We start from the raw sequence: 55,913 nt of genomic DNA, 5'->3' as shown, positions 1-55,913 counted from the left end.
CTCCATGAAGATCTCCACGACGGTGCCGGTGTAGTAGTCGAGGCCGCGCGCGATGCGCAGGTTGGCCTCGACGGTGACGCGGTCGCCGGCAACGGCCCGGCAGCCCTCGATCACCGCGGCCAGCTCCTCGAGCCCCTGGTCGAGCAGCTCGTCGCTGACCCCCAGGCTGCGGACGCGGTCGACGAACGACGTGTCGGCCACCCGGATGGTGGCGAGCTCGAGGCACCGCTGCGCCTGCTCCGGCGTCGTACCGACGCGCTCCACGAGCATCGTCGCGACCTCGTCGGAAGGCAGCTTGTCGAGCTTGTCGATGACCCGGATGGCGTCGGTGACGTCGTCGATGCCGAGCCCGCGGTAGAAGCCCTGGATGAGCTTGCGGTTGTTGAACTGGAACGACACCGGCGGGATCGGCAGCCGGCCGAGGGCGTCGACCATCACCGACATCACCTCGACGTCGTGGTGGAAGGGCAGCTCGTCGCGCCCGACGATGTCGACGTCGGCCTGGGTGAACTGGCGGTAGCGACCCTCCTGCGGCCGCTCGCCGCGCCAGGCGGGCTGCACCTGGAAGCGCCGGAAGGGGAACTCGAGGTGCCCGGCGTGCTCGAGGACGTAGCGGGCGAACGGCACGGTGAGGTCGAAGTGGAGGCCGAGGTCGGCCTTGGCGTCGGGCTCGGCGGCGATCCGCTGCAGGACGTAGATCTCCTTGTCGACCTCGCCTCCCTTGGCCAGGCGCTCGACCGGCTCCACGACGCGCGTCTCGATGTTGGTGAAGCCGTGCAGCTCGAACGTGCGCGACACCGACGCGATGACCTCGCGCTCGACGGCACGCTGCGCAGGCAGCAGCTCGGGGAACCCGCTCAGCGGGGCGATCTTGCTCATCTCTACTTCCTCAGAGTCCTCGGGTGACCCGGCCCGCGTTGCCCTGGTCACCGGAGTGGGACTGCAGGTCGAGCAGGTAGGGGTTGGTGGCACGCTCGCGCCCGATGGAGGTCTGGTTGCCGTGCCCGGGCAGCACGACGACGTCGTCGGGCAGGGTCAGCACCTTGTCGGTGAGGCTGCGCAGCATCGTCGGATGGTCGCCGCCGGGCAGGTCGGTGCGACCGATGGAGCCCTCGAAGAGCAGGTCCCCGGAGAACATCACCTCGGACACGTCCTGCTGGGCGTACGGCGTCCGGAAGGTCACCGAGCCCTGGGTGTGCCCGGGCGTGTGGTCCACGACGAAGCGCAGCCCGGCGAGCTCGAGCTCGGCGAGGTCGGAGAGCTCGCGCACGTCGTCCGGCTCGGCCCAGGTGTAGTCGCCGCCGAGCAGCATCTGGGTGGTCTCCCGGCTCATGCCGGACATCGGGTCGGTGAGCAGGTGCCGGTCGCTGGGGTGGATCCAGGCCGTCGCGTCGTAGGTGCCGGCCACCGGCGCCACGCACCACATGTGGTCGATGTGGCCGTGGGTGACCAGGACGCTGACCGGCTTGAGCCCGTGCTCGCGCACGACGTCGGCGACACCGTCGGCGGAGTCCTTGCCGGGATCGATGACGACGCACTCCGTGCCGGGACCGGTCGCCACGACGTAGCAGTTGGTGCCCCACGGCCCGGCGGGGAAGCCGGCGATGAACACAGGCGTCAGTCCTTGCTTGTCTCGCTGTCAGATCTCCGGTCGGATCTTCTCAGGAGGGAAGCCTACCGAGGCCGGTCGCGGCCATGACTACGATGGGCGACCATGAGCGCCGACAAGCAGTCCGCAGACGACTCGGCCGGGGCGGGAACGCCCTGGGGCCGGGTGGCCGAGGACGGCACCGTCTATGTCCGCACCGCCGATGGTGAGCGATCCGTGGGGTCCTACGAGGCCGGCACCCCGGCCGAGGCCCTGGAGTTCTTCACCAAGCGTTTCGAGGAGCTCGAGGGCAAGGTCCACCTGCTCGAGCAGCGGGTGGCGTCCGGCCGGCTCGCGCCCGAGGAGGCCACCTCCTCGTCCAAGGCACTGCGGGAGCAGGTCGTCGACGCGCACGCGGTGGGCGACCTGGTCTCCCTCGCCGGCCGGCTCGACGCGCTCGCTCCGGTGATCGCCGTGCAGCGCTCGGCCCGCAAGGAGGAGCGCGCGCAGAAGACGGCGGAGTCGAAGGCGGAGAAGGAGAAGCTCGTCGCCGAGGCCGAGCGCCTCGCGGAGAGCACCGACTGGCGCAACGGCGCGAACCGCCTGCGCGAGCTGCTCTCGACGTGGAAGGAGCTCCCCCGGCTCGACCGCGCCACCGACGATGCGCTGTGGCGGCGCTTCTCCACCGCGCGCACGACGTACACCCGCCACCGCAAGGCGCACTTCGCCGAGGAGCACGAGCGTCGTGACGGGGCGCGCGTCATCAAGGAGCGGCTGGCCAAGGAGGCCGAGGCGATCGCCACGTCCACCGACTGGGGCCCCACGGCGGGCAGGTACCGCGACCTGATGCGTGAGTGGAAGGCCGCCGGCCCGGCGCCCCGCGAGGTCGACGACCAGCTCTGGCAGCGCTTCCGCGGTGCCCAGGACACGTTCTTCGGTGCCCGCGACGCGGCCAACGCCGCGCTCGACGAGGAGTTCGCCGCCAACGCCGACGTCAAGGACGCGATCCTGGTCGAGGCCGAGGCGCTCCTCCCGGTGACCGACCTCGAGGCGGCCAAGAAGGCGTTCCGCGACCTCGCCGACCGGTGGGACGACGCGGGCAAGGTGCCGCGCGACCGGATGAAGGACCTCGAGGCCCGGATGCGGAAGGTCGAGCAGGCCATCCGCGCGGTCGAGGACGAGAAGTGGAGCAGGAGCGATCCCGAGAAGTCGGCCCGCGCCGACGACATGATCGGCAAGCTCGAGGCCGGGATCGCCGAGACGCAGGCCAAGCTCGACAAGGCCTCCGCCGCCGGCGACGCCAGGAGGATCAAGGACCTCGAGGGCGAGCTCGCCAACAAGCAGGCCTTCCTCGACATGGCGAAGAAGGCCGCGGCCGACTTCAGCTGAACGGCGCTCGCCGCTACCGAACAGTCAGGCAGTCGGCGGGCCGCCGGGACGCCCGTACCGTTCGGTAGCGCCCGGTGCCGGACAGCAGCGTGCCCACCTCAGCACGCGCGAGCGCCACGAGCACAGCCGGTCAGGCAGTGACCCGGTAGGCGTCGAAGACGCCGGGCACGGCGCGCACGGCACGGAGCACGCCGTCGAGGTGGGCCGCGTCGGCCATCTCGAAGGAGAACCGGCTCTTGGCCACGCGGTCGCGCGTGGTGGAGAGCGTGGCGCTGAGGATGTTCACGTGGGCGTCGGAGAGCGCCATCGTGATGTCGGAGAGCAGCCGGGCGCGGTCGAGCGCCTCGACCTGGATGTTGACCAGGAACGTCGACTGCGAGGTCGGCGCCCACTCGACCTCCAGCACCCGCTCGGGCTGGCCGAGCAGGCTGGCGGCGTTGGTGCAGTCCTTGCGGTGGACCGAGACTCCCCCGCCCTTGGTGACGAAGCCGAGGATCGGGTCGGGCGGCACCGGCGTGCAGCACTTGGCGAGCTTGACCCAGAGGTCGTCGACGCCGCGGACGATGACGCCGGAGTCGGTCGGGCCGCGCTTGGAGGAGCGGGCGCGCCCGGTGATGCTGACGCCCTCCGACATGTCCTCCTGGGCGCCCTCGTCGCCCCCGTGGATGTCGATGACGCGTCGGACCACGGCCTGCGCGCTGAGGTTGCCCTCGCCGACCGCTGCGTAGAGCGCGGACACGTCGGCGTGGTGGAAGTGCTCGGCGACCAGCGCGAGGATGTCGTGGGTCATCAGGCGGTTGAGGGGCAGGCCCTCCTTGCGCATGAGCTTGGCGATCTGGTCCTTGCCGTGCTCGATCGCCTCCTCGCGCCGCTCCTTGGTGAACCACTGGCGGATCTTCGAGCGGGCGCGCGGCGACTGGACGAAGTTGAGCCAGTCGCGCGACGGACCGGAGGTCGGCGACTTGGAGGTGAAGACCTCCACGACGTCGCCGTTGTCGAGCTGCGACTCCAGCGGCACGAGGCGGCCGTTGACCCGCGAGCCGATCGTGTGGTGGCCCACCTCGGTGTGGACGGCGTACGCGAAGTCGACCGGGGTCGCGCCCATCGGCAGCGGCACGACGTCACCACGGGGGGTGAAGACGTAGACCTGCTGCTGGTTCATCTCGAAGCGCAGCGACTCCAGGAACTCACCCGGGTCCTCGACCTCGCTCTGCCAGTCGAGCAGCTGACGCAGCCAGGTGAGGTCGTCCTTGTCGCCGAGGCGGTCGGTGTCGACGCCGGCCTTGGTGTTCTCCTTGTACTTCCAGTGCGCGGCGACGCCGTACTCGGCACGACGGTGCTGGGAGAACGTGCGGATCTGCACCTCGACGGGCTTGCCCGCGGGGCCGATGACGGTCGTGTGGAGCGACTGGTACATGTTGAACTTCGGCATCGCGACGTAGTCCTTGAACCGGCCCAGGACCGGGTTCCAGCGCGAGTGGATGACGCCCAGCGCGCTGTAGCAGTCGCGGTCCTCGTCGACGAGGATCCGGATGCCGACGAGGTCGTAGATGTCGGAGAAGTCGCGGCCGCCGACGATCATCTTCTGGTAGATCGAGTAGTAGTGCTTCGGCCGGCCGGTCACCTTCGCGTTGATCCGCGAGGCCTTGAGGTCCTGCTCGATCTCGGCGACGACCTCCGCGAGGAACTGGTCGCGCGACGGGGCGCGCTCGGCGACCATCCGGACGATCTCGTCGTAGATCTTGGGGTGCAGGGTCGCGAACGCGAGGTCCTCGAGCTCCCACTTGAGGGTGTTCATGCCGAGGCGGTGGGCCAGCGGGGCGTAGATGTCGAGCGTCTCGCGCGAGGAGCGCTCCTGCGAGGCGGCCGGGACGTAGCGGAGCGTGCGCATGTTGTGCAGCCGGTCGGCGAGCTTGATCACCAGCACCCGGATGTCGCGCGACATCGCGACGATCATCTTGCGGATGGTCTCGGCCTGCGCCGAGGCGCCGTACTGCACCTTGTCGAGCTTGGTCACGCCGTCGACGAGGAGCGCGACCTCGTCGCCGAAGTCGGCGCGGAGCTCGTCGAGGGTGTACGGCGTGTCCTCGACCGTGTCGTGCAGCAGCGCGGCGACGAGCGTCGGCTCGGTCATGCCGATGTCGGCGAGGATCGTGGTGACCGCGAGCGGGTGGGTGATGTAGGGGTCACCGCTCTTGCGCATCTGGCCGGTGTGCCACTTGTCGGCGACGGCGTAGGCACGCTCGAGGAGCGCCAGGTCGGCCTTCGGGTGGTTGGCCCGCACGGCCCGGAAGAGGGGCTCGAGGACCGGGTTCTGGGCGGGGGGCTTGGTGCCGACGCGGGCGAGGCGGGCGCGCATGCCGCGCGCGGTCAGGGGCGCCTTCGCCTCCTGCGCGGGTGCCTCCTCCTCTGCCATGTCCCGAGTCTAGTTGTGGGCTGTGTGGTCAGATCGTCAGCAGGGTGCTGATCGGGAGGTCGCCGGTGACCGTGCGCGGGTCGAGGAAGCTCAGCTCCATCAGCACCGCGACGCCGGTCGCGACGCCCCCGCACGCCTCGACGAGCTCGCGGGTCGCGGCGACCGTGCCGCCGGTGGCGAGCACGTCGTCGATCAGCAGCACCCGCTCGCCCGGCGCGATCGCGTCGCGGTGCACCTCGAGGGTCGCCTCGCCGTACTCCAGGGAGTACGACACCGCGTGCGCCTCGCGCGGCAGCTTGCCGGCCTTGCGGACCGGCACGAAGCCGATGCCGAGCGCCAGCGCGACGGGCGCGGCGAGGATGAACCCGCGGGCCTCCATCCCGACGACCTTGTCGACCACGACGTTGCCGTGGTCGTCGCGACCGGCGTCCGCGAGCGCCTCGACGACGGCCGAGAAGGCGTGGTGGTCGGCCAGGACCGGGGTGATGTCCTTGAACGTCACCCCCGGCTCGGGCCAGTCGGGGACGTCGACGGTGAGGCGGGTCAGCGCCTCCTGTGCCGCGCGACGATCAGGCATCGCCCGGCTCCCCGATCCCGGGGACCGAGGACTCGACCTTCGCGATGGCCGCACGGGCGATCTCGATCCGGGTGCCGGGGGCGATCTCGAGGGTCGCCTTGTCGTCGTCGATCGAGGTGACGGTGCCGAAGATGCCCGACGACATCATCACGCGCTGGCCGACCTCGATGCTGCTCTGGAGGGCGGCGACCTCCTTGGCCCGGCGCTGCTGGGGACGGATCCCGACGAAGTAGAACAGGGCCAGGATGGCGGCCAGGGGCAGCAGGGCGGCGAGATCGTTCACGGCAGGGGTCTCCTTGGGGGTCGGGGGGAGATCGTGGGGGTGCCTGAGCCCGTGGAGTCTACGGGGATGGGCACCGCCCGGCCCATCCGCCGATGGTCGGGCGCCACGGCCCTACGGGTCGTGCTCGGTCGTGCTCAGTCGTCGAAGAGCGTGGAGTCGACCGTGGGCACCGGCGGAGGCGTCAGGCCGAGGTGGTGCCAGGCGGCGGGCGTCGCGACGCGGCCCCGCGGCGTACGGGCGAGGAAGCCGTTGCGGACCAGGAACGGCTCGGCGACCTCCTCGACGGTCTCGCGCTCCTCGCCGACGGCGACCGCGAGCGTGGAGACCCCGACCGGTCCCCCGCCGAAGCGGCGGCACAGCACGTCGAGGACCGCCCGGTCGAGGCGGTCGAGTCCGGACTCGTCGACCTCGAACAGGTCGAGTGCCGCCTGGGCCACCGGCAGGGTCAGCACGCCGTCGGCGCGGACCTGGGCGTAGTCGCGGACCCGGCGCAGGAGCCGGTTGGCGATGCGGGGGGTGCCGCGGGACCGACCGGCGATCTCCTTCGACCCCTCGGCCGTGAGGTGTACGCCGAGGAGGCCGGCGCTGCGGTGGACGATGCGGTCGAGCTCGTGGGGCTCGTAGAACTCCAGGTGGGCGGTGAACCCGAACCGGTCGCGCAGCGGGCCCGGCAGCAGCCCGGCGCGGGTGGTGGCGCCGACGAGGGTGAACGGCGGGATCTCGAGCGGGATCGCGGTGGCGCCGGGGCCCTTGCCGATGACGACGTCGACCCGGTAGTCCTCCATGGCCATGTAGAGCATCTCCTCGGCCGGGCGCGACATCCGGTGGATCTCGTCGACGAAGAGGACGTCGTTCTCGTTGAGGCCGGACAGGATCGCGGCGAGGTCGCCGGCGTGGGTGATCGCCGGCCCGCTGGTGAGCCGCAGGGGCGTGGTCATCTCGGCGGCGATGATCATCGCGAGCGTGGTCTTGCCGAGCCCGGGCGGGCCCGACAGCAGGACGTGGTCGGGCGCTCGGCCGCGGCGGCGGGCGGCCTCGAGGACCAGCCCGAGCTGGTCGCGCACGCGCACCTGCCCGACCACCTCGTCGAGCGTCTTCGGGCGGAGCGCCGCCTCGACCGCGCGCTCGTCGCTGTCGGCCTCGGCGTCGGTGAGCCGCTGGAGGTGGGCGTGCTCGGCCGCCGTGAGCTCGACGTCCTCGTCGGTGTCGTCCCAGTTCATCGCGCCCCGCTCACGCCTTGCTCAAGGTGCGCAGAGCGGCGCGCAGGAGGGCGCCGACGTCGGGGGTGGTGCCGGCGTCGGGAGCCACGGCCTCGACCGCCTTCTCCGACTCCTTGGCCGACCAGCCGAGGCCGACCAGCCCCTGCTGGACCTGGTCGCGCCAGGCGTCGCGCTGCGGGATCGTCGCGGCCGGGTGGTGCACCCCGACCGGCGGGCCGATGCGGTCCTTGAGCTCGAGGATGATCCGCTGGGCGCCCTTCTGCCCGATCCCCGGCACGCGGGTGAGCGCCTTGACGTCCTCGGTGCTGATCGCGCGGCGCACGTCGTCGGGGCTCATCACCGCGACGATCGCCTGGGCGACCTTGGGTCCGACACCCGACGCGGTCTGGACGATCTCGAAGATCGACTTCTCGTCGTCGTCGAGGAAGCCGAAGATCGTCAGGCTGTCCTCGCGCACGACCATGCTGGTCGGCAGGGTCGCCGGCTGGCCGATGCGCAGCGTGGCGAGGGTGCCGGGGGTGCACATCAGCTCGAGGCCGACTCCCCCGACCTCGAGCACGGCGCTGGTGAGCGTGACGGCGGCGACCTCGCCGCGGACGAAGGCGATCATCGGGTCCTCATCTTCTGCTTCTGGGCCTTCGCCAAGGCCTGCTGCTGGGCCACGGCGGCCTCGAGACGGTTGCTGGCCGAGCCGCGCCACACGTGGGTGATGGCGAGCGCGAGCGCGTCCGCGGCGTCGGCGGGCTTCGGCAGCTCGGTGAGCCGGAGGATCCGGACCACCATCGCGCCGACCTGGGCCTTGTCGGCGCGGCCGTTGCCGGACACGGCGGCCTTGACCTCGCTGGGGGTGTGCATCGCGATCGGCAGACCGCGGCGGGCCGCGACGACCAGGGCGATACCGCTGGCCTGGGCGGTGCCCATGATCGTGCTCGAGTCCGACCGCGCGAACACCCGCTCCACGGCCACGGCGTCGGGCCGGTGCTCGTCGAGCCAGGCGTCGAGGCCCTTCTCGATGGTGACCAGCCGCTCGGCGACCGGGAGGTCGGAGCTGGTGCGGATCACGCCGACGTCGACCATCGACAACGGGCGCCCGACGCTGCCGTCGACCACGCCCACGCCGCACCGGGTCAGGCCGGGGTCGATGCCGAGCACCCGCACGTCCCACCCCCTCGCCTCACCCTGCCCGGACCGGTCGTCCGAACAGGTGTTCGTGCGGTCACGCTATCCCGCGGCCGATGCGGGACGGCGTACGACACGCGGCGGGCACCGGCGGCGGGTCAGGCGTCGGCGGCCTCGAGCTCGGCCATCACGTCGGCGGGGATGTCGACGTTGGTGAAGACGTCCTGGACGTCGTCGAGGTCCTCGAGGGCGTCGAGGAGGCGGAGCACCTTGCCGGCGCCGTCGGCGTCGACCGGGATCTCGAGGCTGGCGACGAACTCCACGTCGGCGGAGTCGTAGTCGATGCCGGCGTCCTGCAGCGCGGTGCGGACCGCGACGACGTCGGTGGCCTCGCTCTGCACCTGGAAGGCCTCGTCGAGGTCGTTGACCTCGTCGGCGCCGGCGTCGAGGGTCGCCTCGAGGACGTCGTCCTCGGAGACCTCACGCACGGTGCCGTCGTGGTCCTGCGACTTCGGCACCACGACGACGCCCTTGCGGGTGAACAGGCGCGAGACGGAGCCGGGGTCGGCCATGGTGCCGCCGTTGCGGGTGACCGCCGTGCGGACCTCCATCGCGGCGCGGTTGGTGTTGTCGGTGAGGCACTCGACGAGGAAGGCCACGCCCTGCGGGCCGTAGACCTCGTAGGAGATCGTCTTGTAGTCGACGCCACCCGACTCGGCACCGGAGCCACGCTTGAGGGCGGAGTCGATGTTCTTGTTCGGGACCGAGCTCTTCTTCGCCTTCTGGATGGCGTCGTAGAGGGTCGGGTTGCCGGCGGGGTCGCCGCCGCCCTGCTTCGCCGCGACCTCGATGTTCTTGATCAGCTTGGCGAAGAGCTTGCCGCGCTTGGCGTCGATCGCGGCCTTCTTGTGCTTGGTCGTTGCCCACTTGGAGTGGCCTGACATGGGTCCTCTATCTGTCGCGTGTCGTGAGGTGCGGTCACCGGACCGAGCGCACCAGGTCCACGAACATGCCGTGGACCCGGTCGTCGCCGCCGACCTCCGGATGGAACGAGGTCGCCATCAGGGGGCCCTGACGCACCGCGACGATCCTACCCACGGCCGGTCCACCACCGACCCGAGCCAGTACGTCGACGTCGTCGCCGACCGACTCGACCCAGGGCGCGCGGATGAAGACCGCCCGCACGGGGTCGGCCAGGCCGTCGACGTCGAGGTCCTCCTCGAACGAGTCGACCTGACGGCCGAACGCGTTGCGTCGCACCGTGATGTGCAGCCCGCCGACGGTCTCCTGACCGGGCGCGCCGTCCTCGATCCGGTCCGCGAGGAGGATCATCCCGGCGCACGTCCCGAAGGCCGGCAGCCCGCCGGCGACCGCCTCGCGCAGCGGCTCGAGCAGGTCGAAGATCCGGGCCAGCTTGACCATCGTCGTGGACTCCCCGCCCGGGAGGACGAGGCCGTCGCAGGCCGCGAGCTCGGCCGGTCGTCGTACGGCGACCGGGTCCGCCCCCAGCGAGCGCAGGGCGGCGAGGTGCTCGCGGACGTCGCCCTGGAGGGCGAGCACGCCGATGGTCGGGTTCACGATCGCCGATCCTAGGACCGCGTTCCCGGCCTAGGCTCACCACCCATGAGGCTCCCCCGCGCCCAAGCACTCGGCGCCATGCTGCTCACCGCCGCCCTCGTGCTCTGCGGCGTGCCCGCCACGGCCGAGCAGGCCGGTCAGCTCACCGTCGACGGCTGGCCGGTGCGTTCGCCGTCCGACCTGGGGCTGAGGCCCGGCGCCCTGTCGGCGGGGGCCAAGGAGGCGAAGGCTCTCGACTCCACGTGCTTCGCGGTGCTGCGCGACGGCAAGCTGGCGAAGGAGGCCAACTGGCGGTTGAGCCGCGACACCCCGCGCGAGGTGTTCTCGATCACGAAGTCGGTCACCGCGACCCTCGTCGGCATCGCGATCCGCGACGGCGACCTGCGCCTCGACGACACCGTCTCGACCTACGTGCCCGAGTGGCGCGGCACGCCGTCGGCGTCGGTGACCGTGCGCAACCTGCTGTCCAACGACAGCGGCCGCTTCTGGTCGCTGCAGTCCGACTACGGCGACCTGCTCGGCGCACGCAACCGCACGAGGTACGCCGTCGGCCTCACGCAGCAGTACGCCCCCGGCAGCGCGTGGCAGTACAACAACGCCGCGATCCAGGTCCTCGAGCCGGTGCTGGAGGAGGCGACCGGGATGCCGGTCGCGAGGTTCGCCCGCACGCGGCTGTTCGAGCCGCTCGGCATGGCGCACACGACCTTCACCACCGACCGGTCCGGCAACGCCAACGCGTTCTACGGCGTCACCACGACCTGCCTGGACCTCGCCCACCTCGGGATGCTCTACCTCGGCAGGGGGAAGGTCGACGGCAGGCGCTACCTCGACAGGGCCTACGTGGCGCGGGCCGTCGGCCGCTCGTCGACGGTGCACAACGCGGCCTACGGCTACCTCTGGTGGCTCAACCGGCCGGGGCAGGTCCGCGGGGCCACCGACCCGGTGGACGCACAGGGCCAGCCCCTGCGACCCGTGACCGGCCAGCTGGCGTCGTACGCCGACCCGGACCTGTTCGCAGCGCTCGGCCTCGGCGGACAGGTGCTGCTCGTCGACCCCACCACGAGGACCCTCGTGATCCGGCTCGGGCTGCCCGCCCAGCCGGGCGAGGAGGCGTACGGCTTCGGCAACGCGGCCACCGTGCTGGTGGACGCGCTGAGGAAGTAGGCGCCGACTACCAGCCGCGCTCGGCGAACTGGATCGAGCGGGCGGGCTCGTCGACGTTGATGCCGACCATCGCCTCGCCGAGGCCGCGCGAGACCTTGGCGACCACGTCAGGGTCGTCGAAGAACGTGGTGGCCTTGACGATCGCCTCGGCGCGCTGGGCCGGGTTGCCCGACTTGAAGATGCCGGAGCCGACGAAGACGCCCTCGGCGCCGAGCTGCATCATCATCGCGGCGTCGGCCGGGGTGGCGATGCCGCCGGCGGTGAAGAGGACGACCGGCAGCTTGCCCGCGGCCGCGACCTCCTTGACCAGCTCGTAGGGAGCCTGGAGGTCCTTGGCCGCGACGTAGAGCTCGTCCTCGGCCATGCCGTGCAGGCGGTTGAGCTCGCCACGGATGGTGCGCATGTGGGTGACCGCGTTGGACACGTCGCCGGTGCCGGCCTCGCCCTTGGAGCGGATCATCGCCGCGCCCTCGGTGATCCGGCGCAACGCCTCGCCGAGGTTGGTCGCACCGCAGACGAAGGGGACGGTGAAGCCCCACTTGTCGATGTGGTGGGAGTAGTCGGCCGGGGTGAGCACCTCGGACTCGTCGATGTAGTCGACGCCGAGCGACTGGAGCACCTGGGCCTCGGCGAAGTGGCCGATGCGGGCCTTGGCCATCACCGGGATCGAGACGGCCTCGATGATGCCGTCGATCATGTCGGGGTCGCTCATCCGGGACACGCCGCCCTGGGCGCGGATGTCGGCCGGCACGCGCTCGAGGGCCATGACGGCGACGGCGCCGGCGTCCTCGGCGATCTTCGCCTGCTCGGCGGTCACCACGTCCATGATCACGCCGCCCTTGAGCATCTCGGCCATGCCGCGCTTCACGCGGCTGGTGCCGTGCTCGAGGGGGGTCTCTGCAGTCTGCTCAGCCATGAGCCGATCGTAGTGCGGACTCATCCGAAAGGAGGCACCGGGACCGGGCCTCGAACTGCCGACGACCCGGGGGTCGCTCAGCCCTGGGCGGCCGCGCGGGCGAGCGCCTGACGGCGCACGACCCAGATGCGCTGCGCGACCGTCACGGTGGCCGCGGCGGCGAGGGCCCACAGCGAGATGTAGAGCAGCCACCACAGGTCGAGGAGGTCGGCGAAGAAGGCGGGCACGAGCATCCCCACCAGGCGGTCCGGACGCTCGGCGACGCCGACCTTGGCGTCGTAGCCGAGGTGGTCGGCCTTCGCCCGGGCGTAGGACGTCACGGCGCCCATCACGAGGATGACCAGGCTCAGCACGAGGTAGAGGTGGCTCTCGTGGTGCCAGGCGAAGAAGAGGGCGAGGCCGCCGAAGAGCGCGCCGTCGGCCACCCGGTCGAGGGTCGAGTCGAGGAAGGCGCCGAAGTCGTCCTTGCGGCCCGTCTTGCGGGCCATCGCGCCGTCGACCAGGTCGCTGAAGACGAAGGCGGTGATGAACAGCACGCCCTGCCACACCCAGCCCTGGGAGAAGAAGAACAGCGCGCCGAAGCTGACGCCGAGGGTGCCGACCAGCGTCACCACGTCGGGGCTGATGCCGAGGCGGATGAAGAGGTTGATGAAGGGCGCGAGCATGACGCCCTGCCAGAACTGCTTGAACCGATCGAGCACGGCGGCAGGCTACCGGGCGTCCGTGCCGTCGAGCAGCGCGGCTCGGACGTCCGCGACCGCCGCCGGCGCGCCGGTGACCGTCCAGTCCACCCCCGCGGCCGGTACGACGAGCGACTCGCCGCCCGCGCCGCGGACGATCGCCGCGCCCGGGAGCCGGTCCCAGTCGGCGACGGAGTGCTGGAAGAGCACGTCCCACTGGCCCGAGGCGATCGCCATCGCGTCCATCGTCCCGGAGCCGAGCATCCGCAACGTGCCGACCTGCCCGAGCGCACGGGCGAAGGCATCGCCCACCTCGCTGCCGAAGAACGGCGGGTGGAGGTAGGTCGTCGCGCACCGCGAGCCGGGCGGGGTGTCGGGCAGGTCGCCCAGGCGTACGCCGTCGCACGTGCTGGGCAGGTCGGGGCCGCCGACCCAGGTCCGCTGCGTGGCGGCGTGGTGGACAGCGCCGAGCAGCACGTCGTCCTCGCCGGCCAGGGCGATCGCGCTGCACCACCAGTCGCTGCCGCGGGAGAAGTTGAAGGTGCCGTCGACCGGGTCGATCACCCAGGTGCGTCCGGACGTGCCCGGTCGCGAGGCGCCCTCCTCCCCCACGATCGCGTCGTCGGGGCGCTCGGCCGCCAGCCGGTCGACGATGAGCCGCTCGGCCGCGGTGTCGGCCTGGGTGACGACGTCGGACCCGCTGGTCTTGAAGTCGACGTCGAGGCCCCCGGTCCGGATCCGGGCCGCGAGGGCGGCGGCCTCGCGCACCAGCTCGACGGCGAGGGCGGCGTCGTCGGCCAGCGAGGGTGCTGCCGAGGGGTCCAGCGAGGGATCCAGCGAGGAGTCGTCCACGGGAGCCACGTTAGTGGGGCGCGTAGTGTGGCAGCACGGAGCCATCCAGGCTTCCGACGAGGGAGCCCCGATGAGCGACAAGTCGCCGCGGCAAGGCATGTCCAAGAAGTCCGGCAAGTCCATCAAGGAGAAGCGTGCCGACAAGCACGCGAAGGCCGCCGGGAAGGGCGACTCCACCGAGCCCTTCATGCCGAAGAAGAAGTGAGCCGGCTCAGCCTCGGCGTCATCGGCACCTCGGCCAAGGAGAACGAGCACCGTCTCCCCCTCCACCCGGAGCACCTGCACCGGCTGGCCACTGACGTCGCGGCCCGGACGACCCTCGAGCACGACTACGGCTCGCGCTTCGGCATCTCCGACGCCGACCTCGCCCCGCACGTCGCCGGCTTCGCCACGCGTGAGGAGATCATCGCCACCTCCGACGTCGTCGTGCTGCCGAAGCCGCAGCACGAGGACGTGGCCCTGATGCACGCCGGCCAGGTGCTGTGGGGGTGGCCGCACTGCGTCCAGGACACCGAGCTGACGCAGCTGGCCATCGACCGCGAGCTGACGCTGATCGCCTTCGAGGCGATGAACCACTGGACCCGCGACGGCTACGTCGGGCTGCACGTCTTCCACAAGAACAACGAGCTCGCGGGCTACTGCTCGGTGCTCCAGGCCATGGAGCTCGTCGGCATCACCGGCGACTACGGGCGCCGGCTGAGTGCGGTGGTCATCGGTTTCGGGGCGACGGCACGCGGGGCGGTCACCGCCCTCAAGGCCCACGGCGTCAGCGACGTCGCGGTGCTCACCACGCGCGGTGTCGCAGCCGTGGGGTCGCCGATCCACTCGGTGCTGATCCGGCAGTTCGACCACGACCCGGACGAGCCCGACGCCAGCATGGTCATCACCGACCGTGGCCGCGAGCCGCTGGCGGCGTACCTCGCCGAGAACGACATCGTCGTCAACTGCACGCTGCAGGACACCGCAGCCCCGTTGACCTACCTGCGCACCGAGGACCTCTCCGGGTTCCGGACGGGCAGCCTCATCGTCGACGTCTCGTGCGACGAGGGCATGGGCTTCTCGTGGGCGGTCCCGACGACGTTCGACGCCCCGATGTTCACCGTCGGGGACGGGGTCCACTACTACGCGGTCGACCACAGCCCGTCCTACCTGTGGAGCTCGGCGACGTGGGAGAACAGCGAGGCGCTGCTGCCGTTCATCGACACCGTGGTGGGCGGCCCCGAGGCGTGGGCGACCAACGAGACCGTCACGCGGGCGATCGAGATCCAGGACGGTCGGATCCGCAACCCCGCGATCCTCGCGTTCCAGGGGCGCGCGAGCGAGCACCCCTACGCCGTGGGCTGAGCCGGGTCGCGCTCAGGCGTCGGCCCACGCCCCGGCGATGAGGTCGCGGGTGTCCTCGAGCAGCTGAGGAAGCATCTTCACTCCGCCGACGACGGTGATGAAGTTGGCGTCCCCGGTCCACCGGGGCACGACGTGCTGGTGGAGGTGCTCGGAGAGCGAGCCGCCTGCCGAGCGGCCGAGGTTGAGCCCGATGTTGAAGGCGTGCGGCGTGCTGACCGCCCGGATGGCACGCAGCGCGTGCTGGGTCATCGCCATCAGCTCGGTGGACTCGGCCTCGGTGAGGTCGGCCAGGTCGGCGACGTGCCGGTAGGGCAGCACCATCAGGTGACCGGGGTTGTAGGGGTGCAGGTTGAGCACGACGTACGTCGACTCGCCCCGCGCCACGACGAGCGACTCGCCGTCGGGGTGGCTCGGGATCGCGCAGAACGGGCAGCCCTCGTCGACCGCGGAGGTGCGGACGTAGGCCATCCGGTGGGGCGTCCAGATCCGCTCGAGCCCGTCGTTCGCCATGCTGCCGATCCTAGGGTGGACCCATGACGTCGATCCGACCGGCCGGTGGCGCGGACATGGCTGCGGTGGCCGACCTGTGGCACGAGGGCTGGCACGACGGGCACGCCGGGCGCGTCCCGGAGGGCCTCACCGCGGCCCGCACGCTCGAGGCGTTCCACGAGCGCACTCCCCTGCGCGTCGCGGACACGACGGTCGCGGTCGCGGAGGACGGCGAGCTGCTGGGGTTCGTGATGGTCGCCGGCGACGAGGTGGAGCAGGTGTTCGTCGGTCGTGGGGCGCGCGGCAGCGGCCTCGCCGCGGTGCTGCTGGACGAGGCGGAAAGACAGGTCGCCGCAGCCGGGCACGAGGTCGCCTGGCTCGCGGTCGTCGAGGGCAACGCCCGGGCCCGGGCGTTCTACGAGAAGCGTGGGTGGCGCGACGGGGGCGCGCTGCCCTACGAGGTCACCGCTGCCGGTCAGGTCTTCGTCTCCCCGTGCCGTCGCTACGAGAAGGTGGTCGGCCCTCAGGGGCCGAGGCTGTAGGAGACCTCGGGAGTCTCGACGTACGAGCGGGCGATCCGGCCCAGGGTCACGCTGCTCGCACCGACGGCGGCGGTGACGGCGACGGTCACCCCGGCGGGCCGCACCCACGTCACGTCCACCTGCTCGCTCAACCGGCCGTCGGCGTCCACGCGGAACGACGCCCCGGCGACCGACGCGTGGTCGGCACCCTGCCGGTGGCGGACCCACGTGATCGCGCCGTGGCCGTCCGCCGTGACCGACAGGTCCATCGCCCGGCCGGACCGGGCCGCGTTCGTGAGGGTGGTGCGCCACTCGAGGTCGGAGACGACCGGCTCCGCCTGCCGGGGCGTCCAGGTCGCGAACCACGGCTTGGCCGTCCGCCGCCCGACCACCGCCTGCCACGACACGACGCTCAGGCCGTCCTGCGTGGTCGCCGCCGAGGAGGTCAGGACGTCGGGACTCCAGCCCGCCGGGGACCAGGACCGGGGCGCGGACGGACGGCCCGACAGCACCAGCACCTTGGCGTCCCGTCCGTTCAGCCGGCCGGTCGAGCGGGAGCGCACGAGCGTCGCCGTGATGCGGCCGGCGGCGAGGTCGATCGACGACGGGGAGATGCCGCCGTCGGGGTAGCGGCGGGTGAGCTTCGTCGTCCAGCGTCGGGAGCCGTAGTCGTACGACTCGACCCGGAGCCGCCCTCCGAACCAGTAGCCCGGCTCGTCCTCGAAGCCCGCGCCGCGCAGGACGACGACGTCGCCCTCGTCGTCGATCGCCCCGATGATCCGGTCGCCGCTCGGACCGACCTCCCGGCGCTCGACGTCGCGCCAGCCGAGGTCGGGGTTGAAGCTCGTGACGTGGTGCGGCCGGCCGTACTCGCTGTTGCTGGTGAAGAGGGCGAACTGTCCCTGGGGTGAGTAGTCGACCGTCCCGAGCGAGCTCGTGCGGTGGACCTGCCACACCCAGCCGTCGTCACCGGTCCACACCAGCTCGACCAGGGTGGTCGGCGGGTCCTCGAGCCCGGTCCGGGTCTGGCACTCCACCGCGACTGCGTAGTTGCCGATCGCCGTGGCCGCGTCGACCGGCCGGCAGTAGTCGGCGCGGGAGACGGTGAGCACCGCGGTCGCCGGGCCCAGGGTGCCGTCGGCGGCCCGCCGCTGGTCGTAGATCGTGGCCTCGTCCGGTCCGCCGACACTGACGAGTGCGGTGGTGCCGTCGCCGAGCGCGACCGCCAGCGAGTGACCGCCGGCCTCCTCGAGCGGGGTCCAACCCTCGGCGGCGTCAGCGCGCCCCGGTACGGCGACCAGCGCGGCGACGAGCACGACGGACAGGCGGCGGAGCTGGCGCACGGGCGACCTCCCGGGTCAGGTGGGTCTTCGACCGTACTCGCCGCAGTTCCTAGACTCTCCGCGTGAGTCGAACGATCCGGCGCGTCGCCGTCTTCTGTGCCTCCAGCCCGGGCGTCGACCCGGCCCTCGCGCGGGCGTCGTACGACGTCGGGCGGGCGCTGGCCGAGCGCGGCATCGGGCTGGTCTACGGCGGCGGCGGTCACGGACTGATGCGCGAGGTCTCCCAGGGCGCGCTCGACGCGGGCGGCGAGGTGATCGGCGTGATCCCGCACTCGATGGTCGCGCGCGAGTGGGGTCGCGACGACCTGACCGAGTTGCACGTCGTGGACACGATGCACGAGCGGAAGGCGCTGATGGCCGAGCTCGCGGACGCGTTCCTCTGCCTGCCCGGCGGGCTCGGGACGCTCGAGGAGATCATCGAGGTCTGGAGCTGGCGCTACATCGGCTTCAACGACGACCCGGTGGGCTTCCTCAACCTCGGCGGGACCTGGACGGCCTTCCTCGACTCGCTCCGTGGCCTGGCGGACGCGGGCTTCCTGCGGCCCGAGGTGCTCGACGACGTGGTCGTCGCCGACGACCTCGACACCGCGCTCGCCGGGCTCACCGCGCTGCTCCACGGCGCGTCCGGGGACGAGCTGCGCGGGTGAATCGAGGTGCGAGGGAGTGCGTGGTCGTGCACCATGTCCGCCATGACGCCCGTCTTCGAGATGGCGCTGCGGACCGGCAACTGGGGCCCGCGCGCCTCCATGCTGTCCTTCCACGCGAGCGTCTCGATCGAGCTGTCGCCTGCCGATCGACCGGGCGTTCTCATCCGTCTCGTCGACGGTCTGCCGGCCGTGCCTCGGGAACTCACGAGCGACGACGTCGTGCAGCTCAGTGTCTGCGACGCGGGTGGCCGAGCCCGGCTCACGATCCGGCCCGGTGCGGGCGCGGTCGAGCGGGTGGCCGGCCCCATTCCGGCCGGAGCCTGGGAGCTGAGGATCGAGGGGCTGGCTCAGCGTTCGCTGGTCCTCTACGCCCGTCCGGGCCAGCCCTTCCCGACTGACGAGGACCTGGATGTCCTGGCAGCGACGGCGCAGTCGGCCTCCGGTGTCGGCATCGACACCCCTCACGCCTGAGCCGGATCCCGGACCCCTTCATGCCGGGCGCTCCCGGCGTCCTGACATCGGCACGTTCGGATGCGGGGCACCTGCTGATCACCGACGGCCGCCGTTCTCGCGATGCCAGTACTCGGCGTTCTTGCTGGTCGTCCTCACGATCGCGTCCGGATCGGCCGGTGCGGCCCAGATCTCCAGGAGGTAGAAGTCGACGACCTCCTCAGCGAACTCGTCCTCTGCACCGGCGTCTCTTCCGCGTGCGTTGACGCGTACGCGGTAGGTGCCGGCCGGCAGCGCCAGGTCGCCGCTGTCATCCCACGCCCACGCGGCCCACTGCACAGGCCCGTCAGGAACCACGATGGACACCTCGACGATGTCCTCCCAGTCGTCGCCGACCGTCGGCTGGGCGTCAACCAGGACCATGCGTACCTGGGATCCGCCGCTACGGCGGCCGAGGTTGACGTAGAGGCCGTCACCGGAGGCGGAGCCGGCGAGACCGTTGACGTGTCCGTCAAACACGCGGTCCCAGTCCCCGTCGAATCCTTCTCCGTCACCCCAGACCAGATCGAACTGTCCGTAGTCGGTCTCGACGATCGAGTCGAACAGGATGGTCACCGGCTTCTGCCCCTCGGATGTCATGTCCCGATCTTCCTCGCACCCGCCGACAGCGGGTCGAGATGACTCGGCATTGGGTATCCCGCACTGTTCCGGAGTCTCGTCACGGGGTCCCGGTCGATCTGCCCCTTTCCGGTGTTGACCGTGTCCATGCGGCGGACTCGAACCCCTACGACTCCTCGAGGCACACATTAGTGCCGCCGCGAGATCACCGCTGTCGATGACGCCTCCGGTCGCGGGATCCCCTCGCGTGACCTCAGAAGCCGGACCTGGACGTGCCTGTGGCCCCGCCTACGTGTGGTCTGGCGGGGCGTGGGGCGGGGTCATGGTCGTTCGGGCTCGAGCGGGTGGATTGGTGTGGTGCCGGTGTGGTCTCGTCGGAAACGGTGGCCGTGGGGGCTGGTCCACTCGAACACCCCGGGCGCGACCATGGCGTAGCGCCAGCTGGTGTGGGTCTTGAGCCGGTGGTGGTAGCGGCACAGGCAGGCAAGGTTGTCGGACTGGGTGGGTCCGGGCTGTTGCCGGTCTTCTGCTGCGGCGTGGTGGTCGTAGGGGGTGACGTGGTCGATGTCGCAGGCGCGGGCGGGTCGGGTGCAGTGCGGGAAGACGCACGTGTTGTCGCGCAGGATGACCTGTTCGCGGATCCTGGCTGGGATGTCGTAGCCGGGTGCGGTGAGGTTCTGGTTGAGGTCGATGACGGGCTTGATCGTGACCTTGGTCCGCGAGTCCCCGCACCAGGACCGGATCTGGTCGAGGAGCAGGAGCTTGTTCCGGTTCTCCATCCGTCCAGTGGGACCGAACACGGTGCCCTCGGCGGTGAGGGTGGCGTCGAAGTGTGCGTGGAGAACGATCTCCCGCGCGGCGGGCAGCCCGTCGCGGTCCTCGGAGGTGATGGTCGCGGCGCTCGTGGAGCCTTGGGTGTGGAACAGGTCGAGCCCGGTCTGGGTCCTCGCGAGGTTCCCGAGAGCCTTCGCCCTGCGCACGTTCAACGACTCGGTGGAGCCGAGGGACTTCTGGGCGGCGGCGTCGTGGGCCAGGGCGTGGTCCAGGTCGAGGGCGTCGGCGAGGTCGAGCTCGGCCTCGAGGTGGATGGTGCCGGCGTAGTGGACGTCGCGGTCGTGCACGGTCACGTGTCGGGGGTCGACGTGGAGGTAGCCGTCCTCGGGATCCGATGCGGGATCGGCTGAAGCGAGGTCGAACCTCTTGATGGTCTCCGCGACGAGCCTGTCGAGCTGCGCGGTCCCGACACGTTTGGCGACGGCGGCGACCTGGTCATCGACCCACCCAGCGGCCTCGCGCGTCAACGTGGGCACCGCGTGGATGGTGGTCTCGGCGACCAGCCGGGCGCGCCAGGCCGGAACGGCGCCGGACTGCACCTGCGCCCAGAGTCGTGGCAGTCGGTGGCGGAGCTCGAGGGCGTGCCCGATCAGCTTCTTCGCAGCCGTCGACGAGATCCCGAGCACGGCTCCGAGCTCGGCCACACAGAACTCAGCCACCAGCGGACAGCCCTCGCCCGCGATGGGCTCCTCGTGCTCGGACCCGGGGGTGGTGAACGCCGCGGCGAGGTGAATCGACTCCGGCGGGTGGAGGTCGGCCCACCTGGCGGCGAGGTCGAGCTGGTCGGCCGCGGCGCGGTCCTCGACGGCCTTGCGATCGCGCAGGGCAGCGAGCAGGGCCGAGGCAGTGAGGTCGTCAGCCTCTGCCTCGGGTGCTGCCAGCATGTCGATCATGTGTTCGATTATATCGGCGAGCACCGACAGCCGCCATGCCTGAACCGGGTCTGCGGAGGGTTAAATCGGCGGGGTGTGGAGGCGTGCCGTGCTCACCTCGACCGTCGGTGGCGGTCTTGGTTTCGACACGGGCGCGGGGCGCCCTGCTCAACCAGCGACCAGCGGGGGTCTTGGTTTCGTCACGGGCGCGGGGCGCCCTCCTCGACCAACGGTGGGGGGATGGTGGTGAGTCTTGGCTTCGACACGGGCGCGAGGCGCCCTGCTCGACCAGCGGCCACCGGGGGTCTTGGTCTCGTGACGGGCGCGGGGCGCCCTCCTCGACCAACGGTGAGTAGTTGAGGTGGCATCAGGTCCAGGCCTTGGCGAGCCGCTCGACCACCTCGGTGAGCCGCTGGGGAGACGTCGCGATGTTGAGGCGGACCTGGCTGCCGGCGCCGGGGGCGTAGGACGTCCCGGCGCTGACCATCACGCGGCCCCGCTCGAGCGCGACGGCCGCCGCGTCGTCGTGGCCGTAGGCGGAGGCGTCGAGCCAGGCGAGGTAGGTCGCCTCGAGCGGGCGCATCCGGACCTCGGGCAGGTGCGTGGCCAGCAGGTCGGCGAGGAGCGTGCGCTGCTGGTCGAGCCGCTCGACGAGCGAGGCGAGCCAGGGGTCGCCGTCGTCGTAGGCGGCCTTCGCCGCGACGATGCCGGCGCTCGAGTAGGACTCGTTGCGCGACATCGGCTGGTCGAGAAGCCGTTGCCGGGCGCCGGCGTCGGGGACGACGAGCTGGGCGCACCGCAGGCCGGCGGTGTTGAAGGCCTTGGACGCTGCCACCACCGCGACCGCATGGTCGTGGGTGCCCTCGAGCGAGAGGTAGGAGACGTGCTCCGCGCCCGGCAGGACCAGGGGCGCGTGGATCTCGTCGCACACGACCCGGGCACCGTGGCGGACCACCACGTCACGGACGCCCTCGAGCTCGGCGCGGGTGAAGACCCGGCCCCACGGGTTGTGCGGCTGCGTGAGGATCAGCGTCCGGGCACCCTCGGCGAACAGCCGGTCGAGCCGGTCGAGATCGATCTCCGCGCGATCGGCGGAGGCCGGCACCACGAGGTGGACCTCCTCGCGCCCGGTGACCGAGGCGAGCCCGTGGTGGGCGTTGTAGCCGGGGATCGGGAAGACCACGCCGCCCGGCTCGCTGAACACGTCGATCGCGATCCGCACCCCGGCCGTCACGTCCACCACCGGGTGCACCGCATCCGGCTCCGGCGCCCAGCCGAAGTGCCGCGCCGACCAGCCGGCGTACGACTCCGCGAGCTCGGGGTCCCACCCGAACAGCGGGTAGCCCGTGATGCCGTCGGCCACCATCCGCGCCAGCGCGTCGAGCACGACGGGGTCGACGGCGTAGTCCATCTCCGCGACCCACGCGGGCAGCACGCCCTCGGGCACGCCCCACTTCAGCGGGAGCTTGAGGCGTGCCTCGGCCTCGGTGAGGTCGACGACGGGTCGGCGGTCGGCGGCCACCTCGGGCTCAGACCTGCTCGCGGCTCGCCACGGCCGCGGCGACCCGCTCGATCGCCTCCGCGAGGGGTACGCCGTTGTCCTGGCGCCCGTCGCGGTAGCGGAAGCTGACCGCACCCTTCTCGACGTCGTCGTCACCGGCGATCATCATGAACGGCACCTTCTGCAGCTGCGCGTTGCGGATCTTCTTCTGCATCCGGTCGTCGGAGTCGTCGACCTCGACGCGCAGCCCCTGCACCTTCATCTGCTTCGCGATGTCGAACAGGTAGTCGTTGTGGCGCTCCGCGATCGGGATGCCCTGGACCTGGACGGGCGCGAGCCAGGGCGGGAAGGCGCCGGCGTAGTGCTCGACCAGGACACCGAAGAAGCGCTCCAGCGAGCCGAACTTCGCGGAGTGGATCATCACCGGCTGCTGGCGGGTGCCGTCGGCGGCCGAGAACGCGAGCTCGAAGCCCTTGGGCTGGTTGAAGTCGTACTGGATGGTCGACATCTGCCAGGTGCGCCCGATGGCGTCGCGGGCCTGCACCGAGATCTTCGGGCCGTAGAACGCGGCGCCGCCGGGGTCGGGGACCAGCTCGAGGCCCGACTCGACCGCGACGTCCTCCAGCACCTTCGTCGCGATCGCCCACTCCTCGTCGGTGCCCACGAACTTGTCCGGCTTGGAGTCGTCGCGGGTCGAGAGCTCGAGGTAGAAGTCGTCGATCCCGAAGTCGCGCAGCAGCCCGAGCACGAAGTCGAGCAGGTGCTTGACCTCGCCCGGCGCCTGCTCCGGGGTGACGTAGGAGTGCGAGTCGTCCTGGGTCAGGCCGCGCACCCGGGTGAGGCCGTGGACGACGCCCGACTTCTCGTAGCGGTAGACCGACCCGAACTCGAACAACCGGAGCGGCAGCTCGCGGTAGGACCGTCCGCGCGAGCGGAAGATCAGGTTGTGCATCGGGCAGTTCATCGCCTTGAGGTAGTAGTCCGAGCCCTCGAACTCCATCGGCGGGAACATGGTGTCCTTGTAGTACGGCAGGTGCCCGGAGGTGTGGAACAGCCCCTCCTTGCTGATGTGAGGGGTGCCGACGTAGTCGAAGCCCTCCTCGATGTGCCGCTGGCGGACGTAGTCCTCCATGACGCGCTTGATCACGCCGCCCTTGGGGTGGAAGACCGCGAGGCCGGAGCCGATCTCGTCGGGGAACGAGAACAGGTCGAGCTCGCGCCCGAGCTTGCGGTGGTCGCGGCGCTCGGCCTCCTCGATGCGGTGCAGGTGCTCGTCGAGCGCCTCCTTCGACTCCCACGCGGTGCCGTAGATGCGCTGAAGCATCTTGTTCTTCTCGTCGCCGCGCCAGTAGGCCGCCGCGCTGCGCATCAGCTTGAACGCGGGGATGCGCTTGGTGGTCGGCAGGTGCGGGCCGCGGCACAGGTCGGACCACTTGGCCTCGCCGCTGCGGCCGATGTTGTCGTAGATGGTGAGCTCGCCGGCACCGACCTCGACGCTGGCGCCCTCGGTGTCGTCGGCCCCGGCGCCGCCCTTGAGGCCGATGAGCTCGACCTTGTAGGGCTCGTCCTGGAGCTCGACGAGGGCGTCGGCGTCGGTGGTGACCCGTCGCTCGAAGCGCTGGTTCTCCTTGATGATCTTGCGCATCGCGGACTCGATCTTGACCAGGTCCTCGGGCACGAACGGGGTCTCGACGTCGAAGTCGTAGTAGAAGCCGTTCTCGATCGGCGGGCCGATGCCGAGCTTCGCCTCCGGCCAGATCTGCTGCACGGCCTGCGCCATGACGTGCGCGGTCGAGTGCCGCAGGATGTCGCGGCCGTCGGCGCTGTCGATGGCGACACCCTCGACCTCGTCACCGTCGGAGAGCTCGTACGAGAGGTCCTTGAGGCTGCCGGCCACGCGGGCCGCGATCACGTCGGCGTCGTCGCGGAACAGCTCCCAGGCCTTGGTGCCCGTCGTGACAGTGGTCTCCGCACGCTGATCGGCGTGGATGCGGACGACCTGGATGTCGGACACGAGAGCTCCTCGGTAGGGGTGGTGAGCGGTGGGACGGATGTCAGCGCGAGCCTATCGGCCGCCCACCGGTCGGCTCACCCCGGTTTCACCCGGCCTGCGGCTGCTCGGCCAGCTCACCGGTCTGCACGCGCCAGAGGGCGGCGTACGACCCGTCGACGGCGAGCAGCTCGTCGTGCGTGCCGGCCTCGGTGACGCGGCCGGCGTCGAGCACCCAGATGCGGTGGGCGTGCCGGACGGTCGAGAGGCGGTGGGCCACCACGATCGCGGTGCGCTGGGCGGTGGCCTTGCGCAGCGAGCGCTGGATGGCCGCCTCGGTCTCGTTGTCGACGGCGCTCGTGGCCTCGTCGAGGACGAGGACGGCGGGGTCGCGCAGCAGTGCCCGGGCGAGCGCGAGGCGCTGGCGCTGGCCGCCGGAGAGGGTCACGCCACGCTCACCGACCCACGTGTCGAGCCCGTCGGGCATCGCCTCGATGAAGTCGAGCGCGGCGGCACCCTCCGCGGCGGCGCGGATCTCGTCGCGGGTCGCGCCGGGGCGACCGTAGGCGATGTTGTCGGCGACGGAGCCGGCGAACATGAAGACGTCCTGGGCGACGTAGCCCAGCGAGCCGCGCAGCGAGTCCCAGTCGAGGTCGCGCACGTCCTGGCCGTCGAAGTGGACGGTGCCGGCACGCGGGTCGTCGAAGCGCAGCACGAGCCGGAGCAGCGACGACTTGCCGGACCCGGTGGACCCCACGATCGCGTGGGTCTCCCCCGCCGGCACGACCAGGTCGATGCCGTGCAGGACGTCGGGACCGTCGGCGTAGCCGGCGCGGACGCCGTGCAGCTCGACACGGCCCTTCACCGGCCGCTCGAGGGCGGTCGAGCCGGCCGGCACGGTCACGGGGACCTCGAGCAGGCCGAGGATCCGGGCGGCCGAGGCGCGGCCCCGCTGGTAGAGGTCGAGCACCTCGGCCACCTCGGTGAGCGGCCAGAGCAGCCGCTGGGTCATGAAGACGAGCACGGAGTACAGGCCGATGGCGAGGTCGCCGCGCAGGGTCGCCCAGCCGCCGAGCAGGAGCGTGCACGTGAAGCCGGTGAGGATGGCGACCCGCACCAGCGGCACGAAGGCGGCCGACGACCGGATGGCCGCGGTGTTGGCCTCGCGGTAGGCCTGCGACACGGCGGCCACGCGGTCACGCTCGCGGTCCTCGGCCGTGAACGCCTTGATCGTGGCGATGCCGGAGATGTTGGACGACAGGGTGCTCGACAGGTCGGAGACCGCGTCCCGGACGCGGTCGTAGAGCGGCTCGAGGCGCTTCTGGAAGACCAGCGACCCGACCACGATCACCGGGATCGGCAGGAAGGCGAAGAGGAGCAGCTGGCCGGACGCGGCGGCGAAGACGGCGCCGACGAGCAGCACGTTGAGGGTCGTCTGCAGGATCGCGGGAGCGCCGACGTCGAGGAACCGCTCGAGCTGGTTCACGTCGTCGTTGAGCGTGGCGAGGGTCGAGCCGGAGGGCCGGCTCTCGTGCCAGCCCAGGTCGAGGTGCTGGACGTGGTCGTAGGCCTCCACGCGCAGGTCGTGCTCGACGCCCTGGGCCAGGCCGCGCCACAGGACGCTGGCGACGTACTCGCTCAGCGACTCCACCAGCCACACGACCGCGTTGATGACGGCCAGCCAGCCGAGCTGCGCGAAGCGCGACTCGACGCCGAGCACCTCGCCCACCAGCGACTGGTCGCCGCGCACCACGACGTCGACGGCGGCACCGATGAGCAGCTCCGGCACCACGTCGGCGACCTTGTTGATCGTCGAGGCCACGACCGCGCCGACGAAGCGGCCGCGGTAGGCGCCGTAGCGCTGCCACAGGGCGCGCAGCGGCTGGACGGTGGCGGGAGTGACGGGTGGTGCGACAGGCTCGGACACGGGCACTAGGTTAGGTGAGCCTAAGTGGGTTCGTCGCATCGTCCCGTCGTGCCTCTGGTCACCCCCGTTCCGCTTGACTCGTTCGAACGCCTGTTCGATCATGGGCGCATGTCGTCCACCCGTTCCGTCGCCGCGCTCGATCCGCGGCGATCGGTGGTCGAGCAGCTGCGCGAGCGGGTCGCGGCGATGGAGGACAAGCCTGCCGGACAACCGGTGCCGACGTTGCCCGGTCTCGCCGACCTGGTCCCTCTGCACGCGGGGCAGACCTATGCCGTCGACTCCGCGTCGCTGGCCCTCGCGCTGGCCGCAGGCGCCTCGCAGGCGGGCGAGTGGGTCGGCTTCGCGGGCTGTGCCGACTTCGGCGCGGAGGCGGCTGCGGAGCTGGGCATCGAGCTGTCCCGGACGGTGCTGGTGCCCGACCCCGGCGAGCACTGGCTCGAGGTCGCGGCCGCACTCGTCGACGTGCTCCGCGTGGTGGTGCTGCGTCCGCCCGCCTCGGTCGACGAGCGCACCGCCGGCATCCTCGACTCACGACTGCGCACGCGCTCGTCGGTCCTCGTGGTGCACGGCGACTGGCCGCGGGCGACCGCCCGGGTCTCCGTGGAGGGGTCCACCTGGACCGGTCCCTTCGCCGGGACCGGACAGCTGGAGGAGCGCCGGGCACGCGTCGTCGTACGCCGGGGGGTGCGGCCGGCGCAGCACGCCGACCTGACCTGGCCGGGACTGCGCCGGCTCGAGGCGCCGGTCCGCGAGCTGCGCCAGGCATCAGGATGAGGGTGATGGTGGTGTGGTGCCCCGACTGGTCGGTGGTCGCCGCGCTCGACGAGGCGGAGCGCTCGCCCCGCTCCCCCGCGGCCGTCCTGTCGGCCAACATCGTCGAGGTCTGCAACGGACCGGCCCGGGCCGAGGGCGTGCGCCGCGGGCAGCGCCGACGCGACGCCCAGTCCCGGTGTCCCGACCTGGTGCTGCTCCCGGCCAACCCCGACCGCGACGCCCGCGCCTTCGAGCCCGTGCTGTCGGTCGTGGAGGAGCTCCGCCCCGGGGTGGCCGCGCTGCGACCCGGCCTGCTGGCCGTGCGCGCCCCCGGGAGCTGGTACGGCACCGAGTCCGACGCCGCCGCGACGACCTGCCAGGCACTGGTGGAGAGCGGCGTGTGGGACGTGCGGATCGGCATCGCCGACGACCTCTTCACCGCCGAGCAGGCCGCTCGCACCGCCGGCGTGCAGGCGTGGGAGGTCGTCCCGGCCGGTGGCTCGGCCGCCTTCCTCCGCGGCCTGCCGGTCCAGGTGCTGCAGGGCGACGGCGCCCCGGGCCGCGACCTGGTCAGCCTCCTGCAGCGGCTGGGCCTCCGCACGCTGGGTGACCTCGCCGACCTGCCCGGCGACGCCGTCGAGCACCGGCTCGGGACCTACGGCGCAGGCGTCCGGCGACGCGCCCGCGGTGAGGACCCGACGTTGTTCGCCGCCCGGACGCCGCCACCCGAGCTCGAGGCCGACGTGGTCTTCGAGCCACCGCTCGACTCGGTCGAGGCGATCACGTTCAGCGTCCGCACCACCGCCGAGGCCTTCCTCGACCGCCTCGCCCACCACCAGCTGGTCGCGACCGGGGTCAGGGTCCAGGCCGAGTCCGACGGTGTCCTGTGCTCCTCGCGCACCTGGCTGCACCCGCGCCACTTCTCCGCCCGCGACCTCGTCGACCGGGTGCACTGGCAGCTCCAGTCGGCCGGCTCCACGAGCGGGCCGAGCGGCATGCGGGCGCGCAAGTCCGTGGGTCGGGTGCAGGCACCCATCGACCGGGTCAGGTTCCTGCCCGAGGTCGTCGAGCCGGCGGCCGCCCACGGCGAGGCCCTGTGGGGTGCTGCGTCCGACGACCTGGTCGAGCGGGGCGTGGCCCGGGTGCAGGGGATGGTCGGGTTCGACGCCGTACGCCGACCCGTGCTGCAGGGCGGTCGCAGTCCCGCCGCGCGCCAGGAGCTCGTGCCGTGGGGCGAGCGGGCCGTCGACCTGCGGCCCGTCGACCGTCCGTGGCCCGGACGGGTGCCTGGTCCGGCGCCGGTGCGGGTCTTCGCCTCGCCTCCCGTCGCCGAGGTCGTCGACGACGCCGGCCGCGACGTGCGGCTCACCGACCGCGGCATCGTCACCGGCGAGCCGCGGCGCTTCCGGGTGGGCGCAGGCGTCCTGCCCTGGCAGCCGGTCACCGCGTGGGCCGGACCGTGGCCGACCGACGAGGGCTGGTGGGCCGGCGGCACCGGGATCACCGCCCGCTTCCAGGTCGTCGGCGCCGACGGGCGCGCGTGGCTGCTGGTGCGCGCGCCCGAGGGCTGGACGCTGGAGGCGGCGTATGACTGAGCGGGCTCCTGGGCGAGGAACGAGCGGAGGCGCCGAGTAATGGGCTGGAACAACCCCGCGATGCAGTGGAAGGAGCTCGAGCGCCGGCTGAGCGGGCTGCCCGGCGCCGACGACGCACCGGTGTCGCGCCGCAAGCACCCGCCTGGCGAGGCCCGGACCATCGAGCGTCCGGCGGAGGTGACGCCCTACGCCGAGCTCCACTGCCACAGCAACTTCAGCTTCCTCGACGGCGCCAGCTCGCCGACCGAGCTGGTCGAGGAGGCCGTGCGGCTCGGTCTGCACGCGCTGGCCATCACCGACCACGACGGCTTCTACGGCGCGCCGCTGCTGGCCGAGGCCGCGGCCGCGCACGGACTCGCCACCGTCTTCGGCGCCGAGCTCTCGCTCGGCCTGGGCGGACCGCAGAACGGCGTGCCCGACCCGGAGGGCAGCCACCTGCTGGTGCTGGCGCGGGGGGTCGAGGGCTATCACCGCCTGGCGGCCGCCATGACCGACGCGCACCTGCGCGGGGACGAGAAGGGTCGTCCGGTCTACGACCTCGACGAGCTCGGCGAGCAGGGGCGCGGCCACTGGGTGGTGCTGACCGGGTGCCGCAAGGGCACCGTCCGGCAGGCCCTGGCCCAGGGCGGGGAGCCGGCCGCAGCTGCGGCCCTGGACCGGCTGACCTCCCTGTTCGGGCTCGAGCACGTCGTGGTCGAGCTGTCGGCCCGCCCGGGCGCCGACCCGACCAACGCCGCGCTCGCCCGGCTGGCGCGGATCCACGGGCTCGACCTGGTGGCCGCCGGCAACGTCCACCACGCCACGCCCCAGCGGCACCGGCTCGCCTCCGCCATGGCCGCGATCCGCGCGCGCCGCAGCCTCGCCGACCTCGACGGCTGGCTCGACCTGTCGGGCTCGGCGCACCTGCGCAGCGGTGCGGAGACTGCCGCCGCGTTGTCGTCGTACCCCGACGGCATCGGGGACCGGGCGGTCGAGCGCAGCGTCACCCTCGCCGACGAGCTCGCCTTCGACCTCCGCAAGGCCTCGCCCGCCCTGCCCAAGCGGCAGGTCCCCGAGGGCCACACCGCGGACTCGTGGCTACGGGAGCTCGCGGAGCGCGGCTTCGCCGAGAGGTACGCCGGCGTGCCCCACGAGGCCGCGGCACGCGAGCGGATGGAGCACGAGCTGCGGGTCATCGGCGAGAAGGACTTCGCCGGCTACTTCGTGATCGTCCACGACATCGTCGCCTTCGCGCGCAGCCAGCGGATCCTGTGCCAGGGCCGCGGATCGGCCGCGAGCTCGGCGGTCTGCTTCGCGCTCGGCATCACCGCCGTCGACGCGGTCTTCTACAACCTGCCCTTCGAGCGCTTCATCTCCGCGCACCGCGACGAGGAGCCCGACATCGACGTCGACTTCGACTCCGACCGCCGCGAGGAGGTGATCCAGTGGGTCTACGACACCTACGGCCGTCGCAACGCCGCGCAGGTCGCCAACGTGATCGCCTACCGGCCGCGGATGGCGGTGCGCGACGCGGCCAAGGCGCTGGGCCACTCCCCCGGCCAGCAGGACGCCTGGTCGAAGCAGATCGACGGCTGGTCGTCGGTGGTGGCCGGTGACGCCGGCGACACCAGCGCCCACGACGTGCCCGCGCCGGTCGTGGCGCTCGCCGAGGAGCTGATGGGGGCGCCGCGCCACCTGGGCATCCACTCGGGCGGGATGGTGCTGACGGAGCAGCCGATCGGCGAGGTATGCCCGATCGAGCGGGCGCGGATGGACAAGCGGACCGTGCTCCAGTGGGACAAGGACGCCTGCGAGTCGATGGGGCTGGTGAAGTTCGACCTGCTCGGCCTCGGCATGCTCGGCGCGCTCGACCACATGATGCGGCTGGCCGGCGACCACCTCGGCGAGCGCTGGGACCTCGCGACGATGCCGAAGGAGGAGCCGGCGGTCTACGACATGCTCTGCCGCGCCGACTCGATCGGGGTCTTCCAGGTCGAGAGCCGCGCGCAGATCGGCACGCTGCCGCGACTGCGGCCGCGCCAGTTCTACGACCTCGCGATCGAGATCGCGCTGATCCGTCCGGGCCCGATCCAGGGCGGTGCCGTCCACCCCTACGTCCGGCGCGCGACCGGCCAGGAGGAGGTGACCTACGACCACCCGGAGCTGGTCCCGGTGCTCGAGCGGACCAAGGGGGTGCCGCTCTTCCAGGAGCAGCTGATGGCGATGGCCGTCACCCTCGGCGACTGCAGCCGCGACGACGCCGACCTGCTGCGCCGGGCGATGGGCTCCAAGCGCGGGGTCGAGCGGATCGAGTCGGTCAAGGCCACGCTCTACACCGGCATGGCGAAGCGCGGGATCACCGGCGACCTCGCCGACTCGATCTACGTGAAGATCCTGTCCTTCGCCAACTTCGGCTTCGCCGAGTCGCACGCGCTGTCCTTCGCCCTGCTGGTCTACGCCTCGTCGTGGTTCAAGCTCCACTACCCGGCCGCCTTCCTGGCCGGCCTGCTGCGCAACCAGCCGATGGGCTTCTACTCCCCGCAGTCGCTGGTCGGCGACGCGCGCCGGCACGGGGTCGACGTACGCCGTCCCGACATCACGCGGTCGTCGGCGCAGGCCGACCTCGAGCCGGTCGTGCTCGGACCGGTGGCCCCGACCGGTCCGGATTCGTGCTGCTCGCCGCGCTTCGAGCGGGTGGAGTGGGTGCCGGGCACGCCCGACCCGGTGCCCGCCCACCGCCGCGACGGTGCCCTGGCCGTACGCCTCGGGCTGGACTCTGTGCGCGGCATCGGCCTCGACGTGGCGCGCCGGATCGTGGCAGCGCGTGAGGACGCGGAGTTCACCGGCGTCACGGACCTCTCCCGCCGCGCGGGGCTCACCACCGCTCAGCTCGAGGCGCTGGCGACCGCCGGGGCGTTCGAGCCGTGGGGGCTCGACCGGCGCGAGGCCTTGTGGACGGCAGGCTTCGCCGAGTCCGCCGACCACCTTCCCGGCACGACACCCGCTCCCGCGGCGCCGATGCTGCCGGGCATGAGCACACCGGAGACCACCCTCGCCGACCTCTGGGCGACCGGGATCTCGCCCGAGAGGCACCCCGTCGAGCACCTGCGCGACGACCTGCGCCGGTCTGGGGTCCGCTCGATCGCGGAGCTGGAGACGACCGAGTCCGGGCGCCGGGTCCACGTCGGCGGCCTGATCACCCACCGGCAGCGCCCGGGAACGGCCATGGGCGTCACGTTCCTCAACCTCGAGGACGAGACCGGGATGCTCAACGTGGTGGTCTCGGTCGGCGTGATGAAGGCCCACCGCCAGGCTGCCCGCAACCGCGTGGCCGTCGTGGTCCGCGGCCGGCTCGAGCGCAACGAGGGCGTCACCAACCTCATCGCCGACAAGGTCGAGGGCATCGACGTGGTCGTCCCCGGGGCCGGTGCCGTGCTCCAGGCGCGGGCGTCGTCGCGCGACTTCCGGTGACTGCTCAGCGGGCGAACGGGCCCCGCAGGGCGGCCCACTGGAGCAGCATCACGGTCTTGGCGTCGAGGATCGTCGTGCCGATCCCGTCGAGCGCCTCGTCGAAGTCGAGCTCGACGGTCTCGATGTGCTCGCCCTCCTCCTCGACGCCGTGCCGGGTGCCGGAGAGGTCGCCGCGCGTGTAGGGCGCAGCGAAGAAGAGCAGCTTCTCGGTGACCGAGCCGGGGCTCATGTAGATGTCGAAGAGGTGCTCGACCTCGCCGACCTGCACCCCGGTCTCCTCGAGGGTCTCGCGGCGCATCGCGCTCTCGCCGTCCTCCTCCTCGATCAGGCCGGCCGGCGTCTCGAGCAGCATCCCGTCGGGGTGCTCGTTGACGTAGACCGGGAAGCGGAACTGCCGGGTCAGCAGGACCGTGCGGCGGGTCGCGTCGTGGAGCAGGATCGTGGCGCCGTCGCCCCGGTCGTAGGTCTCGCGCCGCTCGGTCTGCCAGGTGCCGTCGGCACGCTGGATGTCGTACGTCGTGGCCCGCAGGACGTACCAGTCCGAGCTCAGCAGCTCGACGTCGCGCACCACGACGGCGGGGTTGCGGTCCAGGTCGCGGCCGGTGAGGTGGAGGCCGGTGCGTCCGCGGGCGTCGGGGACGTCGGCGCCGGGAGTGGGCTGCTGCACGGTGCTTCCTCTCATCGGGGCGGGTCGAGCCGCCTCATGGCGATCTGCAGCCTGATGTCGTGCTGCACCCGGAGGGCGCGGGCCTCACGACGGCTGAGGTGGGTGAACGGGCGGTGGTGCCAGGTGGTCCTCATCAGAGTGTCTCCTCGGTCGGGTCGACCGGGCGGCCGACGTGCCGACGATGCGCCACACCACTTGCGGTCACCTTGCTGGCGCCCTGCAGGGCACCAGCGCTCGGCTCACAGCCGGATGCTGCGGTTGACCCAGGTGGAGGCGACGACCATCCCGACCCGCTCGTAGAGCCCGCGGGCGCCGGCGCGGGTGTCGGTCGAGAGGTGGGAGCGCGTCGCCCCGTGCGCGCGAGCGAGCGAGAAGGCGTCCACGAGCATGGCCGGGGCGAGCCCACGACCGCGGTGGTCGGGCCGGACGGCCAGCTTGGCGACGTACGCCGAGGTGTCCCCGTCCGCGCCACCGGACAGGTGGACGTGGGTGGCACCGAGCAGGCCGCCGTCGGCGTCACGCACCAGGCGGAGGTTCCAGGGCTCGTAGCCGGGACGGGCCCAGATCCGGGCGCCGAAGTCGTCCAGCGGGAGGCGGTCGCGCTCGGACCACTCGAGGAAGGCGTCCTCGAGCAGGTCCCACGCGGCCTCGAAGTCCTCCGGACAGGCGTCTTCGATGGTCAGGCTGTCGGGGAGCGGGCGGGCGACGAGCTCGTGCTCCGGGGGCAGCTCGAGGTCCCAGGCCGTCCAGAGCAGCTCGTAGCCGAGGTGGTGCATCAGCCGGTCGGCGGCGCTGCCCTCGGGCACCTGGGTGCCCACCCGGGCCCACCCGGCCGCGCGGGCGCGGTCCTGCACCCAGGCGGCGAGCGCGGTGCCGATCCCCCGTCCCTGGTGGTCGGGCAGCACCGCGGTGTAGGCGACCGTGGGCGCGCTGAGGTCGGCGTAGGCCACGAGCCCGTCGTCGTCGAAGACGCCGACGGTGCTGGTCGCGATGTCGTAGCTGGGACGGAGCCAGTCGGCCTCGACGTCATCGAGCGTCATCGACGACTCGCCGAGGTCGGCCACCTCCTCGGCCGTGATGGCGGCCAGGACGGCGGGGGCGTCGGCGAGGGTCAGGGGTCGGTGCGTGAGGCCCGGAGGCAGCAGGAGATCCATGGCCGCAAGTCTCGGACCCTTCGCTTGCAGTCGGCCAGCGGACGGCTTGCACTCAGACGTGTCGGAAGGCGCGTCGGTCCAGCCGGTCGTAGCTGCGGCGCCCGAGGGCCAGGAGCCAGTGCACCGGCGCCGGAGCGTCACCGAAGAGCCGGTGGAGGGCTCGCGGCGGGAGCTCGTCGCTCACCCACGGCAGCATGAAGAGCATCTGGCGTGGCGTGGGGCTGCCGCGCAGCACGGTCTCCTCGAGGTGCTCCCACTCACGGGCGGAGACGTGCTCCTGGATGATCCGGATCGCGTCGGTCTCCTCGTGGGACAGGTGCAGGTCGAGCCGGGCGGCCAGCTCTCCCACCGCGTCGGCGAGACCCGAGGCGACCTCGGCCGCGATGCCGGCGGGCGGGCCCTGGACGAGCATCCGGAGGCCGTCCTCGACGCGGAGGAGCAGCGGGTCGATGGTGGCGTGCTCGGACTCCATCGCCTCGAGGACCGCGCCCTGCTCGGCGTCCACGCGCTCGAGGAGGAGCGGCCAGATGCCCTGGTCCTCCTTGGTGTGGTGCTGGTGGAGCTCGTGGGCGAAGCGGTCCCAGCGCAGGGACAGCGCCTTCCAGGTGGCGAGGTCGTCGATGGGCGTGCGCCGGGCGGCCTGCACGAAGCGTCGGAGGTCGCGACGGAAGGCGTGGTGCACGACGTACATGCCGGTCATGTCGCACGGGCCGGCGGGAGCCGCTGCCTGGCCGGGCAGGAGCAGCGGCTCCGGGTGGGTGACGAGAGTGTCCTCGGGGACTGTCATGACGGGACCTCCTGGTCCTGGTGGGTGGGGTGGTGGTCGGTGACCGGGACGAGCGGCACGACGACGGCGGTGACGATCCAGGGACCCGGGTCGTCGGGCGGTGGGACCGGGAGCGCGACGACGTGCACGAACCCGTCGGCACGCACGATGCGCGCGGAGATGACGTCGGCCGTCGCGGCGACCAGCGCGCCGGGCTCGCCGGCCGCGTCCGGCTCCAGGCCCGAGCCGCCGACGTCCTCGGTGAGCGCCCGCCAGGTGACGCCGGGCCCGACGGTCGCGGTCGCGGCACCTGCATCGACGACGACGGAGTCGAGCAGGTGGGTGAGCACGAGCATCGCGGGCTCCGCACCCCTCGCCGCCACATCGGGCGCGCTGACCACAGCCAGGCCGTGTGTGCGCGCGACGTCGACGGCGGCGGCGACCGCGGCCTCGCTGGTGGGGACGACGACGACATCGGGGCCTCGGCGCCCGGGAGGGGCACCCACGAGTGCGGCGTAGGGCGGGTCGGTCGGGTAGACGATCTGGCCCGCGACGGTGCGGCGCAGCGCCTCGACCGCGGCGGGCGGGAAGGTCGACGTTCGGTAGGTCATGCGGTCACGGTGGACCCGGGACCTTGCGACCCACTGTGCCGCCACTTGCAGGCCGAGCGATCCCGGCCGGTCTCAACCGGCGAGGTGGCTCGGCGTCCGGACCCAGGAGCGGTCCCACGTGGTCGCCTGACCGGCTCCGGTCAGACGGAGCGCACGGTCGAAGTGCCGGGCGGCCAGTACGTCGTCACCGAGGGTGGTGGCGAGCAGCCCGAGGTAGTGGTCGACGGGGCCCATCGACAGTGCGCCGTTGAGCGTCCGGGCCAGCTGGCCCGCCCACGGGAGCATCTCGTCGTAGACCCGTTGCGCGTTGTCCCGGTCGTCCAGGGTGGCGACGATGTGGGCACGGACGGCGATGTCGAAGAGCCAGGTGGCATCGTGCTGCATCGGGCTCGGCGACCAGAGCCCGCGGGCCTCCTCGACGTCACCGGCGTCGAGCATGGTCACGACGACGAGGTCCGTGGAGTGCCACGGCATCATCTCGGTCATCCGCACCGCGTGCTCGCGCAGCCCGGAGGTGTCCCCGGCCGCGAACTCGATCGCGAACATCGACCAGAGCCAGATGAAGAACGCGTTGGGGTCTCCCGCGTCGGTGATGGCCTGGCACACCCTGCCGAAGCCCTCTCGGGCGGCGTCGAGGTCTGACTGCAGCAGCGTCGTCGTCGCCTCGAAGATCGACGACAGGAGCAGCAGCTCGGGCAGCTGGCCGCTGGTCCCGGCACGCACCGCCAGCTCGATGTGAGCCGCGGCGGTGCCGAGGTCGGCCTCGGCCACGGCGGCGGAGTGCAGGTACATGTGGCCCACCGCCGTGTAGCCGTGGAGTCCCGCCTCCTCGGCCGCGACGAGCATCCGGGCACCGATCCGGCCGAGGACGCCCGGGTCGTCGAAGGCCAGGGTCCCGAAGTAGGCCGCGTTGAGGACCCGGCACTCCAGCTCAGGGTCGCCGAGCTCCTTCGAGAGCGCCAGGGCCTCGGTCGCTGCCTCCACCACGACGTCGATGTTCCACGGGTCGGCCTCGATGACGAGCGCGTTGAGCAGCTCGATGCGCAGCGCCGGGTCATCGTGGCCGACCTCGTCGAGCAGCCGGCGCAGGTCGGCGATCGAGTGCTCGCTGACGCTCTCGCTGGCGCGACGCGTCCACATCATCGGTGACTGCCACTGCCAGGCGCGGGCGACGTCGACGGGAGTCCCGTGCGCGGTCGCCTCCTCGATGGCGACCTGGCGCTCGGCGACCGCGGAGGTCAGGTCTCCGTCGCGTGCCAGGGCCCGGACCAGGTCGAGCCGGACCGGGAAGGACTCGCGCGGGTCGGCCGAGGCGAGCTCGAGGGCGCGCAGGGCCGTGCGCAGGTGCGGCACCGCGCCCCCGGGGCCGCTCCTGGCCGCTGCCGCGAGGAGCAGCGGGACGGCCTCGGCCGCCGAGCGCCGGTCGAGGCTGGCGGCGGCGTGGTGGGCGATCTCCTCCACCCGGTCCGGGAGGTGCGAGAGGTAGGTCGTCAGGGCCGCGCGGTGCAGCCGCGTGCGTCGCAGCGGCGCGAGGCGGCCGTAGAAGGTGTCGCGGATCAGCGCGTGGGTGAAGCGCAGCTCGGAGGGTCGCGGGCTGTCGAGCAGCCCCGCGACCAGGCCGGCATCGAGCTGGTTGGCGACCGTTTCCTCGTCGGCGTCACCCCACTCCTGCTCGAGGGCGAGGACGAGGTCGAAGTCGATGTCGCGCCCGAGCACCGAGGCCCGCGACAGTGCGTCGACGGTCGGTTCCGGGAGCCGTTCGATCCGGCGCAGCAGGAGGTCGCGGATCGCGACCGGGACCGCGTCGACGGATCCCACTCCCTCCGACTCGACCAGCTGGGCCAGCTGCCGCAGGAACAACGGGTTGCCGGCCGCGCGGTCGAGCAGCTGCTCGAGCGCGGCTGGCGGCAGTGGAGCGGCGACGTGCTGGTTCAGGAGCTGGCGGGCAGCGCGCTCGTCCAGCCCGCCCAGCACGACACGGTCGAGGGTGCGCTCGGCGGTCAGCGCCAGCGTCGCCGTGAGGTCGCGGCCCACGTCGTGGCTGCGGAAGGTGGCGACGACGAGCACCGGGGCACCGACCGACTCCACGAGGTGCCACAGCACCTGGAGCGTCTCGTCGTCTGCGCGGTGGACGTCCTCGAGGAGGAGCATCGTGCGGGTGCCGCGCTCCTCGAGGCAGTGTCGTACGGCGTCGGCGAGGGCGAACGGGTGGGTGTCGGCCGGGGCGGGTGCCCCCAGCCCGGAGAGGATCTCCAGCCACACGTGGCTCGACGGTGTGCCAGCCACCTCGGAGCAGTGCCCGCGCACGACCGACCACCGTGCGACCGACCGGTCCGCGAAGCCCGAGACCAGCGCCGACTTGCCGAAGCCGGCGTCCCCCTCGACCCACACGACGCCGGCACGGCTGCGCAGGGAGTCCGCAGCCGCCTCCAGCCTGGCCAGCTCGTCCTCGCGCCCGACCAGCGGCGGCCCTTCCGGAACGACGTCGGGCTCGGGAGTGGGCGGGACGACGATCGGCACCGGCCGGGGTGGTGCTGCGAGGTGGGCCGCCTGGTTGAGGATGTCGGCCTCGAGCTTGCGCAGCTCCGGGCTCGGGTCGACGCCGAGCTCGTCGACCAGCCGCTCGCGCAGGGCTGCCAGCGTCGAGAGCGCCTCGGCCTGACGCCCGGACTGGTAGTAGCCGCGTGCCAGGAGGGCGACCGCCTGCTCGCGCAGCGGGTGCTCGCGCACGTGCTCCTCGAGGTCCTGCACAGCGCTCGCGCCACGACCCACGCGCAGCGCCACCGAGGCCCGGAGCTCGACGGCCTCGGCGTGCTGCTCGGCGAGCCGGGCAGCGACCGTGGCCGCCCACTCCTGGTCGAGGTACTCCGCGAAGGGTCCGTCGCCCCACAGCGTCAGCGCCTCGTCGAGGACGACCAGTGCCTCCCCGTCACCGAGCCCGCCGGCACGGCGTACGAGTGAGGCGAAGTGCCAGGTGTCGACCGCCTCGTCGGGCAGGGCCAGGGCATAGCCGGGCGGGTTGCTGACGAGCACTGCGGCCGGACGTCGCTTCTCGCGGTGCGGCTCCAGCGCAGACCTGAGCCGTGAGACGTAGGCCTGGAGCGCGCCCGTGGCGCTCGGCGGAGGCTCCCCGCTCCACAACTCCTCGAGGAAGCGGTCGGTGGAGACCGTGCGGTGCCCGGCCGCGACGAGCATGCCGAGCACCGCACGCTGCCGTGGCCCGCCGAGGTCGACAGGCTCGCCATCGAGACGGGCGCGGACGCTGCCGAAGGCGCGGACCTCGAGCATGGGCTGATCCTAGGGACGAAGGTGGGGCGGCTGACGGATCTCATCGTCAACCGCCCCACTTGCGAGCCACTTGCAGCGGCTCAGCCCTTCGCCCGCTTCTTCCTGGCCACCACCTTCACCGTGACCGGAGTCGACGTCGAGGCGAGGGCGCTCGCCGAGCCGGCGTAGGCCGCCACGAGGGTGTGCCGGCCCTTCGCCAGGCGCAGCCTGACGGTTCCCGACCCGGCGAGGGTGGCGACCTTCTTGCCCTTGTCGGTGATCACGACGGCGCCCGAGCGCACACCGGAGAGCACCACCTTCACCGCGGCCCGCTTCCCGGCGACGACCTTGCCCGGCGCCTTCAGCGCGAGGGAGGTGGTCGCCTTGCCCGGCGCCGGTACCGGCTGGGTGACCGGCGGTACGACGACGGGCGGCGGGGGCACGGGAGCCACGTGCATCGCCAGGAGGTGGCGACCACCGGCGGCGATGCCCGTGATCGGTGCGTACTGGCCGACCGCAGCAGGGAGCGGGTGGTTCTTCCCGACGTTGCCCCACGTGATCACGTCACCGGTGCTCGTCAGCGCCATGGCGACCTCGGCGCCGAGGTCGATGTCGACGACCTTCACGCCGTCGAGCGCTGCAGGGAGGTCCGTCAGGCCGGTCCCCGAGTCGCCCCAGGCGATCACCTCACCGTCGGCGGTGAGGACCATGGACGTGGCTCCGTGGGCCTCGACGTCGACGACGTCCTCCTCGGCGACGCGTGCGGGGACCTGCCGCTCGCCGTACCGGTTGGATCCCCACACGTAGACCCGTCCTCCCGTGTCCACCGCCATCGAGTGCAGGTATCCGGCAGCGACGTCGACGGCGTAGCGCGACCCCTCGAGGAGGTACTGGGGCACGTGGGTCTGCCCGGCGTTGATCGCCGCGTGCCGTCCCTCGGCGCCCCACGCCACGACCCGACCGCCCCCGATGATGGCGAGCGCGTGGTAGGTGCCCATCGACACGGTGCTGGCGCGACTCGCCGGGTCAGGCCCGCGCAGCTCCGCCGGGATGTCGACCTGCCCTTCGTCGGTGTCGCCGAGGGCACCCCAGCCGCGGACGCTGCCGTCCCACGCGATGGCCAACGAGGCGTAGACGCCGGCATCGACCGAGGAAGCCATGGTCGCACCCGTGGCGAGGTCGGCCGGGATGTCGGTCTGGCCGTCGCCGTTCCAGCCCCACCCGGTGACGGCACCGTCGGAGGTGATGGCCAGCGAGTGCTCGTCGCCCGCCGACACGCCCCAGACCTCACGGCCTGCGAGGCTGCCCGGCACGACCGACTGGCCGACGTCGAAGCCGCCCCAGCCCGAGACCGTGGTGACGCGCTGCTCCGCGGCGCTCACCGGCGGCGCGACGGCCGAGGTCACGGTGCCGGCCACGACCGCCAGGGCCGAGAGCGCCAGCGTGGTGCCTGCCCGGCCCCTCATCGGACGGTCACCTTCGTGGGAGCCGACGTGGAGGCGAGCACCTGCGAGGTTCCGCTGTAGCGGGCGACGAGCACGTGCCTGCCCTTCTTCAGCCGGGGCAGCTTGAGGGTCGTGACCCTCCCCGTGACCTTGGCGGATGCGATCTTCTTGCCCTTGTCGGTGATGACGACCGTGCCGGCGAGGGTGCCGGTGCTGGTGATCGTGACGACGGCCCTGCGCTTGCCGACCTGGTACGCCGCCCTGGTCGCCGAGGCAGCCTGGGTGGTGCCGGTGGTCGGACCGGTCGGGCCGGCGGTGGCCGGGGACGCGAACAGTCCGACGTACGGCGTGACGTACGACTTGGTGCCGCCGTGCCCGGCCACGGTGAAGGCGATCTGGAGGTGGTCGCCGGCCTGGTTGATCGGGCAGGGGGCGGTGCCGTCGAGGCGGGTCTGGCACTCGGGCTGCTGGGTCGCGGGGCCCTTGAGCTCGCGGGTGGCCACGACGGGGACCTGGATCTCGAGGACGTCACCGACCCGGAGCTCCCACTTCAGGCCCTCGGGGCTGCCGATGAGGTAGCCGCCGTTGCGACCGTTGGCGAAGGTCAGCTTCGTGGTCCTGAGCGCCTGCGACGTGCCGGACTTCGTGAGGTCCCAGTAGATCGGTGCCTTGTCGTCCGCAGGCACGACACCGGCCGGCAGCATCAGCTCGGGGAGCACGGCGACCGAGCCGCTGCACGGCAGCGACACGAGTCCGGCGTAGCCGCGGACGTAGAAGACCTCACCGACCTTCGGGACCTGGCCGGTCTCCGAGCGCCAGCCCACGTCGGCGCTGACGCCGGGTGCCGGCTGCTGGGTGATGCAGTTGATCACGGTGTCCTCGTCGTGCTTGCCCGGGTTCCACTCGCCGGCCGCCTGGGCGCTGGCGGCGACAGGACCGGCGGTGAGCAGCACGCCCAGGAGGGCTGTGCCGAGGCGGGTACGGAGCGTGCGGCGACGTAGGGGTCCACGTCGTGCGATCTGCGTGTTCATGGCGCTTGTTCCTTGGTGTAGGTGGTTGGTGGTCCCACGCTCGCCTGCGCCGCTTGTCGGCGAGTTGCGACCGGCTGGCCGTGGCCGACACCTGGTGCTGCAAGTCGGTGCACGTCAGGCGCACGCAGACAGGACCGCCCCCGGATGGGGACGGTCCTGTGGTGGGTGCCGCATGGGGCGCGGCGGGACGGAGCCTGGCGTCAGACCCGAGCCAGGTCGCGCTCTGACGCCGGGTGGCCCTGGCTGGACCGGCGCAGGATGATCGTCGCGAGGGCAGCCACCATGACTCCTCGGGGGAGCTCGACGACCAGCCCGGCGATGACGGGCCGTTCGGGGAACGGCACGAAGAGCGGCAGCGCGCCCACGATGAGCACGATGCCGATCCAGCTCGGGATCCCCCGCGCCTTGACCAGCGCGATCCCGATGATGATCAGGCTGAACACGAAGATCAGCCCGCCGACGGCCTGCAACGTGATGAAGGCGGTGCCGTCGAAGATCTCGCCCCGGTCGGAGACGAGGTGGCGACCGTCCGGGTCGCCGGCCAGCGTCGGACCGACGAACGCCTCCACGACGAGGTGCGACATCGCGCTGAGCGCGTTGCCGAGCATGTACATCGTGAAGCCGACGAACCCGAGGCGGCCGAGCTCCTCACGGAAGTAGAGGTAGCCGCCGGGCAGGCCCAGCATCAGGAAGAGGGCTCCGACGTAGATGGAGTACTGGGCCCACGGTGAGCGCGGGGCCAGGAACACCTCGATGGAGTGCGACTGCCCGTCGACGACGGGGTGCAGGACGCCGCCGACGAGGCTGAAGACGAAGGACAGGACGAGTGCGACCGCGCTGAGGCGGTAGAGCGATGTGGTGGTCATGGGCCGACCGTGCCGCCGCACGCTTGCGGACGGGTTGTCCGCCGCATGCACCGCAACTGCGGGATACGAACGCAGCCCCCGACTCGCATCTCTGCAGGTCAGGGGCTGTGTCACTCGGGTGGGCGATACTGGGTTCGAACCAGTGACCTCTTCGGTGTGAACGAAGCGCGCTACCACTGCGCCAATCGCCCGAGCTCGCCGGAACGATATCCCATGGCCCGTCCCGGCGATGAATCGGGTCGCTCCGTCCGGCCGGGGTCAGCGCTGGCCGTGTCGCTCGCGGTCCTCGCGGTCGTGGTCGGCCGTCTCGATCTCGCGCGTCAGCGCCTCGAGCGCCTCGGGCTTCCCGTGGAAGCGGCGGTAGCTGTAGACGATCAGCGCGGCCGCGATGACCGCGGAGCCGACCTGGGTGATGCCGGTCCACATCCCGCCGGGCAGCCACCAGGAGTCGGAGAGGGGCCACCAGCCGGGAGCCGGCGGATCGGCGATCCAGAGCACGCCGCACGCCACGAGGGCCAGCGCACCCAGGCACGAGGCGATGATGCGCGGCCACGACTCGACGCCCTCGGCCGCGCCCTTGAGGGCGCGCAGGCGGACGGGCTCGACGCGGCGCTCGGCCCAGTCGTACTGCTGCGACAGCAGTGCGAGTCCGCCGAAGATCCCGAGCAGCCCGGGACCGGGCAGGAAGATCATCGCCACGCCCAGGAGCAGCAGGAGCCACCCCAGACCCTCGAGCACGATCCGTCTGGCTGCGCCTGTCATGGCGACAACCTATCCAGACCCTCCTGACACCCGTCTGGACCAGTGACGACGAGGCAATCCGTATCCCGGTCGTCTCCGAATCGTTAAGCAATTCTCAAGACTCGTACGAGCCATCACGAAGGGCCGGTCTGGACCGGCCCGGGTCATATTTGGCCGTTTCGCATCATCAGGGGGTCCACATGCCGTCTCATGAGCAACACCAACCCGGGAGCCCCCGCCCCGGGAAACACCTAGGAGACCCGATGAACATGTCCGGAGGCGGCCACACCCTGTCCGACGTCGCGTTGGACATCACGGTCGAGTGCATGGACGACCGCGGCATCCGGCACGAGATCGACACGGTCCTCGGCTACCGCAGCAGCGACCCGTTCGCCGTGGCGATGACCTTCGTCACCGCCGACGGCAACCTCGTGTGGACGTTCGGCCGCGACCTGCTCATGCGGGGCACCGAGAAGCCCACCGGCGAGGGCGACGTCCACGTGGCACCCGCCATCGGCCTGTCCGGTCGCGCCATGGTCAGCATCGAGCTCAGCTCGCCCGACGGCCACCTGGTCCTGCTGGCCCGCTCCTCCGACATCAACGACTTCCTCGACCGCACGGCCGCGATCGTCGCGCCGGGCGCCGAGTCCGACTTCTTCGACGCCGACCTGCTCATCAGCCAGGTCCTGTCCGCCTGATCCTCGGGTACCCTGCCCGGGCACCTCGCTCAGGCGCGCGAGTGCTGGGCGATCCAGCTCGCGTGCAGCCCGGCGTAGACGCTGCCGTCCTGACGGACCAGCTCGGCGTGCGGCCCGCGCTGCACGACGCGGCCCTTGTCGACGACGATCACCTCGTCGGCGCTCTCGGCCGTCGAGAGGCGGTGCGCGATCGTGACCGACGTGCGCGACTGCATCAGCCGCTCCAGCGCCCGGCCGATCTGCATCTCCAGGGCCGGGTCGACCGCGCTCGTCGCCTCGTCGAGCACCAGCAGGTCGGGGTCGGCGAGGTGCGCCCGCAGCAGGGCCACGAGCTGTCGCTCCCCCGCTGACATCGACTCACCGCGCTGCCCGACGGCCGTGTGCAGCCCACGCGGCAGGCCCGAGAGCCAGTCGTCGAGGCCGAGCTCCGTCGCAGAGGTGCGGATCTCGTCCTCGGTCGCGTCGAGCTTGCCGTAGCGGACGTTGGCCGCGATGGTGTCGTCGAAGAGGAAGCCCTCCTGCGGCACCAGCACCACGCTGCGCCTCAGCGAGCGCGCGTCGAGGCGGCGGACGTCGACACCGTCGAGCAGGACGGCGCCGTCGACGGGGTCCATCAGGCGGGTGAGCAGCTTGGCGAAGGTCGACTTCCCCGATCCGGTCTCGCCGACGATCGCGATCCGGGTGCCGGCGTCGATCGTCAGGTCGACGTCGCGCAGCACCGGCGGGCCGCCGGGGTAGGCGAAGGTGACGTCGGCGAACCGCACGTCGATCGGCCCGCGGGGCAGCTCCTCGCCCTCGGAGCCGGGGTCGACCAGGTCGGCCGGCGTCTCGAGGATGCCGAGCACGCGGCGCCAGCTCGAGATCGCGTTCTGGGCGTCGGTGAGGATCTGGGTTCCCATCTGGACCGGGCCGACGAACAGCGACACGAGGAACGCGAACGCCAGCACCTTGCCCGGCGTCATGTCGCCGGTGAAGCCGAGCCACACACCGATGACGATGACCCCGGCGTTGGCCAGGCCGGCGGAGATGCCGCCGAGCGAGAACGAGGTGACGGTGAACTTCTGGGCGTTGGTGTAGGCGTTCTGCCAGTCCTGGATCGCGGTGTCGATGCGCGCCTGGGTGCGGTCCTCGACACCGTTGGACCGGACCACGGCTGCGCCGACGACCGGCTCGGAGATCGCGCCGAGCAGCACGCCCACCTGGTGGCGCACGACGGTGTAGGCGACCGACAGCTTCTTCTGGAACCACCGGATCGACATGAACAGCGGCGCGAAGGCGATCCACACGACCGCGGCGAGCTGCCAGCTGTAGACCAGCATCAGCACCGTCGCGACCAGCATCTGGCCGATGCTGACGACGAAGATCAGTCCGCCGAAGACCAGGAACTGGCTGACCTGGTCGACGTCGGTGGTCACCCGGGAGACCAGTGCACCGCGGCGCTCGGTGTTCTGCGTCAGCAGCGGCAGGTCGTGGACGTGGCGGAACGCCTTGGTGCGCAGCGTCGCCAGGCCCCGCTCGGAGGTGGTGAACAGCCGGCGCGTCATGGCGTACGACGCCCAGCTGGTCACCGCGATCGCGAGGGCTGCCACGACGCCCATCCAGAGGACGTAGTCGAGGCGCGGACCGCCGGCGGCACCGAGGCCCTTGTCGAGGGTCTGCTGCACCGCGACGGGCACGACGATCTGGCCGCAGGAGGCGAGCACGGCGAGGAGCAGCGTGACGCCGAGGCCCTCGCGCAGCTCGGGTGAGTACCTCATCCCGAGCCGGATGGTCGCCATCGCGCCGATGTCCTCGCCGGTGTCCATCGTCGTGCCGGCGGCGGGATTGGGGGTGGTCGTGCTCATCGCGTGCCCTCCTCGGCGGGAGCCTCGACCGCGGTCTCGTAGGCGTTGACCAGCTGGGCGTAGGCCGGGCTGGTGACGAGCAGCTCGTCATGGGTGCCGCGTCCGACGATCCGGCCGTCGTCGAGGTGGACGACCTCGTCGGCCAGGGAGATCGTGGCCTTGCGGTAGGCGACGACGAGGAGCGAGGCCGCGGCGTCCCCGCGCTCCTCGCGCAGCGAGGCCAGGATCCGGGCCTCCACCTCGGGGTCGACCGCAGAGGTGGCGTCGTCGAGGATCAGCAGCCGCGGCCGGCGCACCAGCGCGCGGGCCAGCGAGAGCCGCTGGCGCTGGCCCCCGGAGAGCGACGTGCCTCGCTCGCCCAGGCGGGTGTCGAGGCCCGCGGGCAGCGCCGCGACGAAGCCGTCGGCCTGCGAGGTGCGCAGCGCGTCCCAGACCACCGAGTCGGGGACGTCGGCGCCGAGCGTGACGTTGCCGCGGACGGTGTCGTCGAACATGAAGGCGGTCTGGGGCACGAGGGCCACCTCGCGCGGGAGCTCGCCGCGGCGCAGGCCCTTGAGGTCGTGGCCGTCGATGCGGATCTCCCCGGCGTCGGGGTCGACGAGTCGGGTGAGCAGGCTGGTCAGCGTGCTCTTGCCGGACGCCGTGGCGCCCACGAGCGCGACGGTCCGGCCGGGCTCGACGTCGAAGTCGACGCCGCGCAGCAGCGGCGTGTCGGCGTCGTAGGAGTAGTGGAGGCCGTCGACCTGGAGCAGCGCGCCGGTCGAGGTGTGCGGCAGGGAGTCGTCGCCGTAGACCATGTTGCCCTCCGCGTCGAGGACGGCCTGGGCGCGGCGGTAGCCGACGACGGAGCGCGGGAACTCACCGAGCAGCCAGCCGATCGCGCGGATCGGGAAGGCGACGATCGTCAGCAGGTAGGCGATGGTGATGACGTCGCCGGGCTCGGTGGCGCCGCTGGTCACCCGGGCGACGCCGACCGCCAGCACGACGAGCACGCCGAGGTTGGGCAGGCTGGCCAGGGCCGGGTCGAAGACGGCCCGGATCCGGCCGGCGCGGATGTTGACGTCGCGCAGCTCGTTGACCTTGACGCGGAACCGCTCGGTCTCCTCGACCTCGCGGCCCAGGGTCTTGACGACCATGGCGCCGTCGAACGACTCGTGCGCGATCTCGCTGACCTCGGCGCGCAGGCCCTGCGCGCGCGTCATCAGCGGCGAGGAGTAGTGCTGGTAGAGCAGGTTGGCCACCACGACCGCGGGGAAGACGAGCAGGCCGACGATCGCCATCACCACGTCGGCGACGAACATCTGGATGACCGCGATCACCATCATCACGATCGTCCCGAGCGCCATCGGCAGCGGCATGATCGGCGCCCAGGCCGCCTCGACGTCGGAGTAGGCATTGGAGAGCAATTGGCCGGTCGGGTGGCGCTGGTGCCACTCCATGGGCAGGGACAGGTACTGCCGCGTGACGCCGCGACGGGTGTGCGACTGCATCCGGTAGTACATGATCCCGCCGCCGAGGCGCCGGGCCACGATGCCGACGGCCCGCAGCAGCGCCACACCCATGAAGAGCGCGAACACCCACACGAGCATGTCGGTGCCGATCTCGCCGGTGTCGAAGGCGGGGATCAGGACGTGCTGGGTCGACCAGCCGAGCACCCAGGCGTCCGCCACGGTGAGCACGCCGAAGAGGACCGCTCCGAGCGTCGAGACGGTGAAGACCGTGGGCTCGCGCTTGATCGCGACCCACAGGACCCGGAAGCCGTCGAGTGTGGTGGTGCCCCGCAGCTCCGCGTCGTCGCCCACCGGTGTTGCCCGCCTCCTGGATCAGCCGTTCCCGTCCACGCACGTGGACCGTTGCTGATCACAACCGACCAGCCGACTCAGGCTATTCCTCGCCACCGACAGGGGACGAATCAGTCGCGTCGCGTTCGCTGCCGGCGTACGTCAGGCGCGGATGCGCGAGAGGAAGGCGCGGGTGCGCTCCTGCTGGGGGTCGCCGATCACCTGGTCGGGGCTGCCCTGCTCGTGGATGCGGCCGTCGTGGAGGAAGCAGACCTGGTCGGCGACGTCGCGTGCGAAGCCCATCTCGTGGGTGTTGAGCAGCATCGTGACGCCCTCGCCCTTCAGCTCGGTGAGCAGGTCGAGCACCTCGCCGACGAGCTCGGGGTCGAGCGCGCTGGTGACCTCGTCGAGCAGCATCAGCCGCGGGTTGGCCACGAGGGCGCGAGCGATCGCGACGCGCTGCTGCTGGCCGCCGGACAGGTCGTCGGGACGGGCGCCCGACTTCTCCGCCAGACCCACCCGGTCGAGCATCGCGAGCCCGCGGGTGTGGGCCTCGTCGGCGCCCACGCCGTGCACGAGGCGCAGGGCGAGGGTGACGTTGCCGATGACGTCGAGGTGCGGGAAGAGGTTGTAGGCCTGGAAGACCATCCCCATCCGCGAGCGGACCTCGTCCCCGTCGACCTTCGGGTCGGTGATGTCGCGGCCCTCGAAGGTGATGACCCCGTCGTCGACGACCTCGAGGAGGTTGACGCAGCGCAGGAGCGTCGACTTGCCGGAGCCGGACGCCCCGATCAGCACGACGCACTGGCCGGGCTCGATCGTGAGGTCGACCTCGCGGAGCACCACGTGGTCGCCGAACGACTTCCGGACGCCGTCGAGGCGCAGCACCTCGGTGCGCGGCTCGGCCTCGGTGCTCACAGGTGGCCCCCTGCCCCGTGGTAGCCCTTCTTGCGGGCGTAGCGATCGGTCAGCCGGGCCATCGGGATGGTCAGGCAGCAGAACAGGAAGCCCGCCACGACGTAGGGCGTGTAGTTGAAGTCGATGGCCGTCTGGATCTGCGCCGCCCGGATCGCGTCGACGACACCGAGGACCGCGATGAGTCCGGAGTCCTTCTGGAGCGAGACCAGGTCGTTCATGAGCGGCGGGATCACCCGGCGCCAGGCCTGCGGCAGCACGACGTGGCGCAGCGTCTGCCCGTAGGTCAGCCCGAGCGAGCGCCCGGCGAGCCGCTGGCTGGGGTGGACCGACTCGATGCCGGCGCGGAACACCTCGGCGACGTACGCGGAGTACGACAGCACGAGCGCCGAGCAGCCCCAGAACAGCGCCGAAGTCGGCAGCCCCTGCAGGCTCAGCGCCGGCCCACCGAAGCCCAGCAGGAAGATCACCAGCAGCAGCGGGAGGCCGCGGAAGATGTCGACGTACGCCGTCCCGACCAGGCGCAGCGGGAACGCGACGGGCCCGCGGATGGTGCGCATCACCGCGATCGTCAGGCTGAGCGCGACGATCAGCACGGCGCACAACGCCATCACCCGGATGTTGAGCCAGAGGCCCTCGAGGACGGCGGGGAACGACGAGACGGCCTTGTCCCAGTCGAAGTAGGTCGCCTGGACCCGCTCCCACCCGGGCGAGCTGACGACGAGTCCGCCGATGATCCCCAGCAGGAGCAGCGTGCTGCCCGCCGCGATCACGGCGCTGCGCAGCGTGCGGCGTCGTCGCCACTCGTTGCGCTCGCGCTGGACCTCGGAGGGCTCCCAGTCCTCGGGTGCCTCGGTGGTCGCCACCTGGTCAGTCACGGACGGTCAGGAGAGCTCGGGAGCGCCCTGCTGCTCCAGCCACTCCTGCCCGATCTGGTCGAGGATGCCGTCGGTGCGCAGCGCGTCGACGGCGCTGGAGATGCAGCCGGTGAGCGGGCTGTCCTTGGCGAGCACGGCGCCGAACTGCTCCGGCTCGTCGCCGGCGAGGGGCAGCTGGCCGACGATGAGGCCGTCGTCGAGCTGGACCGCGGTCATGTAGTAGGCCGTCGGCAGGTCGACGACGATGCCGTCGATCTGGCCGTTCTTGAGCGCCTGGACGGCCTGGTCGTTGGTGTCGAACACGGCCGGGTCCTGCGAGGGCTGGATCTGGTCGACGATCGCGTTGTAGCTGGTGGTGCCGACCTGCGCACCGAGCTTGGCGTCGGCGAGCTCGGCGAGGCTCGTGATGCCGTCGATCGAGCTGCCCTTGTTGGTGATGACGGTCTGCACGACGTCGTAGTAGCCGGAGGAGAAGTCGACGGCCTTGCGGCGGGCCTCGGTGATCGAGACCTGGTTGACGTCGAAGTCGAACTCCTTCGGGCCGGGCTGGACGACCTTGTTGAAGGGCACGGTCACCCAGGCCACCTGGTCGGCGGTGTAGCCGAGCTGCTCGGCGACGGCGTAGGCCACCGCGGACTCGTAGCCCTCGCCGTTGGTCGGGTCGTTGTCGACGAACCACGGCGAGTACGCCGGGTCGTCGGTCGCGATGGTCAGGGTGCCGTCGGCGACGGTCTCCATCGTGTCGGGCGTGCACTCGTCGGCGGCCGGGGTCTCCGAGGTGCCGGCGCTCTCGGAGGCGCCGGAGTCGGTGCCGCTGTCGGCCTCGTCGGTCGGGGCGCAGGCGGAGAGGGCGATCGTGGCGGTGGCGAGCGCGGCGACGGCGAGCGGCCGCACCCGGGTCCGGGAGGTCTTCAGCATGGCGGAATCCTACGGCTCCGCCCGGGCCTCAGCGGACCGGGCGACCAGCCGCGGACAGACCGCCCTTGACGTCCCCGATGCTGAGGGTGCCGAAGTGGAAGACGGTGGCTGCGAGAACGGCGTCCGCGCCGGCGTCGACGGCCGGTGGGAAGTGCTCGACGGCGCCCGCTCCCCCGCTCGCGATGACCGGGATGCTCACCTCACGGCGTACGGCCCGGATCAGCTCCAGGTCGAAGCCGTCGGTCGTGCCGTCGGCGTCCATCGCGTTGAGCAGGATCTCGCCCGCGCCCAGCTCGGCCGCGCGCACGGCCCACTCGACGGCGTCCAGCCCGGCGCTCTTGCGACCACCGTGGGTGGTGACCTCGAAGCCGCTGTCCGTGCCCGGCTGGTCCGGACGGGTGCGGCGGGCGTCCACGCTCAGGACGAGCACCTGGTTGCCGAAGCGGTCGGCGATCTCGGCGACGAGCGCGGGGCGGTGGATCGCGGCGGTGTTGACCGCGACCTTGTCGGCCCCGGCGCGGAGCAGCCGGTCGACGTCGTCGACGCTGCTCACGCCACCGCCGACGGTGAGTGGGATGAAGACCTCCTCGGCACAGCGCGAGACGACCTCCATGGTCGTGGCGCGGCCTTCGTGGGAGGCGGAGATGTCGAGGAACGTCAGCTCGTCGGCACCCTCGGCGTCGTAGAGCCGGGCGAGCTCGACCGGGTCGCCGGCGTCGCGGAGCTCGGTGAAGTTGACGCCCTTGACCACCCGCCCGCCGTCGACGTCGAGGCACGGGATGACACGGATCGCGAGGCTCATGACTGCGCCTCCCTCGCCGCCCGGGCGGCCAGCGCGACGTCGACGATGGACGAGCGACGCTGTCCCTCGAGCTCGGCGAGCGGCACCCACGCCGCGCGGTCGGTCGACCCGTCCACCTCGGTGGTGCCGAGCTCGCCGCCGGTGATGGTCGCGTCGTAGACGAAGCGCTGCGAGCGCAGCCACCCGTCGAAGGACCGGCCGCGGGCGGTGAAGAAGTCGTCGGTCAGCAGCGGGCCGGGCGTGACGTGGTAGCCGGTCTCCTCGAAGACCTCGCGGACCAGGCCGTCGGTGAGCGACTCCTCGAACTCGATTCCGCCGCCCGGGAGCGACCACTCGGGCTCGCTGTGCCCCTCGCCGTTCCACCAGGCGAGGAGGACGCGGTCGGCCCCCTCGTCGTCCTGGTCGACCAGCAGGGCGTACGACGCCAGCCGCACGTGGTAGTCGGTGAACTCCATGGCCGTCGCGACCTCAGCCGTTCCGCGGCAGGGTCAGGGCGAGCGCGTCCTCGAGCGTGAAGCGGCCCTCGTAGAGCGCCGTGCCGGCGATCGCGCCCTCGACACCGTCGCCCACGAGACCCATCAGCGCCTCGATGTCGGCGAGCGTCGTGACGCCGCCGCTGGCCACGACGGGCTTGTCGGTGGCCGCGCACACCTCGCGCAGGAGCTGGAGGTTGGGGCCCTGGAGCATCCCGTCCTTGTTGACGTCGGTGACGACGTAGCGCGCGCAGCCCTCGCCGTCGAGGCGTGCGAGCGTCTCGTAGAGGTCACCGCCCTCGCGGGTCCAGCCGCGGGCCGCGAGCGTCGTACCCCTCACGTCGAGGCCGACGGCCACCCGGTCGCCGTAGGTCGCGATGGCCTTCGCGCACCACTCGGGCTGCTCGAGCGCCGCCGTGCCGATGTTGACCCTGCGGCAGCCGGTGGCCATCGCCGCCTCGAGCGACTCGTCGTCACGGATGCCGCCGCTCATCTCCACCTGGATGTCGAGGGTGCCCACGATCCTCGCCTGCAGCTCGCGGTTGTGCCCGTGGCCGAACGCTGCGTCGAGGTCGACGAGGTGGATCCACTCCGCACCCGCCTCCTGCCAGCGCAGTGCCGCCTCGATCGGGTCGCCGAAGCGCTTCTCGGAGCCGTCCACGCCCTGCACCAGCTGCACGGCCTGGCCGCCCTTGATGTCGACGGCGGGCAGGAGCTCGAGGTAGGGCTGCTCGGGGGTGCTGGGCATGGGTCGATCCTAGGAGCCGGAGCCCCCGGGACCACTTCGGTGCCGCGCGCGCGAGACAGTGCACCTAGCGGTGGCCCCGCTTCCGCGTCGGGAGCTCGTAGGCGACGCCGTCCATCGGGTGGGTCGCCCGGATGCCCATCGCCCGGAGGATGGTCGGCATGATGTCGACCGAGCGCACCTCGCCGCGCAGGTCCTGGCTGGAGAGGCCCCCTCCGGCGAAGACGATCGGGATCTGCTGGGCGGCGCGCTGGATGCCGCCGTGGTCGCCCGCGACCGAGTACGTCGTGTTGTCGGGCAGGGTCGCGACCAGGTCCGGGCCGTAGCCGGCGGCCTGGGTGTCGACGAGCTCCTGGGCCTTCGCGGCGAACCAGATCCGCTCGCCCCAGGTCCTCATCCGGTCCCACCTGACGGGGGTGACCCGGTCGTAGTGGTCGCCGTGCCGCTTCCACACGGCCGTCACGTCGGGCAGGTCCTTCATGATCGTCGCGGCCGCGGTGACCGCCGTCGGGGACTGGTCCTTGAGCCACACGTTGAGCGAGGAGTCGCTGTAGGAGAAGCCGACGTTGGTCGCACCCGTGCCGTCGTCGGTGCCCTCGATGAGCGGCAGCAGGGCGTCCTGCGGGCGCTGGTAGGGGACGTCGTTGACCGGTGCGCCGTAGTACCAGTTGTAGTAGCCGTAGTCGTTCTCCAGCTCGACGTCGCCATGGAAGTGGCCCTCGGCGGCCGCGACCGAGCCGTGGTCGGCGGTGAGCACGACCAGCGTGTCGTCGAGCTGGCCGCTGTCCTCGAGGGCCTGCACGATCCGACCGACCTGCGCGTCGGCCGTCGCGGTGGCGTACCGCATGTGCGTCATCGGGTCGTAGCCGGGCGTCGCGGCCTCCGGGTCGTTGACGCCACCCCACATGTGCGCGGCCTTGTCGACGCCGGGCAGGCTGACGAAGATCCCGCTCCAGCCGTCGCCCTCCTGCGCCATGATCTCGAGGGCCGCGTCGGCGGCCCAGACGTCGCCGCCCTGCTGCGCGGGGTCGTGGCCGACGACGTAGCGGTTGTCGGTGGCGGGGTAGAGCTGGGCCGGCGGCTGGCCGGTGTCGTAGATGGTGTCGCGCCGGGCCAGCCAGCGCGAGCCGCAGGCGGTGGAGAAGTACGCCGGCACGTTCACCCCGGTCGGCTGGCGGTAGCGCGTCGTGGTGCCGTCGGGGTTGGCGCAGGTCGGGCCGCTGCCGAAGGTGATGGTCGAGGTGCTGGGCGAGCCGGGGCCGCTGAGCCCGTAGGCGGCGTACCCCTTCGGGCTCACGGTGAACACCTTGCCGGTGTCGTCCAGGTAGTCGGACAGGTGGGGATAGCCGGCCGCCTGCTGCAGCGGCGCCATCTGCGCGAGTCCGAAGTTGCTGGTGAGGTAGAGGCCACCGGGAGCGCCGAGGAGCCCGTCGACGTCGCGGTAGCCCTCCGTGGTCCATCCCATGTGCTTGGGCTGGGCCCCGGTCGTGATCACGTTGTGGGTGACGACGGTGACCGAGCCGGTGTGGCCGAGGTAGGACCGGGGGCTGTCCACACCGCCCTTCATCAGCGCCTCGACGTTGCCCATGTCGTACTTCTCGACGATCTCCTTGCTGAGCGCGTCGACGACGATGACGACGACCTTCGTCGGCTTCGGCGCCGGCTTCGGGCCGTGGCCGCCGCGCCCGCCGGCTTCGGCACCCGACTGGGTCCCGAGGACGGCGAGCGCGACCACGGCTGCGGAGGCGACGGCGAGCACGCGGGTACGACGCTGGGGCATGGTGATCCCTCCCGGCGCGGCTGCACTGCCGCGAACCGTGACCCCCGAAGGTAGACCTGCCGCCGGTGCCGCGGTATCCCACAGGAGGGGTACGTCAGGGCGATCGCAGGAACGGCCGGGGTCCTTCCCCCCGGCCTGTCGCGGGGCCGCGGCCGCGGAGGGCTAGCGTCGGGCCATGATCGGGGACCGGTGGGGCGTCACGGACGAGGAGGTCCGGCGTCACTACGGCTGCGACGACCTCGTGCCCGACCCGACGCTGGAGGCGTGGCGCGGCGTGAGCGTCCGTGCGACGCCGGCGGCCGTCTGGGCCAGGGTGCGGCAGGTCCGGCTGGCGCCGTACTCCTACGACCTCGTCGACAACCTCGGTCGACGCTCGCCCCGCGACCTGCGCGAGGTCCCGGAGCCACGGGTCGGCGACCCGTTCACCCACGCGCTCGGCCGGCCGCAGGGTCGCGTCCTGGCCGTCGTGTCGGGGCGCGAGCTGACCGCGACGATCACCGGCGCCCACCTGTCGTACGCCGTCCTCGCGGGCGCCGGGACGCCTGCCCGGTGCAGGCTGGTGCTCAAGGTGGTGGCGCGGACCAGCCGCTGGCTGGCGCCGGCCGTCTCGGTCGGCGACCTCGTGATGGCCCGCAAGCAGCTGCTCACCCTGAAGCGGCTGGCCGAGGCCGACGAGCGGGGCTAGCGCCAGACCGGAGCGACCTCGCGACGGTAGCGGCGGGCGAGGAACCGGGTGAGGATCGCGACGACCGGTGCGGGCACCGCGGCACGCAGCGCGGCGAGCTCCCGCTCCCCCGCCCCGTCCTGCATCCAGGCCAGCGCGTTCGCGGCGTCGACCGTGCTCGCCGGGCGCAGCTTCTTGGTCAGCTCCTTGAAGTCCGCGTCCTCCTTGATGTCGGCCATCAGGCCCTCGACGTCGCGCTCCTCGTGGTCGAGGTGCCCGTTGACGACGACGCGGGCACGGGCGACCTCGTCGGCCGCGGCGGACGCGCTGGCGGACGTGGGCGCGGCCACGAGGGCGTCCAGGCTGGCCGACACCGAGGCGAGCGCCGCCTTCATGGCTGCGTGCTCGGCCTCCATCTCCTCCAGCAGGCCGACGTCGAAGCCGCGCGACTCGAGGAACGGCCACATGTGCTCGTCCTCGGCCTCGTGGTGGTGCGTCAGCTCCCGTGCGAGGTTGCGCCACGCCGTGCGCACCTCGCGGGCCCGGCCGGCGTCCCCGTCGGCGAGCTCGCGCAACGCCTGCTCCGTCCGTGCCACGTCCCTGCGCACCGCGGCATGGATGACCTGGTTCATGCTCATCTCTTCACCCATGCCGGGACGCTAACCCCGTTCAGGCCAGGGACTCGACCCAGTTTTCCAGGAGCTTCGCGCCAGCGTCCCCGGACTTCTCCGGGTGGAACTGGGTCGCCCACAGCGGTCCGTTCTCGACGGCCGCGACGAAGCGGTCACCGCCGTGCTCGGCCCACGTCACGAGGGGCGGCGCCGTGCGGTCGTTCGTGACGAGGTCCCAGGACCGCGCGGCGTAGGAGTGCACGAAGTAGAACCGCTCGTCCTCGGCGCCGGCGAACAGCCGCGAGCCGCCGGGCGCCTCCACGGTGTTCCAACCCATGTGCGGCACGACGTCGGCCTCGAGCCGGGTGACCAGGCCCGGCCACTCGTCGCAACCGTCGGTCTCGACGCCGTGCTCGACGCCACCGGCGAAGAGGATCTGCATGCCGACGCAGATGCCGAGCACGGGTCGACCACCCGCCAGCCGACGGCCGATGATCCGCTCGCCCTTGATCGCGCGTAGCCCCGCCATGCAGGCGGCGTACGCCCCGACTCCGGGCACGACGAGACCGTCGGCCCCCAGCGCGGTGTCGAAGTCGCTGGTCAGCGTGACCGACGCCCCGGCGCGCTCGACGGCGCGGACGACCGAGCGGACGTTGCCGGAGCCGTAGTCGAGGACGACGACGTCAGCGGGTGCGGCGTCCGACGGTGAGCTCGCGGGCTCGCTCACAGAGCACCCTTCGTCGACGGCACACCCGTCTCGCGCGGGTCGAACGCGACCGCGTCGCGGAACGCCCGCGCGAACGCCTTGTACTGCGCCTCGACGACGTGGTGCGGGTCGCGCCCGCCGAGCACCCGCACGTGGAGCGCGAGGTGGGCGTGGAACGAGATCGACTCGAAGACGTGGCGGGTGAGGGAGCCCATGTAGGCCGCGCCGGTGCCCCCGATGGCGACGTACTGCTGGCCCTCGGGCTCGCCGCTGTGGACGCAGAACGGGCGCCCGGACACGTCGACGACAGCCTGCACGACGGCCTCGTCGAGCGGCACGGTCGCGTCGCCGAAGCGCCGGATGCCGGACTTGTCGCCCAGCGCCTCGCGCAGCGCCTGGCCGAGCACGATCGCGGTGTCCTCGACCGAGTGGTG

At 72.0% G+C, this 55,913-nt stretch carries 54 protein-coding genes and 1 tRNA gene (2 of these 55 only partly in view); 12 read left to right on the top strand and 43 right to left on the bottom strand.

Annotated elements, in window-relative coordinates:
- Both hisS and EUA93_RS15590 read right to left on the bottom strand, forming a co-directional pair.
- Positions 1-879 carry the 5' portion of a histidine--tRNA ligase gene (gene hisS / locus EUA93_RS15595; protein ID WP_129400966.1) on the bottom strand. Its footprint begins 486 nt before the window's first position, so the window shows 879 of its 1,365 coding nt (coding positions 1-879); the start codon lies at positions 877-879; its stop codon lies beyond the left edge, outside the window.
- A gap of 10 nt (positions 880-889) precedes the next feature.
- The gene (locus EUA93_RS15590) at positions 890-1,612 is read right to left on the bottom strand and encodes an MBL fold metallo-hydrolase (RefSeq protein ID WP_129400965.1); all 723 of its coding nucleotides are present in this window, start codon (positions 1,610-1,612) and stop codon (positions 890-892) included.
- A gap of 102 nt (positions 1,613-1,714) precedes the next feature.
- Here EUA93_RS15590 and EUA93_RS15585 point away from each other — a divergent pair, with 102 nt between their 5' ends.
- Positions 1,715-2,977, top strand: a complete 1,263-nt coding sequence (locus tag EUA93_RS15585) for a DUF349 domain-containing protein (RefSeq protein WP_129400964.1) — start codon at positions 1,715-1,717, stop codon at positions 2,975-2,977.
- A gap of 130 nt (positions 2,978-3,107) precedes the next feature.
- Here EUA93_RS15585 and EUA93_RS15580 read toward each other — a convergent pair whose 3' ends face one another.
- The 8 genes from EUA93_RS15580 to pdxT all read right to left on the bottom strand — a co-directional run bounded on the left by EUA93_RS15580 (position 3,108) and on the right by pdxT (position 10,173).
- On the bottom strand, positions 3,108-5,393 hold the full coding sequence (locus tag EUA93_RS15580; RefSeq protein ID WP_242497401.1) for a RelA/SpoT family protein: 2,286 nt from the start codon (positions 5,391-5,393) through the stop codon (positions 3,108-3,110).
- A gap of 28 nt (positions 5,394-5,421) precedes the next feature.
- Entirely contained in the window at positions 5,422-5,970 is a 549-nt protein-coding gene (locus EUA93_RS15575; RefSeq protein WP_129400963.1) for an adenine phosphoribosyltransferase, read from the bottom strand.
- Positions 5,963-6,253 carry a preprotein translocase subunit YajC gene (gene yajC / locus EUA93_RS15570; protein ID WP_129400962.1) on the bottom strand — a complete coding sequence of 97 codons (291 nt, stop codon included), beginning with the start codon at positions 6,251-6,253 and terminating at the stop codon, positions 5,963-5,965. The genes EUA93_RS15575 and yajC overlap by 8 nt, the downstream gene beginning before the upstream one ends.
- A 134-nt stretch (positions 6,254-6,387) precedes the next feature.
- A complete protein-coding gene (gene ruvB / locus EUA93_RS15565; RefSeq protein WP_129400961.1) occupies positions 6,388-7,473 on the bottom strand; it encodes a Holliday junction branch migration DNA helicase RuvB in 1,086 nt (361 codons plus the stop codon).
- A gap of 10 nt (positions 7,474-7,483) precedes the next feature.
- Positions 7,484-8,083 carry a Holliday junction branch migration protein RuvA gene (ruvA, locus tag EUA93_RS15560; RefSeq protein WP_129400960.1) on the bottom strand — a complete coding sequence of 200 codons (600 nt, stop codon included), beginning with the start codon at positions 8,081-8,083 and terminating at the stop codon, positions 7,484-7,486.
- Positions 8,080-8,631, bottom strand: a complete 552-nt coding sequence (gene ruvC / locus EUA93_RS15555; RefSeq protein ID WP_129400959.1) for a crossover junction endodeoxyribonuclease RuvC — start codon at positions 8,629-8,631, stop codon at positions 8,080-8,082. The genes ruvA and ruvC overlap by 4 nt, the downstream gene beginning before the upstream one ends.
- 119 nt (positions 8,632-8,750) lie before the next feature.
- The gene (locus tag EUA93_RS15550) at positions 8,751-9,536 is read right to left on the bottom strand and encodes a YebC/PmpR family DNA-binding transcriptional regulator (protein ID WP_129400958.1); all 786 of its coding nucleotides are present in this window, start codon (positions 9,534-9,536) and stop codon (positions 8,751-8,753) included.
- A gap of 34 nt (positions 9,537-9,570) precedes the next feature.
- Positions 9,571-10,173 (bottom strand): pyridoxal 5'-phosphate synthase glutaminase subunit PdxT, encoded by a 603-nt coding sequence (gene pdxT, locus EUA93_RS15545; protein WP_207208796.1) that lies wholly within the window; start codon positions 10,171-10,173, stop codon positions 9,571-9,573.
- Between the two features lie 42 nt (positions 10,174-10,215).
- On the opposite strand from pdxT, the gene EUA93_RS15540 reads away from it, so the two are divergent.
- Positions 10,216-11,334: a serine hydrolase domain-containing protein gene (locus EUA93_RS15540; RefSeq protein WP_129400957.1), complete on the top strand. Its 1,119-nt coding sequence runs from the start codon at positions 10,216-10,218 to the stop codon at positions 11,332-11,334.
- A gap of 7 nt (positions 11,335-11,341) precedes the next feature.
- On the opposite strand, the gene pdxS is transcribed toward EUA93_RS15540, so the two are convergent.
- The 3 genes from pdxS to EUA93_RS15525 all read right to left on the bottom strand — a co-directional run bounded on the left by pdxS (position 11,342) and on the right by EUA93_RS15525 (position 13,782).
- Positions 11,342-12,250, bottom strand: coding sequence for a pyridoxal 5'-phosphate synthase lyase subunit PdxS (gene pdxS, locus EUA93_RS15535; protein ID WP_129400956.1), 909 nt, complete (start codon positions 12,248-12,250; stop codon positions 11,342-11,344).
- A 77-nt stretch (positions 12,251-12,327) separates the two neighbouring features.
- Positions 12,328-12,951, bottom strand: coding sequence for a phosphatidylinositol phosphate synthase (gene pgsA / locus EUA93_RS15530; protein ID WP_129400955.1), 624 nt, complete (start codon positions 12,949-12,951; stop codon positions 12,328-12,330).
- A gap of 9 nt (positions 12,952-12,960) precedes the next feature.
- Complete coding sequence (locus tag EUA93_RS15525; protein WP_242497400.1) at positions 12,961-13,782, bottom strand: inositol monophosphatase family protein; 822 nt, start codon at positions 13,780-13,782, stop codon at positions 12,961-12,963.
- A 70-nt stretch (positions 13,783-13,852) separates the two neighbouring features.
- On the opposite strand from EUA93_RS15525, the gene EUA93_RS22245 reads away from it, so the two are divergent.
- The gene (locus EUA93_RS22245; protein ID WP_275937880.1) at positions 13,853-13,987 is read left to right on the top strand and encodes a hypothetical protein; all 135 of its coding nucleotides are present in this window, start codon (positions 13,853-13,855) and stop codon (positions 13,985-13,987) included.
- The gene (locus tag EUA93_RS15520) at positions 13,984-15,126 is read left to right on the top strand and encodes a N(5)-(carboxyethyl)ornithine synthase (protein WP_129400953.1); all 1,143 of its coding nucleotides are present in this window, start codon (positions 13,984-13,986) and stop codon (positions 15,124-15,126) included. The genes EUA93_RS22245 and EUA93_RS15520 overlap by 4 nt, the downstream gene beginning before the upstream one ends.
- A 12-nt stretch (positions 15,127-15,138) precedes the next feature.
- Here EUA93_RS15520 and EUA93_RS15515 read toward each other — a convergent pair whose 3' ends face one another.
- A complete protein-coding gene (locus tag EUA93_RS15515; RefSeq protein WP_129400952.1) occupies positions 15,139-15,636 on the bottom strand; it encodes an HIT family protein in 498 nt (165 codons plus the stop codon).
- A gap of 23 nt (positions 15,637-15,659) precedes the next feature.
- Between EUA93_RS15515 and EUA93_RS15510 the strand changes: the two genes are divergently transcribed.
- Positions 15,660-16,157, top strand: coding sequence for a GNAT family N-acetyltransferase (locus tag EUA93_RS15510; protein WP_129400951.1), 498 nt, complete (start codon positions 15,660-15,662; stop codon positions 16,155-16,157).
- On the opposite strand, the gene EUA93_RS15505 is transcribed toward EUA93_RS15510, so the two are convergent.
- Positions 16,139-17,479 carry a hypothetical protein gene (locus EUA93_RS15505; RefSeq protein WP_129400950.1) on the bottom strand — a complete coding sequence of 447 codons (1,341 nt, stop codon included), beginning with the start codon at positions 17,477-17,479 and terminating at the stop codon, positions 16,139-16,141. The genes EUA93_RS15510 and EUA93_RS15505 overlap by 19 nt on opposite strands.
- A gap of 62 nt (positions 17,480-17,541) precedes the next feature.
- Between EUA93_RS15505 and EUA93_RS15500 the strand changes: the two genes are divergently transcribed.
- Both EUA93_RS15500 and EUA93_RS15495 read left to right on the top strand, forming a co-directional pair.
- Positions 17,542-18,126, top strand: a complete 585-nt coding sequence (locus tag EUA93_RS15500) for an LOG family protein (protein WP_207208699.1) — start codon at positions 17,542-17,544, stop codon at positions 18,124-18,126.
- Positions 18,127-18,168: 42 nt separating this feature from the next.
- Positions 18,169-18,597 carry a hypothetical protein gene (locus EUA93_RS15495; RefSeq protein WP_129400949.1) on the top strand — a complete coding sequence of 143 codons (429 nt, stop codon included), beginning with the start codon at positions 18,169-18,171 and terminating at the stop codon, positions 18,595-18,597.
- 78 nt (positions 18,598-18,675) lie between these two features.
- Here the strand turns inward: EUA93_RS15495 and EUA93_RS15490 are convergent, their stop codons facing one another.
- The 5 genes from EUA93_RS15490 to EUA93_RS15470 form a co-directional block, all read right to left on the bottom strand.
- Positions 18,676-19,191 carry a hypothetical protein gene (locus tag EUA93_RS15490; protein ID WP_129400948.1) on the bottom strand — a complete coding sequence of 172 codons (516 nt, stop codon included), beginning with the start codon at positions 19,189-19,191 and terminating at the stop codon, positions 18,676-18,678.
- A gap of 323 nt (positions 19,192-19,514) precedes the next feature.
- A complete protein-coding gene (locus EUA93_RS15485; protein WP_129400947.1) occupies positions 19,515-20,921 on the bottom strand; it encodes an HNH endonuclease signature motif containing protein in 1,407 nt (468 codons plus the stop codon).
- A gap of 346 nt (positions 20,922-21,267) precedes the next feature.
- Complete coding sequence (locus tag EUA93_RS15480) at positions 21,268-22,422, bottom strand: MalY/PatB family protein (RefSeq protein WP_129400946.1); 1,155 nt, start codon at positions 22,420-22,422, stop codon at positions 21,268-21,270.
- Positions 22,423-22,429: 7 nt separating this feature from the next.
- On the bottom strand, positions 22,430-24,415 hold the full coding sequence (gene thrS / locus EUA93_RS15475) for a threonine--tRNA ligase (protein WP_129400945.1): 1,986 nt from the start codon (positions 24,413-24,415) through the stop codon (positions 22,430-22,432).
- Between the two features lie 85 nt (positions 24,416-24,500).
- On the bottom strand, positions 24,501-26,318 hold the full coding sequence (locus EUA93_RS15470) for an ABC transporter ATP-binding protein (RefSeq protein ID WP_242497399.1): 1,818 nt from the start codon (positions 26,316-26,318) through the stop codon (positions 24,501-24,503).
- 108 nt (positions 26,319-26,426) lie between these two features.
- Between EUA93_RS15470 and EUA93_RS15465 the strand changes: the two genes are divergently transcribed.
- The 3 genes from EUA93_RS15465 to EUA93_RS15455 are packed head-to-tail and all read left to right on the top strand — an operon-like array spanning position 26,427 to position 32,116.
- Positions 26,427-27,092: a hypothetical protein gene (locus tag EUA93_RS15465; protein WP_129400943.1), complete on the top strand. Its 666-nt coding sequence runs from the start codon at positions 26,427-26,429 to the stop codon at positions 27,090-27,092.
- Positions 27,089-28,666: a Y-family DNA polymerase gene (locus tag EUA93_RS15460; protein ID WP_129400942.1), complete on the top strand. Its 1,578-nt coding sequence runs from the start codon at positions 27,089-27,091 to the stop codon at positions 28,664-28,666. The genes EUA93_RS15465 and EUA93_RS15460 overlap by 4 nt, the downstream gene beginning before the upstream one ends.
- A gap of 39 nt (positions 28,667-28,705) precedes the next feature.
- Positions 28,706-32,116: an error-prone DNA polymerase gene (locus EUA93_RS15455; protein WP_129400941.1), complete on the top strand. Its 3,411-nt coding sequence runs from the start codon at positions 28,706-28,708 to the stop codon at positions 32,114-32,116.
- 4 nt (positions 32,117-32,120) lie between these two features.
- On the opposite strand, the gene EUA93_RS15450 is transcribed toward EUA93_RS15455, so the two are convergent.
- From EUA93_RS15450 to EUA93_RS15405, 11 genes are all read right to left on the bottom strand, one after another.
- On the bottom strand, positions 32,121-32,783 hold the full coding sequence (locus EUA93_RS15450; RefSeq protein ID WP_242497398.1) for an NUDIX domain-containing protein: 663 nt from the start codon (positions 32,781-32,783) through the stop codon (positions 32,121-32,123).
- Positions 32,784-32,794: 11 nt separating this feature from the next.
- Entirely contained in the window at positions 32,795-32,917 is a 123-nt protein-coding gene (locus EUA93_RS22240) for a hypothetical protein (RefSeq protein WP_275937879.1), read from the bottom strand.
- Positions 32,918-33,022: 105 nt separating this feature from the next.
- The gene (locus EUA93_RS15445; RefSeq protein WP_129400939.1) at positions 33,023-33,937 is read right to left on the bottom strand and encodes a GNAT family N-acetyltransferase; all 915 of its coding nucleotides are present in this window, start codon (positions 33,935-33,937) and stop codon (positions 33,023-33,025) included.
- A 52-nt stretch (positions 33,938-33,989) separates the two neighbouring features.
- Positions 33,990-34,724 carry a hemerythrin domain-containing protein gene (locus tag EUA93_RS15440; protein ID WP_129400938.1) on the bottom strand — a complete coding sequence of 245 codons (735 nt, stop codon included), beginning with the start codon at positions 34,722-34,724 and terminating at the stop codon, positions 33,990-33,992.
- Positions 34,721-35,314, bottom strand: a complete 594-nt coding sequence (locus EUA93_RS15435; RefSeq protein ID WP_129400937.1) for an FAD-binding protein — start codon at positions 35,312-35,314, stop codon at positions 34,721-34,723. Before EUA93_RS15435 ends, EUA93_RS15440 begins: the two co-directional genes overlap by 4 nt.
- A gap of 72 nt (positions 35,315-35,386) precedes the next feature.
- Complete coding sequence (locus tag EUA93_RS15430; RefSeq protein WP_129400936.1) at positions 35,387-38,602, bottom strand: ATP-binding protein; 3,216 nt, start codon at positions 38,600-38,602, stop codon at positions 35,387-35,389.
- Positions 38,603-38,682: 80 nt separating this feature from the next.
- Entirely contained in the window at positions 38,683-40,047 is a 1,365-nt protein-coding gene (locus tag EUA93_RS15425) for a hypothetical protein (RefSeq protein ID WP_129400935.1), read from the bottom strand.
- Positions 40,044-41,057 carry an Ig-like domain-containing protein gene (locus tag EUA93_RS15420; RefSeq protein WP_129400934.1) on the bottom strand — a complete coding sequence of 338 codons (1,014 nt, stop codon included), beginning with the start codon at positions 41,055-41,057 and terminating at the stop codon, positions 40,044-40,046. Before EUA93_RS15420 ends, EUA93_RS15425 begins: the two co-directional genes overlap by 4 nt.
- A gap of 200 nt (positions 41,058-41,257) precedes the next feature.
- Positions 41,258-41,923, bottom strand: coding sequence for a hypothetical protein (locus tag EUA93_RS15415; protein ID WP_129400933.1), 666 nt, complete (start codon positions 41,921-41,923; stop codon positions 41,258-41,260).
- Positions 41,924-42,042: 119 nt separating this feature from the next.
- Positions 42,043-42,114: transfer RNA gene (locus EUA93_RS15410), tRNA-Val, on the bottom strand.
- Positions 42,115-42,181: 67 nt separating this feature from the next.
- Positions 42,182-42,685: a PGPGW domain-containing protein gene (locus tag EUA93_RS15405; protein WP_129400932.1), complete on the bottom strand. Its 504-nt coding sequence runs from the start codon at positions 42,683-42,685 to the stop codon at positions 42,182-42,184.
- A gap of 242 nt (positions 42,686-42,927) precedes the next feature.
- Between EUA93_RS15405 and EUA93_RS15400 the strand changes: the two genes are divergently transcribed.
- On the top strand, positions 42,928-43,362 hold the full coding sequence (locus tag EUA93_RS15400; RefSeq protein ID WP_165355173.1) for an SsgA family sporulation/cell division regulator: 435 nt from the start codon (positions 42,928-42,930) through the stop codon (positions 43,360-43,362).
- Between the two features lie 29 nt (positions 43,363-43,391).
- Here EUA93_RS15400 and EUA93_RS15395 read toward each other — a convergent pair whose 3' ends face one another.
- The 9 genes from EUA93_RS15395 to EUA93_RS15355 form a co-directional block, all read right to left on the bottom strand.
- A complete protein-coding gene (locus tag EUA93_RS15395; RefSeq protein ID WP_129400930.1) occupies positions 43,392-45,206 on the bottom strand; it encodes an ABC transporter ATP-binding protein in 1,815 nt (604 codons plus the stop codon).
- The gene (locus EUA93_RS15390; protein WP_242497397.1) at positions 45,203-47,008 is read right to left on the bottom strand and encodes an ABC transporter ATP-binding protein; all 1,806 of its coding nucleotides are present in this window, start codon (positions 47,006-47,008) and stop codon (positions 45,203-45,205) included. Before EUA93_RS15390 ends, EUA93_RS15395 begins: the two co-directional genes overlap by 4 nt.
- A gap of 141 nt (positions 47,009-47,149) precedes the next feature.
- Positions 47,150-47,905, bottom strand: a complete 756-nt coding sequence (locus EUA93_RS15385) for an amino acid ABC transporter ATP-binding protein (protein WP_129400929.1) — start codon at positions 47,903-47,905, stop codon at positions 47,150-47,152.
- Positions 47,902-48,780, bottom strand: coding sequence for an amino acid ABC transporter permease (locus EUA93_RS15380; RefSeq protein ID WP_129400928.1), 879 nt, complete (start codon positions 48,778-48,780; stop codon positions 47,902-47,904). The genes EUA93_RS15385 and EUA93_RS15380 overlap by 4 nt, the downstream gene beginning before the upstream one ends.
- Before the next feature lie 6 nt (positions 48,781-48,786).
- Positions 48,787-49,698 (bottom strand): ABC transporter substrate-binding protein, encoded by a 912-nt coding sequence (locus tag EUA93_RS15375; RefSeq protein ID WP_129400927.1) that lies wholly within the window; start codon positions 49,696-49,698, stop codon positions 48,787-48,789.
- A gap of 28 nt (positions 49,699-49,726) precedes the next feature.
- Positions 49,727-50,500, bottom strand: coding sequence for an imidazole glycerol phosphate synthase subunit HisF (gene hisF, locus EUA93_RS15370; protein WP_129400926.1), 774 nt, complete (start codon positions 50,498-50,500; stop codon positions 49,727-49,729).
- Positions 50,497-50,955 (bottom strand): NUDIX hydrolase, encoded by a 459-nt coding sequence (locus tag EUA93_RS15365; RefSeq protein ID WP_129400925.1) that lies wholly within the window; start codon positions 50,953-50,955, stop codon positions 50,497-50,499. Before EUA93_RS15365 ends, hisF begins: the two co-directional genes overlap by 4 nt.
- 13 nt (positions 50,956-50,968) lie before the next feature.
- The gene (gene priA / locus EUA93_RS15360) at positions 50,969-51,721 is read right to left on the bottom strand and encodes a bifunctional 1-(5-phosphoribosyl)-5-((5-phosphoribosylamino)methylideneamino)imidazole-4-carboxamide isomerase/phosphoribosylanthranilate isomerase PriA (protein WP_129400924.1); all 753 of its coding nucleotides are present in this window, start codon (positions 51,719-51,721) and stop codon (positions 50,969-50,971) included.
- 64 nt (positions 51,722-51,785) lie between these two features.
- Positions 51,786-53,498: an alkaline phosphatase family protein gene (locus tag EUA93_RS15355; RefSeq protein WP_129400923.1), complete on the bottom strand. Its 1,713-nt coding sequence runs from the start codon at positions 53,496-53,498 to the stop codon at positions 51,786-51,788.
- A 175-nt stretch (positions 53,499-53,673) separates the two neighbouring features.
- On the opposite strand from EUA93_RS15355, the gene EUA93_RS15350 reads away from it, so the two are divergent.
- On the top strand, positions 53,674-54,183 hold the full coding sequence (locus EUA93_RS15350) for a polyketide cyclase (RefSeq protein ID WP_129400922.1): 510 nt from the start codon (positions 53,674-53,676) through the stop codon (positions 54,181-54,183).
- Here the strand turns inward: EUA93_RS15350 and EUA93_RS15345 are convergent.
- The 3 genes in view from EUA93_RS15345 to hisB are tightly spaced (at most 19 nt apart) and all read right to left on the bottom strand, a layout consistent with a single transcriptional unit that may run on beyond the window.
- Positions 54,180-54,812, bottom strand: coding sequence for a hemerythrin domain-containing protein (locus tag EUA93_RS15345; protein WP_129400921.1), 633 nt, complete (start codon positions 54,810-54,812; stop codon positions 54,180-54,182). The two genes, EUA93_RS15350 and EUA93_RS15345, sit on opposite strands and share 4 nt — an antisense overlap.
- A gap of 19 nt (positions 54,813-54,831) precedes the next feature.
- Positions 54,832-55,500 (bottom strand): imidazole glycerol phosphate synthase subunit HisH, encoded by a 669-nt coding sequence (gene hisH / locus EUA93_RS15340; RefSeq protein ID WP_129400920.1) that lies wholly within the window; start codon positions 55,498-55,500, stop codon positions 54,832-54,834.
- A protein-coding gene (hisB, locus tag EUA93_RS15335) for an imidazoleglycerol-phosphate dehydratase HisB (protein ID WP_129400919.1) crosses the window boundary here: on the bottom strand, positions 55,497-55,913 show its 3' portion. 192 nt of this gene lie beyond the right edge of the window; 417 of the gene's 609 nt are visible here — the last part of the coding sequence; its start codon lies beyond the right edge, outside the window; the stop codon is at positions 55,497-55,499. The genes hisH and hisB overlap by 4 nt, the downstream gene beginning before the upstream one ends.

This window comes from Nocardioides oleivorans (assembly GCF_004137255.1).
Classification (GTDB): Bacteria; Actinomycetota; Actinomycetes; order Propionibacteriales; family Nocardioidaceae; genus Nocardioides; species Nocardioides oleivorans.
This window is presented reverse-complemented; position numbering and strand designations above follow the sequence as displayed.

Bases quoted from the DNA above. Each gene is read 5' to 3' on its own strand.
- ruvA (WP_129400960.1), bottom strand. From the start codon at position 8,083: ATGATCGCCTTCGTCCGCGGCGAGGTCGCCGCCGTCACGCTCACCAGC.
- EUA93_RS15485 (WP_129400947.1), bottom strand. From the start codon at position 20,921: ATGATCGACATGCTGGCAGCACCCGAGGCAGAGGCTGACGACCTCACT.
- EUA93_RS15550 (WP_129400958.1), bottom strand. From the start codon at position 9,536: ATGTCAGGCCACTCCAAGTGGGCAACGACCAAGCACAAGAAGGCCGCG.
- ruvB (WP_129400961.1), bottom strand. From the start codon at position 7,473: ATGAACTGGGACGACACCGACGAGGACGTCGAGCTCACGGCGGCCGAG.
- EUA93_RS15515 (WP_129400952.1), bottom strand. From the start codon at position 15,636: ATGGCGAACGACGGGCTCGAGCGGATCTGGACGCCCCACCGGATGGCC.
- EUA93_RS15510 (WP_129400951.1), top strand. From the start codon at position 15,660: ATGACGTCGATCCGACCGGCCGGTGGCGCGGACATGGCTGCGGTGGCC.
- EUA93_RS15365 (WP_129400925.1), bottom strand. From the start codon at position 50,955: ATGGAGTTCACCGACTACCACGTGCGGCTGGCGTCGTACGCCCTGCTG.
- EUA93_RS15425 (WP_129400935.1), bottom strand. From the start codon at position 40,047: ATGAGGGGCCGGGCAGGCACCACGCTGGCGCTCTCGGCCCTGGCGGTC.
- EUA93_RS15495 (WP_129400949.1), top strand. From the start codon at position 18,169: ATGACGCCCGTCTTCGAGATGGCGCTGCGGACCGGCAACTGGGGCCCG.
- EUA93_RS15430 (WP_129400936.1), bottom strand. From the start codon at position 38,602: ATGCTCGAGGTCCGCGCCTTCGGCAGCGTCCGCGCCCGTCTCGATGGC.
- EUA93_RS15395 (WP_129400930.1), bottom strand. From the start codon at position 45,206: ATGAGCACGACCACCCCCAATCCCGCCGCCGGCACGACGATGGACACC.
- EUA93_RS15355 (WP_129400923.1), bottom strand. From the start codon at position 53,498: ATGCCCCAGCGTCGTACCCGCGTGCTCGCCGTCGCCTCCGCAGCCGTG.
- EUA93_RS15405 (WP_129400932.1), bottom strand. From the start codon at position 42,685: ATGACAGGCGCAGCCAGACGGATCGTGCTCGAGGGTCTGGGGTGGCTC.
- EUA93_RS15415 (WP_129400933.1), bottom strand. From the start codon at position 41,923: ATGACCACCACATCGCTCTACCGCCTCAGCGCGGTCGCACTCGTCCTG.
- EUA93_RS15435 (WP_129400937.1), bottom strand. From the start codon at position 35,314: ATGACCTACCGAACGTCGACCTTCCCGCCCGCCGCGGTCGAGGCGCTG.
- EUA93_RS15585 (WP_129400964.1), top strand. From the start codon at position 1,715: ATGAGCGCCGACAAGCAGTCCGCAGACGACTCGGCCGGGGCGGGAACG.
- EUA93_RS15580 (WP_242497401.1), bottom strand. From the start codon at position 5,393: ATGGCAGAGGAGGAGGCACCCGCGCAGGAGGCGAAGGCGCCCCTGACC.
- priA (WP_129400924.1), bottom strand. From the start codon at position 51,721: ATGCCCAGCACCCCCGAGCAGCCCTACCTCGAGCTCCTGCCCGCCGTC.
- EUA93_RS15350 (WP_129400922.1), top strand. From the start codon at position 53,674: ATGATCGGGGACCGGTGGGGCGTCACGGACGAGGAGGTCCGGCGTCAC.
- EUA93_RS15400 (WP_165355173.1), top strand. From the start codon at position 42,928: ATGAACATGTCCGGAGGCGGCCACACCCTGTCCGACGTCGCGTTGGAC.
- EUA93_RS15575 (WP_129400963.1), bottom strand. From the start codon at position 5,970: ATGCCTGATCGTCGCGCGGCACAGGAGGCGCTGACCCGCCTCACCGTC.
- EUA93_RS15455 (WP_129400941.1), top strand. From the start codon at position 28,706: ATGGGCTGGAACAACCCCGCGATGCAGTGGAAGGAGCTCGAGCGCCGG.
- EUA93_RS15420 (WP_129400934.1), bottom strand. From the start codon at position 41,057: ATGAACACGCAGATCGCACGACGTGGACCCCTACGTCGCCGCACGCTC.
- EUA93_RS22245 (WP_275937880.1), top strand. From the start codon at position 13,853: ATGAGCGACAAGTCGCCGCGGCAAGGCATGTCCAAGAAGTCCGGCAAG.
- EUA93_RS15540 (WP_129400957.1), top strand. From the start codon at position 10,216: ATGAGGCTCCCCCGCGCCCAAGCACTCGGCGCCATGCTGCTCACCGCC.
- EUA93_RS22240 (WP_275937879.1), bottom strand. From the start codon at position 32,917: ATGAGGACCACCTGGCACCACCGCCCGTTCACCCACCTCAGCCGTCGT.
- EUA93_RS15375 (WP_129400927.1), bottom strand. From the start codon at position 49,698: ATGCTGAAGACCTCCCGGACCCGGGTGCGGCCGCTCGCCGTCGCCGCG.
- EUA93_RS15465 (WP_129400943.1), top strand. From the start codon at position 26,427: ATGTCGTCCACCCGTTCCGTCGCCGCGCTCGATCCGCGGCGATCGGTG.
- EUA93_RS15440 (WP_129400938.1), bottom strand. From the start codon at position 34,724: ATGACAGTCCCCGAGGACACTCTCGTCACCCACCCGGAGCCGCTGCTC.
- EUA93_RS15445 (WP_129400939.1), bottom strand. From the start codon at position 33,937: ATGGATCTCCTGCTGCCTCCGGGCCTCACGCACCGACCCCTGACCCTC.
- EUA93_RS15345 (WP_129400921.1), bottom strand. From the start codon at position 54,812: ATGGGTGAAGAGATGAGCATGAACCAGGTCATCCATGCCGCGGTGCGC.
- EUA93_RS15460 (WP_129400942.1), top strand. From the start codon at position 27,089: ATGAGGGTGATGGTGGTGTGGTGCCCCGACTGGTCGGTGGTCGCCGCG.
- hisF (WP_129400926.1), bottom strand. From the start codon at position 50,500: ATGAGCCTCGCGATCCGTGTCATCCCGTGCCTCGACGTCGACGGCGGG.
- pdxS (WP_129400956.1), bottom strand. From the start codon at position 12,250: ATGGCTGAGCAGACTGCAGAGACCCCCCTCGAGCACGGCACCAGCCGC.